Genomic DNA, 57,177 nt, shown 5'->3' on the forward strand with positions numbered 1-57,177 from the left:
GGACCGGAGGCAGGCCCGGGCCAGGGGTGGCCGAAGGCCAGGGCGAAGCCCCTTGCCCCTGGGGTGGGCCTGCCGCAGGGCCTGCAGGCCGCCCCCGTCAAGCGCCGAGGGGACCCACACACCACGGGACCCACCCCCGAAGCGAGAGGCGTCCGAAGCCCGCCGGACGAACGCGACGGGGCTCCAGGAGAATCGCCAACCGGAAAGCGCAAGCCGAAAGGCGATCGGCGATCAGCGATCAGCGACCAGCGACCAGCGACCAGCGACCAGCGACCAGCGACCAGCGACCAGCGACCAGCGACCAGCGACCAGCGACCAGCGACCAGCGACCAGCGACCAAGGCAACACGTAGCAACACGCAGCAACACGCAACGGCGTCAACCCGCCAGATGTCGCTCCACGGTGGCCACCTTCGAGGTGAGGCCGTCCGTCACACCCGGCCGGATGTCGACCTTCATGACGACGGAGACCCGCGGGGCGCGCGCCTCGACGGCCGCGACGGCGCGCTTGACGACGTCCATCACCTCGTCCCACGACTCACCCTCGACGGAGGTGAACATGGCGTCGGTGCGGTTCGGCAGGCCGGACTCGCGGACCACCCGCACCGCCTCGGCGACGTACTCGCCGACCTCTTCACCGACGCCGAGCGGGGTGACCGAGAAGGCGACGATCACGCGGCGGCCTCTTCCTTGCGGGCGCGGGCGGCGATCACGCTGTCGGACTCGTCGCGCTTGAGGAGCTTGTCGCCGTACAGGCCGCCGAAGGGGATGACGGCGAGCAGGAAGAAGAGGGCGACCTTCTTCAGCGGCCACTTGGCCTTGTTCCAGACGTCCAGCAGGAAGAGCGCGTACAGCGTGAACAGCACGCCGTGCAGCATGCCCAGCGGCATGACGAGGTTGACGTCGGAGATCCGGCTCAAGAGCGAGCCGAAGATCAGCAGAGCCGGGAAGGAGAGCGCTTCGGGGATGGAGACGAGGCGCAGCCGGTGCAGGGCGGAGGCGGTCTTGATGTCCACGGTGAACCTTCGGGGCGGGGTGGTCGGGGGTCGGCGGGGACGGCCGTTGCGGACACCTGCGAGCGGGGGCGAAATGTCCGGGCCCATTCTCCCAAGCCGGTTTACCGGATCTTGACCGGGGGGTGCCTCCCGGCGGGCCGGACGCGCCGGGCCGGCGCTCCGGAGCGTCCGCGCATGTCCCGGCCGTGTACCGGTGTCGTCCCATCCGCGTCCCGTCCGGGCCGATATGGGCCCTGAGGCTCTGTTCGGTGTCGGCCGCTGCCCTTAACCTCTCCCCCGTGGCTCAGTTCCGACTCCAAGGCAGCAAGGTGCTCGCCGTCGACCTGTCCGGCGACACCGTCAAAGCGAAGAACGGGTCAATGGTCGCGTACGACGGCCAGATGGCCTTCAAGAAGATGTCCGGCGGGGGTGAGGGTCTCCGAGGCATGGTGACCCGCCGCCTGACCGGCGAACAGATGACCGTGATGGAAGTGCAGGGCCAGGGCACCTGCTACTTCGCCGACCGCGCGAGCGAGATCAACCTGGTCAACCTGCACGGCGAGAAGCTCTACGTCGAGTCCAGCAACCTGCTGTGCACCGACGGCGGGCTGCGCACCGGCACGACCTTCACCGGGCTGCGCGGCGCCTCGACGGGCAACGGCCTGTTCACCACCACCGTCGAGGGCAGCGGCCAGGCGGCCATCCTCTCCGACGGGCCGGCGGTGGTGCTGCGCGTCAGCGCCCAGTTCCCGCTCTCCGTCGACCCGGGTGCGTACATCGCGCACACCGGAAACCTCCAGCAGCACTTCCAGTCCGGTGTGACGTTCCGCACGTTGATGGGCGAGGGCGGCGGCGAGGCGTTCCAGATCCGTTTCGAGGGCGAGGGCCTGGTGTACGTGCAGCCCAGCGAGCGCAACACGATCGGGGGCGACGTCTGATGCCGTTCACCCAGATCAACTCGAAGATGGTCGAGGCCCAGGTGGTCCCCGGCCAGCGGCTGTTCAGCCAGCGCGGCGCGATGATCGCCTACCGGGGCGAGGTCGCCTTCACGCCCGACATCGCCGGCGGCCAGGGCGGCGTCATGGGCATGATCGGCCGGCGGGTGGCCAACGAGCAGGTCCCGCTGATGACGGTCGAGGGCCAGGGCTCGGTGATGTTCGGTCACGGCGGCCACCACGTCCACGTGGTCCAGATGACCGGCGACACCCTGTACGTCGAGGCGGACCGGCTGCTCGCCTTCGACGGCACCCTCCAGCAGGGCACCATGTTCATGGGCCAGCAGGGCGGCGTCATGGGCATGGTGCGCGGCCAGGTGACGGGCCAGGGCCTGTTCACCACCACGCTCGCCGGGCACGGCTCCGTGGCCGTGATGGCCCACGGCGGCGTCATCGAGCTGCCGATCACCCCGCAGCGGCCCATCCATGTGGACCCGCAGGCGTACGTCGCCCACCGCGGTGACGTGCGCAACAAGCTCTCCACCGCGCTCGGCTGGCGGGACATGGTGGGGCGTGGCTCGGGCGAGGCGTTCCAGCTGGAGCTGTCCGGTCACGGTGTCGTGTACGTGCAGGCCTCGGAGGAGAAGCTCTAATGACCGGACCCGTGGTCCTCGACCCGTACTCCCTGCCGTCCGACGACAACGTCAACGCCTACACCTTCTGCGTGGAGCTCAAGGGGAGCCAGTGGTTCCTGCAGAAGGGCAAGATGATCGCCTACTACGGGCAGGTCGAGTTCAACGGCATCGGCAACGGCCGCTTCGACCGGCTGCTGCGCACCAGCTTCCACTCGCCGCTGCACGCCTCCGACTGGGTGGTGGCGGAGGGCTCGGGCAAGATGCTGCTCGCCGACCGGGCCTTCGACGTCAACTCGTACGACCTCGACAACGGCAACCTGACCATCCGTTCGGGGAACCTGCTGGCCTACCAGCCCTCGCTGGCGCTGAAGCAGTCGATCGTGCCGGGCTTCCTGACGCTGATCGGCACGGGCAAGTTCGTGGCGGCCTCGAACGGGCCGGTGGTCTTCATGGAGCCGCCGCTGAAGGTGGACCCGCAGGCGCTGGTGGGCTGGGCGGACTGCCCCTCCCCGTGCCACCACTACGACCACGGCTACATGCAGGGCGTGATGGGCGGGCTGCGGCAGCTGGCCGGCATCGGGGGCGCCTCGGGCGAGGAGCACCAGTTCGAGTTCGTCGGCGCGGGCACGGTGCTGCTCCAGTCGACGGAGCTGCTGATGCCCGACCGGGCCATGGGGGCCGTGGGTCACGAGCCGGGGGTGCCGGCGCATGCTCCGGGCCCGATGGGGCAGATGGGCGGACAGCAGCTGGGGATCCCGCGGATGCCGGGGCAGCTGGGTGACCTCCAGCGCCGGTTCGGGCTGTGACCGATAGTCTTCGGACCATCACGGTCTGCACCTGGCATATGCCCGTGGCCCACCGGCAATTTTGTACGTAATTCAACTTCTTAGGTAGAGTCCTTGTATGGAGACGACTGAGACCGCCACCCGCTGGCTGACCGATGCCGAGCAGTGCACGTGGCGCACCTATCTGGACGTCAACCGACTCCTGACGCACCGCCTGGAAAAGGATCTCCAGCCCTTCGGCCTGACGAACAACGACTACGAGATCCTGGTCAACCTCTCGGAGTCCGAGGACCACCGCATGCGGATGAGCGACCTCGCCACCGCGACCCTGCAGTCCAAGAGCCGGCTGTCCCATCAGATCACCCGGATGGAGGCGGCCGGCCTGGTCGTCCGCGCCAACTGCGAGTCCGACCGGCGCGGCCTGTACGCGGTCCTCACCGACCAGGGCATGGAGACCATGCGGAAGGTGGCCCCGCACCACGTGGCCTCCGTCCGCCAGCACTTCATCGACCTGCTGTCGGACGACGCCCTGGCCGAGCTGCGCACGTCGCTGAAGCCGGTCGCCGAGCACCTGCGCAGCGTCCGCGGCAAGGCCTAACACCGGACCGCGGCTGCGGCACGCCGACGCCGCAGGTTGACGCGGGTAGACCCGGGCACGCCGAGGGCCCGCCCCCTTTCGAGGGGGCGGGCCCTCGGCGCGTACGGGACCCGGCCCGCCGGACTCCCGGCGGGCGGGGCCTCAGGTCCGTCCCGGACCTCCGAGGCTTTCGGCTCAGGCCTCCGTGAGGCTCGCCAGCAGCTCGTCGGACGCCGCGTACGGGTCCACCGCCCCGGCCACCACGCGCTCGGCCAGGGCGTCCAGGTGCCGGTCCCCGTGCAGGTCGCCGATGCGCGAGCGCAGGGCGGTGACCGCGATGGTCTCCACCTCGCGCGCGGCCCGGGCGATCCGGCGCTTGGCGAGCACGCCGTGCTCCTCCATCCACGCCCGGTGCTTCTCCAGCGCCTCGACCACCTCGTCCACGCCCTGGGCGCGGGCGGCGACCGTCTTGACGATGGGCGGGCGCCAGTCGCCGGGGCCGCGGGACTCGCCGAGGCTGAGCATGTGGTTGAGCTCGCGGGCGGTGGCGTCCGCGCCGTCCCGGTCCGCCTTGTTCACCACGTACAGGTCGCCGATCTCCAGGATGCCCGCCTTGGCGGCCTGGATGCCGTCGCCCATGCCCGGGGCGAGCAGCACCACCGAGGTGTCGGCCTGGGAGGCGATCTCCACCTCCGACTGGCCCACGCCCACGGTCTCGACCAGGACCACGTCGCAGCCGGCCGCGTCGAGCACGCGGATGGCCTGCGGCGCGGCCCACGCCAGCCCGCCCAGGTGGCCGCGGGTGGCCATCGAGCGGATGTAGACCCCGGGGTCGGAGGCGTGGTCCGACATCCGCACCCGGTCACCGAGCAGCGCGCCGCCGGAGAAGGGCGAGGACGGGTCGACGGCCAGGACGCCGACCCGCTTGCCCGCCTTGCGGTACGCCGTCACCAGCGCGGAGGTCGAGGTGGACTTGCCCACCCCGGGCGAGCCCGTCAGGCCCACCACGTACGCGTTGCCCGTGAGCGGCGCGAGCGCCGCCATGACCTCGCGCAGCTGCGGGGACGCCCCCTCGACCAGTGAGATCAGCCGGGCCACCGCCCGCGGCCTGCCCTCTCGGGCCTGGGCCACCAGCTGGGGGACGTCCACCGTCATGCGTGCTGCGCTCCTTTGCGTCGCTCGGCGTGGGATCTGCGGAGGGTCGGTACTCAGGCCTGGGGAACCCGGACGATCAGGGCGTCGCCCTGGCCGCCGCCGCCGCACAGGGCGGCCGCGCCCACGCCGCCGCCGCGGCGCTTGAGCTCCAGGGCCAGGTGCAGCACCACGCGGGCGCCGGACATGCCGATCGGGTGGCCCAGGGCGATCGCGCCGCCGTTGACGTTCACCTTTTCCGGGGTCACGCCCAGGTCCTTCATTGACTGGACGGCGACCGCGGCGAAGGCCTCGTTGATCTCGATCAGGTCGAGGTCCGCGACCTCCAGGCCCTCCTTGCCGAGGGCGTGCTTGATCGCGTTGGACGGCTGCGACTGCAGCGAGTTGTCCGGGCCGGCCACGTTGCCGTGGGCGCCGATCTCGGCCAGCCACTCCAGGCCCAGCTCCTCGGCCTTGGCCTTGCTCATGACGACCACCGCGGCGGCGCCGTCGGAGATCTGGGAGGAGGTGCCGGCGGTGATCGTGCCGTCCTTGGCGAACGCCGGGCGCAGCTTGCCGAGGGACTCCGTGGTGGTGTCGGGGCGGATGCCCTCGTCGACCGAGAAGAGCACCGGGTCGCCCTTGCGCTGCGGGATCTCGACCGGGGTGATCTCGGCCTCGAAGATCCCGTTCTTCTGGGCGGCGGCGGCGCGCTGGTGGGAGCCGGCGGCGAACTCGTCCTGCGGGGCGCGCTCGATGCCCAGGCGGGTGTTGTGCTTCTCGGTGGACTCGCCCATGGCGATGCCCTCGAAGGCGTCGGTCAGGCCGTCGTACGCCATCGCGTCGAGCATCTCGATCGCGCCGTACTTGTAGCCCTCGCGGGACTTCGGGAGCAGGTGCGGGGCGTTGGTCATCGACTCCTGGCCGCCGGCGACCACGATGTCGAACTCACCCGCGCGGATCAGCTGGTCGGCCAGCGCGATGGCGTCGAGGCCGGACAGGCAGACCTTGTTGATCGTCAGCGCCGGCACGTTCATCGGGATGCCGGCCTTGACGGCCGCCTGGCGGGCCGGGATCTGGCCCGCGCCGGCCTGGAGCACCTGGCCCATGATCACGTACTGGACCTGGTCGCCGGAGATGCCGGCCCGCTCCAGCGCGGCCTTGATCGCGACGCCGCCGAGGTCGGCGCCGGAGAACGTCTTGAGAGAGCCCAGGAGACGTCCCATGGGCGTGCGGGCCCCAGCGACGATCACCGACGTAGTGCTGTTCGTTCCGGACATGAGGCACGGCCCCTTGGATGAGGAGTGAACGAGGGTTTACCTGAATGTACTGAGCGGCACTCGGTGCCGTCATCGGGCATCCGGTGTGATCGCGCGCACGTTGCGTAACCACCCTGCCGACCGCTCCACTGGAGGCATGCTGACGAGAATCGACCACATCGGGATCGCCTGCTTCGACCTCGACAAGACTGTCGAGTTCTACCGTGCCACGTACGGCTTCGAGGTGTTCCACACCGAAGTCAACGAGGAGCAGGGTGTGCGCGAGGCCATGCTCAAGATCAACGAGACGTCCGACGGCGGCGCCTCCTACCTCCAGCTGCTGGAGCCCACCCGCGAGGACTCCGCGGTGGGCAAGTGGCTGGCCAAGAACGGCGAGGGCGTGCACCACATCGCCTTCGGCACCGCGGACGTCGACGGGGACGCCGAAGCCATCCGCGGCAAGGGCGTCCGCGTGCTCTACGACGAGCCCCGGATCGGCTCGATGGGCTCGCGGATCACGTTCCTGCACCCGAAGGACTGCCACGGTGTCCTGACCGAACTGGTCACCTCCAACCCCTCTCCCCACGCGGAGCACTGACCGCCGGATTCCCTGGCCGGTAGAGTGGCGGTGGCTCGGCCGGGGTCTGGTGTTTTTGCCGAGGGGTCGGGGCCTTCCGATTTGCGGCAAGATGTCTGACACCATTCCCCGGGGGCACCGTTCAGCGGGCGGACGGTGCTTTGGGAGAGAGCTTGCGACCAGGGGACGGATGGGACCGCGCCGTGCGGGGCTACGAACGCCAGGAGAGTCTTCAGCCTGAGGCCGACCATCTCTCGCGCTTCGAGGCCGAGATGGAGCGGCTGACGAAGGAGCGCGGGAAGGCCGTCCAGCACGCCGAGGACCTGGGCTACCAGGTCGAGGTGCTGCGCGCCAAGCTCCACGAGGCGCGGCGCGCGTTGGCGTCCCGCCCCGCGTACGAATCCGCCGACATCGGCTACCAGGCCGAGCAGCTGCTGCGCAACGCGCAGATCCAGGCGGACCAGATGCGCAGCGACGCCGAGCGCGAGCTGCGCGAGGCCCGCGCCCAGACCCAGCGGATCCTCCAGGAGCACGCCGAGCACCAGGCCCGGCTCCAGGCCGAGCTGCACCAGGAGGCAGTCAACCGCCGCCAGCGCCTGGACCAGGAGCTCAACGAGCGGCGCCAGACCGTCGAGGCGCACGTCAACGAGAACGTCGCCTGGGCCGAGCAGCTGCGCGCCCGTACGGAGTCCCAGGCCCGCCGCCTCATGGACGAGTCGCGCGCCGAGGCCGAGCAGTCCCTGAACGCCGCCCGCGCCGAGGCCGCACGGGTCGCCGAGGAGACCCGGCGCCGGATGACCTCCGAGGCGGAGGCCGCGCGCACCGAGGCCGAGGCCACCCTGCTGCGCGCCCGCAAGGAGGCCGAGCGGCTGCTGACCGCCGCCTCCGCGCAGGCCCAGGAGGCCACCGAGCACGCCGAGCAGCTGCGCACCTCCGCCACCGCGGAGTCCGAGCAGGCCCGCCAGCAGACCATGGACCTGGGCCGGGTCGCCGAGCAGCGCGTCCAGGAGGCGGACTCCGCCCTGCGGGCCGCCCGTACCGAGGCCGACAAGCTCCTGGCCGAGGCGAAGGAGACCGCGGACAAGCGGCTGGCGTCGGCCGAGCAGGCCGGCGAACAGCGCACCCGTACGGCCAAGGAACAGGTCGCCCGGCTGGTCGGCGAGGCCACGAAGGAGGCCGAGGAGCTCAAGGCCGAGGCCGAGCAAAAGCTGGCCGACGCCCGCGCCGCGGCCGACCGGGTCCTGGCCGAGGCCGTGGAGCAGGGCCGCACCGCCGCCGCGGAGGACACCGCGGCCCAGCTGGCGAAGGCGGCCCGCACCGCCGAGGACGTCCTGAACAGGGCCTCCGAGGACGCGCAGGCGACCCGTAAGGCCGCGGCCGACGAGGCGGAGCGGATCCGCCGCGAGGCCGAGGCGGAGGCGGGCCGGCTGACCTCGCTGGCGGCGGCCACGGCCGAGCAGCTCAAGGGCGCGGCCAAGGACGACACCGAGGAGTACCGGGCCAAGACCGTCGAGCTCCAGGAGGAGGCCCGGCGGCTGCGCGGCGAGGCCGAGCAGCTGCGCGCCGAGGCCGTCGCCGAGGGCGAGCGGATCCGCGGCGAGGCCCGCCGCGAGGCCGTGCAGCAGATCGAGGAGGCGGCCAAGACCGCCGAGGAGCTGCTCACCAAGTCGAAGGCGGACGCCGACGAGCTGCGCCGCGGCGCGGCCGCCGAGAGCGAGCGGGTCCGCTCCGAGGCCATCGAGCGGGCCACCGGCCTGCGCAAGCAGGCCGAGGAGACGCTGGAGCGCACCCGTGCCGAGGCGGACCGGCTGCGCGCCGAGGCCGAGGAGCAGGCGGAGGCGGTCCGCGCCGAGGCCGACGCGGCCGCCCGCGCGCGCCGCGAGGAGACCGAGCGGACGCTGGCCGACCGGCGCAGCGAGGCCGACGCGGAGCTGACCCGCCTCCAGGAGGAGGCCGAGGGCCGGCTGACCACCGCCGAGCGCACCCTGGGCGACGCCCGCGGTGCCGCGGAGGCGATGCGCCGCGAGGCGGCGGAGGAGAGCGAGCGGGTCCGCACCGAGGCCGCCGAGCGCAGCCGCGCCCTGGGCGAGCAGGCGGAGGCCGAGGCCACCCGGCAGCGGACCGAGGCCGCCGAGGACGCGGGCCGGATGCGCGCCGAGGCCGAGACGGCCGCGACCCGGCTGGTCGGCGAGGCCGAGGTCGAGGCCGAGCGCGTGCGCACCGAGGCGCAGGAGACCGCGGACCGGCTGCGCGCGGAGGCCCGGGCGGCCGCCGAGCGGGTGGCCGAGGAGGCCGCCGAGGCCCTGGCCGCGGCGAAGGAGGAGGCCGAGCGGCGTCGCCGCGAGGCCGAGGAAACGCTGGGTTCCGCCCGCGAGGAGGCCGAGCGCGAGCGCTCCCAGGCCCGCGAGCAGAGCGAGGAGCTGCTGGCCGCGGCCCGCAAGCGCGTCGAGGACGCCGAGGCGGAGGCCGTGCGGCTGGTGGAGGAGGCGGACGCCCGCGCCACCGAGCTGGTGTCGGCCGCCGAGCAGACCGCCCGTGAGGTGCGCGAATCCGTGGCGGGCCTGCACGAGCAGGCCGAGGAGGAGATCTCCGGCCTGCGCAGTGCCGCCGAGGTGGCGGCCGAGCGCACCCGCACCGAGGCCGAGGAGGAGGCGGACCGGGTCCGCTCCGACGCGTACGCCGAGCGGGAGCGGGCCACCGAGGACGCCAACCGGATCCGCACCGAGGCCCGCGAGGAGACCGACGCCGCCAAGGCGCTGGCCGAGCGGACCGTCGGCGACGCGATCGCCGAGGCCGAGCGGCTGCGCACCGAGGCGCACGAGGAGACCGAGCAGCTGCGGTCCGAGACGACCGAGGAGACCGAGCGGCTGCGCGCCGACACGGCCGAGTACGCGCAGCGCCTGCGCACCGAGGCCACCGACGCGCTGGCCGCGGCCGAGCGCGACGCGGCCCGCACCAAGGCGGACGCCCGCGAGGACGCCAACCGGATCCGTTCGGAGTCGGCCGAGAAGGCCGGCCAGGTCCTGGCCGAGGCCGAGGAGCGGGCGGAGGCCGTCCGCGGCGAGGCCGCCGAGGTGCTCGACGAGGCCCGTGCCGAGCGCAACCGGCTGCGCACGGAGGCCGCCGAGCAGGCCGACCGCCTGGTCGCCGAGGCCGCGTCGGAGGCGGAGTCCCTGACGGCCAAGGCCGCCGAGACCCTGACCGACGCGGAGCGGGACGCGGCGAGGACGCTGGAGGACGCCCGTGCGGAGGGCGCCCGGCTGATCGGCGAGGCCACCGCCGAGACCGAGCGGATGACGGTCGAGACGCAGGCCGCCAACGACCGTACGGTCGGCGAGGCCGCGGAGGAGGCCGAGCGGCTGCGCACCGAGGCCGCGCAGCTGCTGGACGACGCGCGCGCCGAGGGCGGCCGGATCGTCGGCGAGGCGACCGCCGAGGCGGATCGGGTCACCGTGGCGGCCGGCGAGACGCTGGCGACCGCGGAGCGCGAGGCCGAGCAGGCCCTCGACGAGGCGCGGGCCGAGGCCGCGCGGCTGGTCGAGGAGGCCGTCACGGAGGCCGACCGGCTCACCGAGCGCACCCGTGAGGAGAACGAGCGTACGGTCGGCGAGGCCGCGGAGGAGGCCGAGCGGCTGCGCACCGAGGCGGCCGAGGACCTGGGCTCGGCACAGGAGCACGCCGCGCGCACCCGGTCGGAGGCCGAGCGGGTCAAGTCCGAGGCCGCCGAGGCGGCGGAGCGGCTGCGCACCGAGGCGCGCGAGGAGACCGAGCGGCTGCTGGACGAGGCCCGCGAGGCGGCGAACAAGCGCCGCACCGAGGCCGCCGAGCAGGTCGACCGCCTCGTCTCGGAGGCCGTCACCGAGGCGGACAAGCTGACGACGGACGCGGCCCAGCAGGCGCTGGCGGCGACGACCGCGGCCGAGGAGCAGGCCGACGCGATGGTGGACGCGGCCCGTACGGAGGCCGCGCGCATCACCGACGAGGCGATCGTCGAGGGCAACACCCTGGTCGAGAAGGCCCGCACGGACGCGGACGAGCTGCTCGTCGGCGCCCGCACGGACTCGTCCGCCATAAGGGAGCGGGCGGAGGAGCTGCGGGCCCGCGTCGAGGCCGAGGTGGAGGAGCTGCACGAGCGTGCCCGCCGTGAGACCGCCGAGCAGATGAAGTCCGCGGGTGAGCGGGTGGACAAGCTGGTCAAGGCGGCCACCGAGCAGAGCGCCCAGGCCGAGGCGAAGGCCAAGGACCTGGTGTCCGAGGCGAGCAGCGAGGCGAGCAAGGTGCGCATCGCCGCGGTGAAGAAGGCCGAGCAGCTGCTCAAGGAGGCCGAGCAGAAGAAGGCCGAGGCGGTCCGCGAGGCCGAGCGCATGCGCACCGAGGCCGAGGCCGAGGCCGAGCGGCTGATCGAGGAGGGCCGCCGGGAGCTCGAGGTCCTGGTGCGCCGCCGGGAGGACATTCAGGCCGAGATCTCCCGTGTCCAGGACGTACTTGAGGCGTTGGAATCATTCGAGGCACCCGGAGGTGGCGGAAAGTCGTCGTCCAACGGCGCCGGCGGGGTGAAGGTCGGCGCCCCGGCGGGCCCCACTCGTTCGGGTGGCAAGTCGTCGGAGGGCTAGACACCCCGCCCGAATGTGTGCTCCTGATGGGGGTTCAGGCGAACGGGTGACAAGGGTTCTTGCGCCTTGCCACTCAAAAGGGGTGTCATTGTCCAGATCAAACGCGGATTGACTCGATGACACGCCGCTCGGACGCCTAGGATTCCCCTAACACCTCACCGGTCTCATTCGACAGGAACCCCATGAGCGACACTTCCTCCCCCTTCGGCTTCGAGCTCGTGCGGCGTGGTTACGACCGCGGTCAGGTGGACGACCGCATTTCCAAGCTCGTCGCCGATCGTGACAGCGCCCTATCCCGCATCAACTCCCTGGAGAAGCGCATCGAGGAGCTCCACCTCGAGACGCAGAACGCCCAGGCCCAGGTCAGCGACGCCGAGCCGTCGTACGCCGGCCTCGGTGCTCGGGTCGAGAAGATCCTGCGGCTCGCCGAGGAGGAGGCCAAGGACCTGCGCGAGGAGGCCCGCCGGGCCGCGGAGCAGCACCGCGAGCTCGCCGAGTCCGCCGCCCAGCAGGTCCGCAACGACGCCGAGTCGTTCGCCACGGACCGCAAGGCCAAGGCCGAGGACGAGGGTGTCCGGATCGTCGAGAAGGCCAAGGGCGACGCCGCGACCCTGCGCGCCGAGGCCCAGAAGGACGCGCAGTCCAAGCGCGAGGAGGCCGACGCGCTGTTCGAGGAGACCCGCGCCAAGGCCGCCCAGGCCGCCGCGGACTTCGAGACGAACCTGGCCAAGCGCCGCGAGCAGTCCGAGCGCGACCTCGCCTCCCGCCAGGCCAAGGCCGAGAAGCGCCTCGCCGAGATCGAGCACCGGGCGGAGCAGCTGCGCCTGGAGGCCGAGAAGCTGCGTACCGACGCCGAGCGCCGGGCCCGCCAGACGGTGGAGACCGCGCAGCGCCAGGCCGAGGACATCGTGGCCGACGCCAACGCCAAGGCGGACCGCATCCGCAGCGAATCGGAGCGCGAGCTGGCGGCGCTCACCAACCGCCGCGACTCCATCAACGCCCAGCTGACCAACGTCCGCGAGATGCTCGCGACGCTGACCGGCGCGGCGGTCGCGGCGGCCAACCCGATCGTCGACGACGAGCCGGTCTCCCGCGGGGTCCCGGCCCAGCAGAGCCGCTGACCACGGCACGCAGCACCCCGGTGCCGCACGCCGGCGCCGCACCACCCCCGAGACCCAGGGCCCTTCGTCACTCCGGTGGCGGGGGGCCCTGGGCCGTTCTAGCGTGAGCGGCATGATCGAGCTCGAAGGCCTCACGAAGCGCTTCGGACCCAAACTCGCCGTCGACGACCTCAGCTTCCGCGTGCGGCCCGGAGTGGTGACCGGCTTCCTCGGGCCCAACGGGGCCGGCAAGTCGACCACCATGCGGATGATGCTCGATCTCGACAACCCGACCAGCGGCACGGTCCGGATCGACGGCCGGCACTACCGGGAGCTCGACGAACCGCTGAAGTACATCGGGGCCCTGCTGGACGCCAAGGCCATGCACGGCGGCCGCAGCGCGTACAACAACCTGCTCTGCCTGGCGCAGTCCAACCGCATCCCCGCGAGCCGGGTGGCGGAGGTGCTGGACACGGTCGGTCTGACGGCGGTGGCGCGCAAGAAGACGAAGAGTTTTTCCCTGGGCATGGGCCAGCGGCTGGGAATCGCCTCCGCACTGCTCGGCGATCCGAAGATCCTCATGTTCGACGAACCCGTCAATGGTCTGGACCCCGAGGGAATTCACTGGATCCGACATCTGATGAAAGGTCTGGCGTCCGAAGGGCGAACGATCTTCGTTTCCAGCCATCTCATGAGCGAAATGGCACTGACTGCGGATCATTTGATCGTGATCGGCCAGGGCCGACTCCTCGCGGACACCTCCATGGCCGATTTCATCCAGCAGAACTCACGCAGTTATGTGCGCATCCGCTCGCCCCAGCAGGAACACCTCAAGGACCTACTCGCGAGTAACGGAATCCCCGCCGTGAGCGCGGGCTCCGGGGCACTCGAAATCGACGCGGTCACCTCCGAGGAACTCGGCGAGCTCGCCGCCCGGCACCAGATCGTGCTGCACGAGCTCAGCCCCCAGCGGGCCTCCCTGGAGGAGGCCTTCATGCGCATGACCGCCGAGACCGTCGAGTACCACGCGCACTCCCCCGGCGAGGACGCCGCGGGCCTGCCCCTGCCGACGGGCCCCCTGGCGGAGGAGCCGCGCCAGGCTCCCGGCGCACCCGGCTGGGGCAGCTCGTGGACCGAGGCACGGGCGAAGACCGCCGAGACCAAGGCGACCAGGACGACCAAGACGAGGAAGGAGGACTGAGCGTGGCTGCGGTACCCGCCGTCCTCACGTCCGAGTGGACCAAGATCCGTACGGTCGCCTCGACGTCCTGGACCCTCATCTCCGCCCTCGTCGTCACCGTGGGCCTCAGCGCCGGGCTGGCCGCGCTGACCAAGTCCCAGTTCACCCACCTCTCCGAACTGGAGCGGGCCACCTTCGACCCGACCCTGGTCAGCTTCTCCGGCATGGTGCTGGGCCAGCTCGCCATGGTGGTCTTCGGCGTCATGGTGGTGGGCACCGAGTACAGCTCCGGCATGATCCGCACCTCACTGGCCGCGGTCCCGCAGCGGGCCACGTTCTTCTTCAGCAAGGTCGCGGTGGCCGGCGTCCTGGCGTTGCTGGTCGGCCTGGCCACCAGCTTCCTCTCCTTCTTCCTCGGCCAGGCCCTGCTCGGCTCCCACCGCACGTCCATCGGCGAGCCGAACGTCCTGCGGGCGGTCGTGGGGGCCGGCCTCTACATGGCCCTGATCGCGGTCTTCTCCATGGGCGTCACCGCGATGCTGCGCAGCTCGATGCTGTCGCTGGGCATCCTCGTGCCGTTCTTCTTCCTGATCTCGCAGATCCTGTCGAATGTGCCGAAGGCCAAGGAGGTGGCCCGCTACTTCCCGGACCAGGCCGGCTCCAAGATCATGCAGGTGGTCCCCCGCGCCATGGGTTCCGACCAGGCCCCGTACGGCCCCTGGGGCGGCCTGGGCATCATGCTCCTCTGGGTGGCCGCCGCCCTGGTGGGCGGCTACGCCGTCCTACGCCGCCGGGACGCCTAGCGCAGCCACCCATCCCCCGTGGGTCCCCCACCCCCGGGCCACCCCATCCTCGCGGGACCCACCCCCGAAGCGAGCCGCCCCCGACCCCGCCCACCCCCACCCCCCTCTCAGGGACGACCCTGACCCAACCCTGATTCGACCCTGATCCACACCGGACGGGACTTCCGCCCCGGGCGGGAACCGTCAACCGGCCGATACTCTCTTACTTCCTGCCGGGACGAACGGCACCCCGGCTCACGAGGGCGAGAGAGGCATGATCGAGGCAGTCGGCCTGACCAAGCGCTACGGCACGAAGACCGCCGTCGACCAGCTGTCCTTCCAGGTCCGGCCGGGCGCGGTGACGGGCTTCCTGGGCCCCAACGGCTCGGGCAAGTCCACGACCATGCGCATGATCCTCGGCCTCGACCGCCCCACCGCGGGCCGGGTCACCATCGGCGGCCACCCGTACCGGGAGCTGCCCAACGCCCAGCGGCACGTCGGCGCCCTCCTGGACGCCAAGGCGCTGCACGGCGGCCGCCGCGCCCGCAACCACCTGCTCGCCCTCGCGCAGCTCTCCGGCATCCCGGAACGCCGGGTCGACGAGGTGCTCGGCGTGGTCGGCCTCCAGGACGTGGCGCAGCAGCGCACCAAGGGCTTCTCCCTCGGCATGGGCCAGCGGCTCGGCATCGCCGCCGCCCTGCTCGGCGACCCGCAGGTGCTGCTCTTCGACGAACCGGTCAACGGCCTCGACCCCGAGGGCATCCTGTGGGTGCGCAACCTCATGCGCAAGCTCGCCTCCGAGGGCCGCACCGTGTTCGTCTCCTCCCACCTCATGAGCGAGATGGCACTGACCGCCGACCACCTCATCGTGATCGGCCGCGGCCGGCTGCTGGCCGACATGAACGTGCAGGACTTCATCTCCCACAACTCGGCCGGCTTCGGCCGGGTGCGGACCGCGGACGACGAGCCCGGCGCCGCCGACCGGCTGGCCACCCTGCTCACCGGGGCCGGCGCCGCCGTGCTGCACGAACCGGACGGTGCGCTGCGCGTCACCGGTCTGCCGCTGCCGCGGATCAGCGACGTCGCGCACGGGGCCGGCATCCGGCTGTGGGAGCTCTCCCCGCACACGGCCTCGCTGGAGGAGGCGTACATGCGCCTGACCCAGAGCTCGCTGGAGTTCACCTCCACCGAGGACCCGCGGGCCGAGCTGCGCGAGCCGGAGCCGCCGGCGGACGCCTGGGCCGAGGAGGAGCCGGAGCGGATCGGGCCCGAGGGCTGGTACGCGCCGCCGCCGCCCGGAGCGGGCGGCAAGCCCTTCTTGATGCCCGCGCAGGCCGCGGACCTGGCGAGTACGAGCGAGCGGAAGGAGGACGACCGATGAGCGGGACCACCGCCACCCAGGGGTACGTCTCCGACATCCCGATCGCCAGACCCACCCTCGGGCACGCCGTGCTGTCCGAATGGACCAAGGTCCGGACGGTCCGCTCGACGGTCTGGTCGCTGATCGCCACGGTGGTGGTCACGGTCGGCATCGGCATGCTGCTCGCCTCGAACACGGACGACGGCGACTACAGCTTCCAGCCCTTCACCCTGCCCGGCCTCATGGGCATCATGCTCGGCCAGGTCGGCGTGATCACGCTGGGCGTGCTGATGGTCGCCTCCGAGCACGGCACCGGGCTGATCCGCACCACCTTCACCGCCGCCCCCGACCGGTACCGGGTCCTGACGGCGAAGTACCTGGTGTTCGCCGTCCTCGCGTTCACCGTCGTCCTCGGCTCCGTCACCCTGGTCACGCTCATGACCATGGTGCTGCACGCGGGCCCCGGCGCCGGTCCGCACGCCTTCGGCCGGGCCGTGTCCGGACTGGTCGGCGGCAGTGCGTACGTGACCCTGCTGGGTCTGCTCGGCCTCGCGGTCGGCGCACTGCTGCGGCACTCGGTGGGCGCGGTCACGACGATGCTGGGTGCGCTGGCGCTCCCGGCGATCATGCCGACGTTCCTGTTCATCTGGGAGCGCACGCTGCACGTGGGGCAGCTGCTGCTGTCCTACAGCGCGCCGGTCGGGCTCGCCTCGGTCTTCGGGATGCCGGCGACCGAGCTGGACGGCCCGCAGAGCGGTCTGCCCCAGCTGCTCGTGCTGGCCGGGATCACGGCTGCGGCGGTGTTCGCCTCGTACCGGTCGGTGGCGGCCCGGGACGTGTGACCCGGCCCCGCCACCCGGTGACGTGGGGCCCGACCCCTAGTGGCGGGGGGCGTTGCGGGACCGCTGCACCCGCGAGGTGCGGCGGTCCTTCGCGTTCCAGCAGGCCTTGTGCCAGTGGCGCCGGTCGTCCACGCCGCCGTACTCCGGCCAGGCCACGACGTGCGGCACGCCGGACGGGATCTCCTGGTCGCAGCCCGGGCAGCGGTACCGCTTGCCCGCCGCGCCGGCCCCCGCGACCTGGCGGACCCGCCAGTCCTCGCCCTGGTACTCCTCGACGCGCTCCAGCCCGTAGCGGTCGTATCCGGTGCTAGGGGGCTCGTCCGGGCTCTCGCCCCGGCGGGGGCGATTGTGGCGCGGTGACACGTATACCTCACGGGGCGGCGGCGGACAGGGATTTCCCCCAGACTACGCGCCGCGCCGGGGCATGACCGCATGGTTGCGGTAGGGAGGAGCGTCGGGGACCGCGGCGGACGACGGCCGTCCCGGCCACCTCGGGACTGATTCCCCGACAATCTCAATAACTTCCGCCCCTGCCCGTGCCTTTGGCACGTGTCAGACGTTGTTGCCATGGGGGAGCCGCGTCAGCCGCGAGGAGGCAGAAGGCGATGCGTGTGGGAACGTTCGACGTAGGGGCATTTGTACTGGCGGCCCAGTTCCCGGGCCAGGGACAGGGGGAGGCGCTGCACCGCGCGGTGCGGACCGCCGAGGTGGTCGAGGACGCCGGGCTCGGCTCGGTGTGGCTGGCCGAGCACCATTTCGTTCCGTACGGCGTGTGCCCGTCGGCGGTGACGCTGGCGGCCCTGCTGCTCGGGAGGACCCGACGGATCCGGGTGGGCACGGCGGTCAGCGTGCTGCCGAGCGCCCATCCGGTGGCGCTCGGCGAGCAGGCCGCGCTGCTGCACCTGACCTCCGGCGGGCGGTTCACGCTCGGAGTCGGCCGCGGCGGCCCGTGGGTGGACCTGGAGGTCTTCGGCTCCGGCCTGCCGGCGTACGAGCGGGACTTCCCCGAGTCGCTGGACCTGCTGCTGCGCTGGCTCACCGAGCCCCGGGTGGGGGCCGCCGGCGAGCGGTACGCCTTCCGCGAGGTGCCGGTCGTACCGCGGCCGGCGGAGGCGCTGGACGGGGACGGCGGGCCGCCCGAGGTGGTCGTGGCGTGCACCTCGCCCGCGTCGGTGCGGCTGGCCGCCGAGCGGGGGCTGCCGATGTTGCTGGGCATGCACTGCGGAGACGAGGACAAGGCCGCGATGGTCGCCCTGTGGCGCGAGACCGCGCTGGCGGCCGGCCGCTCCCCCGAGTCCGTCGCGGCGGCCGGGCACGTCTCGGCCGGGGTGGCTCAGCTGGCGGACCGCACCAGCGAGGCGCGCGAGTTGCTGCTCAAGGCCATGCCGGGCTGGTTCAGGCAGGGGCTGGACGCCCACGTGACGGTGGACGGGCGGGTGCGGACGATGCGGGACCCCGTCGCGTACACCGAACTGCTCTGCGCGCTGCACCCGGTGGGCACCCCCCGGCTCGCCGCGGACCGGCTGGCGGCCACCGCGGAGCGCACGGGCATCAGACGTTTCGCCCTGCTCGTGGAGGGCTCCGGTGAACTGGCGGCGACGGAGGAGAACGTCCGGCGGCTCGGCGCCGAGGTCCTGCCCCACCTCGGATGACGGGCCGACGCCCGCGATGCCCGCGTCCCGCACGGGGGCTGCCGCTCCGGTATCAGTTGCACCTCCCGCGATACGGAGCGGCAGCGGGGTTCTAGCAGTCGCGCAGCTCGGGCGACTGGTTGAGCAACTGGGCCCGTACGGACGTGAAGCGGGCGAGCCGCTCGTCCACCGCCGGGTCCAGCGGGAAGACCGCCACGCGGTGACAGTTCTGGAACGCGAGACGCACGCCGAAGTGCCGCTGCAGCGCACCGCGTATCGCGTCGCTCGCAAGGGCGCGCAGCAGCTGGCCGCGGGCCTGCTCGTCCGGGGGCGGCGTCTGGTTGTCGGCGAGGTCCCCGCCGTCCACCTTCAGCTGGGCCACCAGAGAGCTGATCATCTCCCATGCGTACGGCAGGGAGGTCCGGACGCAGTCGACGAAAGCGGCTTCGTCGACCTCGCCTCGCTCGGCCTGTTCGAGTAGGGCCGGTGAGACGTCGAGCGACATGGGTTCTCCTCTCGCGACCCCGGGTGACCGGAGTCTTACGGGCAGGGAAGGAGGCCGCGACGCAGCGTGCACGCTTCGCAACCTCCCGCTAACACGGTAGGCGCCCGTTGGGTACGGCACCAGGAGAATGCGCATACAACGAGCCACTAACGAAGGGGGCTTTCGGGGGCGAATCGCGTCGGGGCCGGTCGGTCGAGTAGCGTTGCGGACCATGCGTCTCGTCATCGCCCGCTGCTCCGTCGACTACGCGGGCCGGCTCACCGCCCACCTGCCCTCCGCCCCCCGGCTGATCCTCGTGAAGGCCGACGGGAGCGTTTCGATCCACGCGGACGACCGGGCGTACAAACCGCTCAACTGGATGTCTCCCCCCTGCACCCTCAAAGAGGGGACGGGTGACGACGCCGGCGTCTGGACCGTCATCAACAAGGCGGGCGAGAAGCTCATCATCACGATGGAAGAAGTCCTCCACGACTCCTCCCACGAGCTGGGCGTCGACCCGGGGCTGATCAAGGACGGCGTGGAAGCGCACCTCCAGGAGCTGCTCGCCGACCGGATCGAGACGCTGGGCGAGGGCTACACGCTCATCCGGCGCGAGTACATGACGGCCATCGGGCCGGTGGACATCCTGTGCCGGGACGCGGACGGGGCGACGGTCGCGGTCGAGATCAAGCGGCGGGGCGAGATCGACGGCGTCGAGCAGCTGACGCGCTATCTGGAGCTGTTGAACCGGGATCCGCACCTCGCGCCGGTGAAGGGCGTGTTCGCCGCACAGGAGATCAAGCCGCAGGCGCGGGTCCTTGCCACGGACCGCGGCATGGACTGCGTCGTGCTCGACTACGACGCCCTCCGCGGCATCGAGGACGACAAGCTCCGCCTCTTCTGACCCGGGTCGCCTCCCGCTCCGGGCTCGCGCCCGGGGTCGGCCCCGCAGCCACCGCCCCCTCCTCCCCCGGCCCGTCCGCGTCCCCCACGCCGACGGGCCGCGGCCGTACGGTCCCCGGCGCGCCGCCGCCGCCTCCTGCGGTCCGTTGCCCTGCGGGGCCGTTCCCCTCCCCGCCCCTTCACCGTTTCTGCCCTCGAACGCCGGGCGGGCTGGAGCCCCGCATGCCCCGAGCCGGCGCTCCGCGCCGCTCCGCCTCAAACGCCGGCGGGGCTGTACATCAGCCTGGTGGGGACAATTCCAGCCCGCGCGGCGATTGAGCGCACCCGGCGCACAGCGCCCGAGTTCACGCGGGCGGAGCCCTGGGCACGCGGCGCCCACCACCGCCGAGCGGCGGCCAAATCCAGCCCGCGCGGCGATTGAGCGCACCCGGCGCGCAGCGCCCGGGTTCACGCGGGCGGAGCCCGGTGGGGGCGGCGTCCGTGGTCGCAAGCCACGGTTGCGGGAAGGGGTGGGGAGGGGAACTCGCCCCGCAGGGCCCACCGGCGCGGCACGGGCAACGGTCCGCCCCCACCCCGGTACGAGGGGCGGGACCGGCCCACCCGCCGAGCGGGGTCGGGGGCGGACCGGCGGGCGGCCGGCGGGGTCAGGAGGACGGGGACGTGCCCGTGGCGCCGTCGGAGGTGTTGCCGCCCGTCGGATCGGTCGGCTGGGTCGGCGACTTGGTCGGCGGCGTCGGATCGTCCGACGGCTTCGGCGGCGTGGCCGACTCCGACGGCTTCGGCGGCGTGGCCGAGTCCGACGGCTTCGGGGACGTGGACCGCGTGTGCGACGGCGACGGCCCGGTCGACGGCGAGCGCGTCCCGCCCGACGGGGACGCCGATGCCGTCGCGCTGCCCGTGACCCCCGGCGTCGGCTCGTCGGACGAGCCGGGCCCGTCCGTCATCGTGGGGGCGGCCGGTTCCTGCGAGTCGGTCGCGTCGTCCTCCGGAGCCGTGTCGTCCTCGGTGGCCGACGGGTCGCCGGAGCCGCCGGTCACCGACTGCTCCGTGCGCGTGCCCTGCCCGGGGGTCCTCTGCTCCCCACCGCTCAGACCGAGGGTGACGGCCGTACCGAGGACGGCCACCAGCACCGCGCCGGCCGCCGCGGCCACGACGTTGCGCCGGGCCCCGCTGAACAGCCCGGCGACCCTGCCGCCCGCACCGCCGCGGGAGCCACCCGGCCGGGCGGCACCGGCGCGCAGGCCGGCCGCGGCGAAGGACGTCGTCACGTCGGTCGGCGAGTACTGGTGCCCGGACGCGGGCGTGCCGCCCCGGACCCCGGCGACCCCGGTCGGCCCGGTCGCGCCCGCCGCCGGCCCGGCGGGGCCGGCACCGCCCGCGGCACCCGGGAAGCCCCTACCGTCCGCGCCCAGTGGCACCGGGCCCCGGCCCGAGACCGACGGCAGCGGCACCGGCGGCGTCGCCGTGACGTCGCCGCGCGGCGGCGCGAGCGTCGGGAAGGCGTCCTTGACGACCGGCTCCGCCTCCAGCTCCAGGTCGATCTCCGGCAGGCCGCCCCGCACCGGCGGCAGCACCTCGGTCCGCGCATCCGACGCCGGGCCCACCGGCGGCGCGGCCAGCATCAGCGGCGGCGACAGCGGCCCGCCCGTGCGGTCCGCGACCAGCGCCAGTGCGCGCCGGCCGGCCACCATGCCCCGCTTGTCGGCCAGCGCCCCGCGCAGTCCGATGGAGGCCTCCAGCTCGGCGCGGGCCCGGTCCAACCGGCCGCCGCAGAGCGCCAGGATGCCCAGTTCGTGGTGGAAGTACGCCTCCTCGGCGACCTCGCCGGCGATCCGGGCCGCTTCCTGCCCGGCCCGCAGCACCCGCTCCCACGCGCTCCAGTGCAGCCCGCCCGCGAACGCGGGGGCGGCGGTACGGGCGAGCAGCACGGCGGCGCTGGGCCGCCCGTCCTCGGGCGTGGCGGCCACGAGCGCGGCCAGGGCGGCCAGTACGGCGTCCGCCTCGGCCGCGGCCCGCTCGGGGGCGACGGAGGGGTGCCCGGTCCACCAGGCGTAGTGCTGAGCGGCCGTCAGGGCGTGCGCGGCGGCCTCGTCGCCGTAACCGGCCTCCTCCAGCTGCCGCTGCACCCCGGAGGCCAGCCGGTAGCGCGGTCCGGCGGCGGTGATCAGGCCGCAGGCGAGGAGTTCGCCGACGGCGGTGTCGGCGTGCGTGTCGCCGACCAGCGCGGGCAGGTGGGCCTGGTGCGGCAGCTCGCCGCCGAGGGCCACCGCGAACCGCAGTGCCTCGCGCGCGGATTCGCCGAGCCGGGAGGCCAGGAGCGCGGCGGGGGCCGCGCTCTCGGCGAGAGCGGGCAGCTTGACGGCCGGGGCCCGCTTCTCGAAGACCCCGGGTTCCTCGGCATCGATGTCAGAGCCCGGCACCGCGTCGGCGACCGCGTCGGCGGCGGGGTCCGGGACCACCCCCATCAGCTCGTCGCGCTGCCGCAGCAGCGCGCCGGCCTGCACGAAGCGCAGCGGGAGCCCCTCGGAGGCGAACCACAGGTCGCCCGCCCAGGCGGTCTCCTCGTCGGTCAGCTTGCGGCCGACCGCAGCGGCCAGCAGCACCGCGCAGGCGGTGCGGCCGAGACCGCCCAGGAAGATCTCCTCCAGGTGGGAGTCCTCGGAGGGGGCGGGAGTGTCGGGGGTGGCCGCGAGCAGGAAGGCGCACTCGGGCGTGGCGCGCAGCAGTTCGTCGAGCGCTTCCCCGCCGCACTCGAGGTCGTCGAGGACGACGACCGCGCCGATGCCGGCCACCCGCTCGAGCAGCTCGGCCCGGTCGGGCCGGTAGCCGGGGGCGTCGTACACCGCGTGGTGGAGGGCGTACAGCAGCTCGGTGGGGCTCTGCCGGTGTCCGGAGAGGCGTACGACGCCGTCGGGCGCGAGGTCGGCGCAGGCGTCGGCGACGGCGTCGAGGAGCGCGGAACGGCCGGATCCGGCGGGGCCGGTGAGGCGGACCGAGCGGCCGCGGCTGAGCAGGCGGACCAGGCGCTCGCGCTCCTCCTCGCGCTCCAGCAGCGGCAGGATCGGGGCCGGCGGACCGGAGGGGACGGGCGGCTGGGCCGCCCTGCGTATCGCGGCCCGGGACCGGGCGTCGCGACGGGCGTCGCCGGGGGTCTCGGTGTCGGGGCGGCGGGCTTCTATCTCGCTGCCGTCGACGGGGTTGACGGTCAGCAGGTAGTCACCGCTGAGGAGGCGGGTGATGCGGGCCGGGCCGGAGTTCGTGGCGCCCTTGACGAGCGAGTGGCGCACGGTGTCGATCGGGTCGGCGGCGGGCCCCCCGGCCGCGCCGGATCCCCCCGTCGTGCCCGCTCCGTCAGCGCCGCCCCCCGGCACTGACGAGCGCTCTTCCGGTGTGCCGAATGTCCGCTCCATGACCAAGCCCCCCGATCGCGTCGTGCGCCGTCGTCCTTCCCGGCCTTCGCACACTCCGCTGCAGCTTTGGTCCGGCGTCCGCCCCGAGGGTTGACAGGGGCCGACGGCCGAACCCTAGACGTTGGGCCAGTATCCAGGAACAGCCGGGGTCCCATCCCCACCGCTTCATCACGTTCCGGCCTCAACACGCCCCGACCCGTTACCTGCCCGTAGGGTCAGGCCCCGGACGCGAGGGGTCGCGCCGTCCGTCCGTGCGCCGGGCCCGCGACCCGTGTCGGCGACCCCCGTCAGCGGCGGGTGTCCGCGACCCGCATCCACCCCGGGCGCCGGCACGCTCCGGCCACCCGTGCGCTCACACCCGCGGCAGCGTCTCCGCCGCGAGTCCGCCCTCGATGGCGAGGATCCGGTGCAGCCGGGTGGCGACGAGCAGGCGCTGCATCTGGGGCGGCACGCCGCGCAGCACGAGCCGGCGGCCGGTGCGCCCGGCCCGCCGGTGGGCGCCCATGATGACGCCGAGTCCGGTCGCGTCCCACGAGTCGAGGCCCGTGAGGTCGAGGACGAGGTCCCCGTCCCCGTCGTCGAGCGCGCTGTGCAGGGCGGTGCGGGCGTCCGCCGCGCTGCGCACGTCGAGGCGGCCGCCGACTGCGAGTCCGGTGTGGTCGCCCCTGATGTTCATGTGTGTGCTCCCCGGCAGTACTGCGTGCGTGCGTATGGTCGGCAACTCTCACTGCAACTGACTGCGCCAGGTGGGGCGAAGTTGCCGACCGTGAGCGAACCGATACCGAATTCACCCTCAGGGGTGAGTCCCGGGACCGGTCCGGACGGACCGGCGCGCGCCCCCGCCCGCCGTGGCGGGCGGGACCGGGCGCCGGTCGTGCGCTCTGCGCGGTCAGTGCGTGTAGAAGCCCTGTCCGCTCTTGCGGCCGATGTCGCCCGCGTCGACCATGCGGCGCATGAGCTCCGGCGGGGCGAACTTCTCGTCCTGGCACTCGGTGTAGATGTTGCTGGTGGCGTGCAGCAGGATGTCGACGCCCGTCAGGTCGGCGGTCGCCAGCGGTCCCATCGCGTGCCCGAAGCCCAGCTTGCAGGCGATGTCGATGTCCTCGGCGGACGCCACGCCCGATTCGTACAGCTTTGCCGCCTCGACGACCAGCGCGGAGATGAGGCGGGTGGTCACGAAGCCGGCCACGTCGCGGTTGACGACGATGCAGGTCTTGCCGACCGACTCGGCGAACTCGCGGGCGGTGGCCAGGGTCTGGTCGCTCGTCTTGTACCCGCGGACCAGCTCGCACAGCTGCATCATCGGGACGGGCGAGAAGAAGTGCGCGCCGACCACGCGCTCGGGGCGCTTGGTGACGGCGGCGATCTTCGTGATCGGGATGGCGGAGGTGTTGGAGGCCAGGACGGTGTCCTCGCGGACGATCTCGTCGAGGCTGCGGAAGATCTCGTGCTTGACCTCGAGCTTCTCGAAGACGGCCTCGACGACGATGTCCGCGTCGGCGACCGCGCCGAGGTCGGTGCTCGTCGTGATGCGGCCGAGCGCGGCCTCCGCGTCCTCGGCGGACAGCTTGCCCTTCGAGACGAACTTGTCGTACGAGGCCTTGATGCCGTCCGTACCGCGGGTCAGCGCCGCGTCGGTGACGTCGCGCAGCACGACGTCCCAGCCCGCCTGAGCGGACACCTGCGCGATGCCCGAACCCATGAGTCCGGCACCGATGACGGCGAGCTTCCCAGCCACTGCACACCCCTTGTTCTCTTGACGCAGGCACGCGTTCCACACAACTGCTCTCGGCCGGAGATTAGCGCCCGTGAGGGGTCGTGTGACTGTGAAGTAATGCGCGTCACGTCTCACATGACGGACGTCACACCCGCACGACACCGAGACGGCCCGGCCCGCCCGGTCAGCCGGGGCGCCCGCCGGGGGGCGGGCCACGACCGTGATCGTGGGCACAGCACCCCCGCATCGGACCCGCGCGTAACTAGGCTGGACCCATGGTGAATCTGACGCGCATCTACACCCGCACCGGCGACAAGGGCACGACCGCCCTCGGCGACATGAGCCGTACCGCCAAGACCGACCTGCGGATCGCGGCGTACGCGGACACCAACGAGGCCAACGCGGTGCTCGGCACGGCCATCGCCCTCGGGCAGCTGCCCGAGGAGGTCGTCACCGTGCTCGTCCGCGTGCAGAACGACCTGTTCGACGTCGGGGCCGACCTGGCCACCCCGGTGGTGCCGGACCCGGAGTACCCGCCGCTGCGCGTCGAGCAGTTCTACGTCGACCGGCTGGAGGCGGACTGCGACCGCTTCAACGAGGAGTTGGAGAAGCTGCGCAGCTTCATCCTGCCCGGCGGCACCCCGGGCGCGGCGCTGCTGCACCAGGCCTGCACGGTCGTACGGCGCGCCGAGCGCTCCACGTGGGCGGCGCTGGAGGTGCACGGCGAGACGATGAACCCGCTGACGGCGACCTACCTCAACCGCCTGTCCGACCTGCTGTTCATCCTGGCCCGTACGGCCAACAAGGAGGTCGGCGACGTGCTGTGGGTGCCGGGCGGCGAACGCTGACCCCAGCGGTGACCGGCCGTCGCGGCGGCCGGTCACCGGCCCGTCGGCGAACGGCCGTCCCCGCGCCGGGTCCAAGGCCCCCGGCGGCCCCGCCGTCTCAGCGGCGGGGCGCGGGCTCGTCGGAGCCCGCCCCGCGGGACGGCTCGGACGCCTTGGGGGCCGCCTTCGGGAAGAAGGTGTACGACAGGGCGATCACGAGGTTGATGCCGATCACCCACAGCATCCTCTGCCGCCACGTCCGCAGCGGGTCGGCGGCGTCCCCGCCGACGTACCAGGCGGCACCCTGGAGCAGCGCGATCGCGACGGCCGCGGCGAGGATCCAGCGGCCGGCGGCCTGCCACTCGTACCGCGTGCGCTCCGGGCCCCCGGCCGGCGGCCGGGAGGGCTTCGGGCCGCCCGCGAAGCGGTGGGCGACGTGGGCGTCGACGCGGCGGACGGTGTGGCGGCCCAGGCCGACCGAGAAGCCGACGTAGACGGCGGCCAGGCCGTGCTTCCAGTCGGGCTGGGCGCCGTTCTTCAGGTCGACGGCGGTGGCCACGAGCAGCACCAGCTCCAGTACGGGCTCGCAGAGCAGGACGGCCGCTCCCGTGCGCGGCATCCTCGCCGGGTAGCGGAGGGCGAGGCCGCCGGCGAGCAGCAGCCAGAACGCGATCTCGCAGACGACGATGAGCGTGACGATCACGGGGGTCTCCTTTCGGCTCCCTCCCAATCTCGCAGCGCGATCATGGTCGCGCGTCGTCGTCCGTGGTGAATCCCGACTGCATCCTTCGATGTAGTCGGCGGGCGCGAAGGAGGACCGTGGCGGTGACGCGCCGGGATCCGCGCCCCTGTTGGATGGCGGGGTGAGACTCCCCCGCCCCCATCGCCACGACGTGCTGATCGCGGTCGTCGGCCTGCTGTCCGGACTGCTGCTGTACGTGCTGGGCCTGCACGAGAACGCCGGCCGGCACCTGGTGCCCGAGTGGGTGGCCCTGCTGCCGCTGGCGCTCTCGGCCGGTCTGGAGCTGCTGCGCCGCACCGTGCCGCGCGCCGCGCTGGTCGCCGGCACGGTCGCAGTGGTGGCCAACGAGCTCACGGTCGGCAGTCTGGCCACCGTCGTGATGTTCACCGACCTGATGTACGCGGCCGTGGTGTACGGCACCCCGCGGTCGGCCAGGCAGCTGCCGTTCACCACCGGTGGGGCCACCGTCGCGGTCACGGTGGCCGCGCTGGCCTGGTGGCGCGACGCGGAGGCCCTGATGCTGGGCGTCCTGACGGCCATCGTCTGCTTCCTTCCCGCGATCACGGGCGCGGCCGTGCGCAACCACCGGGAGGCCGCCGAGGCGGCCCGGCTGCGCGCCGAGCAGACCTCGCGGCTGGCCGAGCTGGACCGCAAGCAGGCGGTGTCGGCGGAGCGGGCGCGGATGGCCCGCGAACTGCACGACATGGTGGCCAACCACCTGTCGGCGATCGCGATCCACTCGACGGCGGCCCTGTCGATCGACTCGGCGGCCACCAGCCGGGAGGCGCTGGCGGTGATCCGTGAGAACAGCGTGCAGGGGCTGGCGGAGATGCGGCGGCTGATCGGGCTGCTGCGGGCCACGAGCGGCGAGGAGGGGCCGGTGGCGGTGCCCCGGCTGGAGGGGCTGGGCGACCTGCTGGCGCAGGCCCGGAAGACCGGTGCGGGCAGCGGGCTGGAGTTCGCGCTGGCCGACACCCGCCCGGCGGGTCGGGAGGCGCTGCCGGCGCCGGTCGAGCTGGCGGCGTACCGGATCGTGCAGGAGTCGCTGACCAACGCGGTCAAGCACGCGGTGCCGGGCACGGTCGAGGTGCGGCTGGAGCTGGCGGACGGACGGCTCACGGTCCGGGTCGACAGTCCGTACGGTGACCGGGTCACCGGCCCGCGCGCCCCCGGCTCGGGGGCGGGGCTGGTCGGCATGCGCGAGCGGGTGGCGCTGCTGGACGGGGAGTTCGAGGCGGGTCCGGCGGGCCCGGTGTGGCGGGTGCGGGCGGTCCTGCCCGCGGACGAGAAGGCGGGGAAGGCATGACGATCCGGGTCCTGGTGGCAGAGGACCAGTCGGCGGTACGGGCGGGGCTGGTGCTGATCCTGCGCAGCGCCGGGGACATCGAGGTGGCCGGTGAGGCCGCGGACGGCGAGGAGGCCGTGCGGCTGGCCCGCGAGCTGCGTCCGGACCTGGTGCTCATGGACGTGCAGATGCCCCGGCTCGACGGCGTGTCGGCCACCCGTCAGGTGGTGGCCGAGGGGTTGGCCGACGTGCTGGTACTGACCACCTTCGACCTCGACGAGTACGTGTTCGGGGCGCTGCGCGCCGGGGCCGCGGGCTTCCTGCTGAAGAACGCGGAGGCCGCCGAGCTGATCTCGGCCGTGCGGACGGTGGCGCGCGGGGAGGGCCTGATCGCCCCGGCCGTCACCCGTCGGCTGATCGCGGAGTTCGCCGCGCCGGCCGCGCCGTCACGGAACGCGCACGCCGCCGAGCCCGCGGAGCTGGCGTCCCTGACGCGGCGGGAGCGGGAGGTGCTCGGGTGCCTGGGGCAGGGGCTGTCCAACGCGGAGATCGCGGGCCGGCTGGACATGGCGGAGGCGACGGTGAAGACGCACGTCAGCCGGTTGCTGGGCAAGCTCGGGCTGCGCAGCCGGGTCCAAGCGGCCGTGTTGGCACAGGAGTTGGGCCTCTAGCGGGGGCCCGGAGAGCTCCTCCGAAACAGGTCTGGACCTCTTGACGCTTGGTCCAGACCTTTCTACGCTCGCGGCGACTGTGGTGAGCACGCCGTGACAACGCGTGCTCACGGGCGGCGCAGGTCCCACCCCCATGTCGATATCAGCCGATGCCGACGGACCTACGGAGGAGCACCCTTGAGCACAGCACCCCCACGCACCCGTCTCCTGTCCCGGATCGCGGCCGGCGTCGCCGCGTTCGCCCTCCCCCTCGCCGGCCTCGTCGGCCTGGCCGCCCCCGCCCAGGCCGCGACCTCGGCGTCCGCGACCTACACCAAGGTCTCCGACTGGGGCAGCGGCTTCGAGGGCAAGTGGACGGTCAAGAACACCGGCACCACCACCCTCACCAGCTGGACCGTCGAGTGGGACTACCCCACCGGCACCCGGGTCACCTCGGCCTGGGACGCCACCGTCACCAACTCCGGCAACCACTGGACCGGCAAGAACGTGGGCTGGAACGGCACCCTCGCCCCCGGCGCCAGCATCAGCTTCGGCTTCAACGGCGCCGGCAGCGGCGCCCCCAGCGGCTGCAAGGTCAACGGCGGCTCCTGCGACGGGACCACCCAGCCCGGCGACAACCCGCCCTCGGCCCCCGGCACCCCCACGGCCGCGAACGTCCAGGAGACCTCCCTCACCCTGAACTGGGCCGCCGCCACCGACGACAAGGGCGTCAAGAACTACGACGTCTACCGCAACGGCACCAAGGTCGGCACGGTCACCGGGACCAGCTACCCCGACACCGGCCTGACCAAGGGCACGACGTACACCTACGGCGTCACCGCCCGCGACACCGCCGACCAGACCGGCCCCTCCTCCGGCGAGCTCTCGGTCACCACGCCCGGCGGCGGCACCCAGCCCCCGACCGGCGGCAAGATCCGGCTCGGATACTTCACCGACTGGGGCATCTACCAGCGCAACTACCAGGTGAAGAACATCGTCACCTCGGGCTCCGCGGCCAAGCTGACCCACATCAACTACGCCTTCGGCAACGTCACCGGCGGCAGGTGCACGATCGGCGACTCGTACGCCGACTACGACAAGGCCTTCACCGCCGGCGAGAGCGTCGACGGCGTGGCCGACACCTGGGACCAGCCGCTGCGCGGCAACTTCAACCAGCTGCGCAAGCTGAAGAAGGCCTACCCGAACATCAAGATCCTGTGGTCCTTCGGCGGCTGGACGTGGTCCGGCGGCTTCGGCCAGGCGGCCGCCAACGCCGCCGCCTTCGCCGACTCCTGCTACGGCCTGGTCGAGGACCCGCGCTGGGCCGACGTCTTCGACGGCATCGACGTCGACTGGGAGTACCCGAACGCCTGCGGCCTGTCGTGCGACACCAGCGGCCAGGCCTCACTGAAGACCCTGCTCGCCGCCCTGCGCGCCAAGTTCGGCGCGAACAACCTGGTCACCGCCGCCGTCACCGCCGACGGCTCCAGCGGCGGCAAGATGGACGCCGCCGACTACGCGGGCGCCGCGCAGTACGTCGACTGGTACAACGTGATGACGTACGACTTCTTCGGCGCCTGGGACGCCAAGGGCCCCACCGCCCCGCACTCCCCCCTGTACTCCTACGCCGGCATCCCGATCCAGGGCTTCAACACGGACGCCGCCATCCAGAAGTACAAGGGCAAGGGCATCCCCAACAGCAAGATCAACCTGGGGATCGGCTTCTACGGCCGCGGCTGGACGGGCGTGTCCCAGGCCGCCCCGGGCGGCACCGCGACCGGCCCGGCGGCCGGCACGTACGAGCAGGGCATCGAGGACTACGACGTCCTGAAGGCGAAGTGCCCGGCCACCGGCACCGTCGCCGGCACCGCCTACGCCAAGTGCGGCAGCGACTGGTGGAGCTACGACACCCCCGCCACGATCGCCGGGAAGATGTCCTACGTGAAGGACCAGGGCCTGCGCGGCGCCTTCTTCTGGGAGTTCAGCGGCGACACCGCGAACGGCGAGCTGATCTCCGCGATCGACAGCGGCCTGAAGTAGCCGGTCCCCCGGAAAAGACCGAAGCCGGGAGAGGGGTCCGCCCCCCCCTCTCCCGGCTTCACCACGTCTACCGACGGTCAGGCGACGTTCACCCGCTGCCCGGGCGGGGCGGCCTCCAGCCAGGCCAGGAAGCCGGTCAGCGCGTCCTCGCTCATCGCCAGCTCCAGCCGGGTGCCCTTGTGCAGGCAGCCCAGGACGACGGCGTCGGACAGGAGCGCCAGCTCCTCCTCGCCCTCGGGGTGCCGGCGGGCCAGCACCTCCACCGAGGCGCGCTCCAGCATCCGGCGCGGCCGCGGCGAGTACGAGAAGACCCGGAACCAGTCGACCTTGTCGCCGCTGTACCGGGCCACCCCGTACACCCAGCCCTTGCCCGAGGCGTCGCCCCCTTCGGGGACGTCCCAGCGCAGGCTGCAGTCGAAGGTGCCGCCGGACCGCTGGATCAGCCTCCGGCGCAGTCCGAAGACGAACAGCCCGAGCACCACAAGTGCCACGATCACGCCGCTCACAAGCAGAGCGAGGAGCATTTCCACCGACCTCCTCGCTCGTCCACGTGATGCTCTGACAACCGTATGTGATTACGAACCGTGTTACGGAAAAAACTTCACCTGCATCGCCTCAGCCGCGACCCGGTCTGGAAAATTCCAGCTCGGGCCGCGGCTGAGGTTTCGAACGTCTCGGCGCGGGACTCAGTGCCCCGCGACCGCGCGCAGTCGGACTTCGGCGCGACGCTCGGCGGAGGCGTTCTCCTCCGACTTGGCGCGCTCCAGAGCCCGCTCCGCACGCTGGACGTCAATCTCGTCCGCGAGCTCGGCGATCTCGGCGAGCAGGGAGAGCTTGTTGTCCGCGAAGGAGATGAATCCGCCGTGCACCGCAGCGACGACGGTCCCACCCTCGCTGGTACGGATGGTCACCGGGCCCGACTCCAGCACACCGAGCAGCGGCTGGTGACCGGGCATGACGCCGATGTCGCCGGACGTGGTGCGCGCGACGACCAGGGTGGCCTCGCCGGACCAGACACTCCGGTCCGCCGCGACCAGCTCGACGTGCAGCTCAGCAGCCAAGATGGCTCCTCGGGTCTCCACCCGGCGGGTCTGCCGGGTGTTGGGTCAAATTCTAATGGGCGTGGGGAGAGGGACGGGACGCACCCGCCCCTCTCCGTCAGTCAGCTGTGCTCGCGAGGAGCGCGGCTTCAGGAGACGCCCAGCTCCTTGGCGTTGGCCTTCAGGTCCTCGAGGCCACCGCACATGAAGAACGCCTGCTCGGGGAAGTGGTCGTACTCGCCGTCGCAGATCTGGTTGAACGCGGCGATCGACTCGTCGAGCGGAACGTCCGAACCGTCCACGCCGGTGAACTGCTTGGCGACGTGGGTGTTCTGCGACAGGAAGCGCTCGACGCGACGGGCACGGTGGACAACGAGCTTGTCCTCCTCGCCCAGCTCGTCGATACCGAGGATCGCGATGATGTCCTGGAGGTCCTTGTACTTCTGCAGGATCCCCTTGACGCGCATGGCGGCGTCGTAGTGGTCCTTCGCGATGTAGCGCGGGTCCAGGATCCGGGACGTGGAGTCCAGCGGGTCCACGGCCGGGTAGATGCCCTTCTCGGAGATCGGACGGGAGAGAACCGTCGTCGCGTCGAGGTGGGCGAAGGTGGTGGCCGGCGCCGGGTCGGTCAGGTCGTCCGCGGGGACGTAGATCGCCTGCATCGAGGTGATCGAGTGACCACGGGTCGAGGTGATGCGCTCCTGCAGCAGACCCATCTCGTCAGCCAGGTTCGGCTGGTAACCCACGGCGGACGGCATGCGGCCCAGAAGGGTCGACACCTCCGAACCGGCCTGGGTGTAACGGAAGATGTTGTCGATGAAGAAGAGCACGTCCTGCTTCTGGACGTCGCGGAAGTACTCCGCCATCGTCAGACCGGCCAGGGCGACGCGCAGACGGGTGCCCGGGGGCTCGTCCATCTGACCGAAGACCAGCGCGGTCTTGTCGATGACGCCGGAGTCCGTCATCTCCTCGATGAGGTCGTTGCCCTCACGGGTGCGCTCACCGACGCCCGCGAACACCGACACACCGTCGTGGTTGTTGGCGACGCGGTAGATCATCTCCTGGATCAGAACGGTCTTGCCGACACCGGCACCACCGAACAGACCGATCTTTCCACCCTTGACGTACGGGGTGAGGAGGTCGATGACCTTGACGCCGGTCTCGAACATCTCGGTCTTCGACTCGAGCTCGTCGAAGTTCGGCGCCTTGCGGTGGATCGGCCAGCGCTCGGTCACCTCGGAGTTGGCCTCCGGGTAGTTGAGCACCTCACCCAGGGTGTTGAACACCTTGCCCTTGGTGAAGTCGCCGACCGGGACGGTGATGCCCGCGCCCGTGTCGGTCACCGTGGCCTGGCGGACCAGACCGTCGGTGGGCTGCATGGAGATGGTGCGGACCAGGCCGTCACCGAGGTGCTGCGCGACCTCGAGGGTCAGCGTCTTGAGCTTGCCGTCCTCGGCCGGGTCGGCAACCTGGACGGTCAGCGCGTTGTAGATCTCGGGCATCGCGTCGACGGGGAACTCCACGTCGACGACCGGGCCGATGACCCGGGCGACGCGGCCCGTGGCGGCGGCCGTCTCAACAGTGGTCGTCATTACTTGTCACTCCCCGCGGTCGCGTCGGCCAGGGCGCTGGCGCCACCGACGATCTCGCTGATTTCCTGGGTGATTTCGGCCTGGCGGGCCGCGTTGGCAAGCCGGGAGAGGCTCTTGATGAGCTCACCGGCGTTGTCGGTGGCCGACTTCATCGCGCGGCGGCGGGCGGCGTGCTCGGAAGCAGCGGCCTGCAGCAGCGCGTTGTAGATCCGGCTCTCGACGTAGCGCGGCAGCAGGGCGTCGAGGACGTCCTCCGCCGACGGCTCGAAGTCGAAGAGGGGAAGGATCTGGCCCTTCGTCCCCGTCTCCTCCGCGGCCTGGTCGAGGCTGAGCGGCAGCATCCGGTTGTCCACGGGGTTCTGCGTCATCATCGACACGAACTCCGTGTAGACGATGTGCAGCTCGTCGACGCCGCCCTCGGCCGTCTCGGTGGAGACGGCGTCGATCAGCGGCCCTGCGACCCGCTTCGCGTCCGCGTAGGTCGGGCTGTCGGTGAACCCGGTCCAGCTGTCCTCGATCTTGCGCTCGCGGAAGCCGTAGTACGAGACACCCTTGCGGCCGACGATGAAGGTGTCGACCTCCTTGCCCTCGCCACGCAGCCGCTCGGTGAGGCGCTCCGCGGCCTTGATGGCGTTGGAGGAGTAGCCGCCGGCCAGACCGCGGTCGCTCGTGATGAGCAGGACCGCGGCACGGCGCGGGGCGTCAGCCTCGGTGGTGAGCGGGTGCTTGGTGTTGGAACCGGTCGCCACCGCGGTCACCGCACGGGTGAGCTCGGTCGCGTACGGCGTGGAGGCCGCCACCTGGCGCTGCGCCTTGACGATGCGCGAGGCGGCGATCATCTCCATCGCCTTGGTGATCTTCTTGGTCGCGGTGACGGATCGGATGCGACGCTTGTAGACCCGGAGCTGGGCTCCCATGAGTCAGGTCCCTTCCGTCGTCACTTGGAGACGTTGACGGCCGGCGCGTCCTCGCCCAGGAGCTTGCCGTCCGAGGTCTCGAACTGCTGCTTGAACGTGGCGATCGAGTCGGCGACGGACTGCAGGGTGTCGTCCGACATCTTGCCGCCCTCACGGATCGAGGTGAGGAGGTCCTTGCGCTCGCGGCGCAGGAACTCCAGCAGCTCGGACTCGAAGCGACGGATGTCGACGACCGGGACGTCGTCCATCTTGCCGGTGGTGCCGGCCCAGACGGAGACGACCTGCTCCTCGGTGGGCATGGGCTGGTACTGGCCCTGCTTCAGGAGCTCGGTCATGCGCTTGCCGCGCTCGAGCGAGGCCTTCGACGCGGCGTCCAGGTCGGAACCGAAGGCGGCGAACGCCTCGAGCTCGCGGTACTGGGCCAGGTCGACGCGAAGACGGCCGGAGACCTGCTTCATCGCCTTGTGCTGGGCCGAGCCACCGACGCGGGAGACCGAGATACCGACGTTCAGGGCCGGGCGCTGGCCGGCGTTGAACAGGTCGGACTCCAGGAAGCACTGGCCGTCGGTGATGGAGATGACGTTGGTCGGGATGAACGCCGAGACGTCGTTGGCCTTGGTCTCGACGATCGGCAGACCGGTCATCGAACCGGCGCCCATGTCGTCGGAGAGCTTGGCGCAGCGCTCCAGCAGACGCGAGTGCAGGTAGAAGACGTCACCCGGGTAGGCCTCACGGCCCGGCGGGCGGCGCAGCAGCAGGGACACGGCGCGGTAGGCGTCGGCCTGCTTCGACAGGTCGTCGAAGATGATCAGGACGTGCTTGCCCTGGTACATCCAGTGCTGACCGATGGCGGAGCCGGTGTACGGCGCCAGGTACTTGAAGCCGGCCGGGTCGGACGCCGGAGCGGCGACGATGGTCGTGTACTCCAGGGCACCGGCCTCCTCCAGCGCGCCGCGCACGGACGCGATGGTGGAGCCCTTCTGGCCGATGGCGACGTAGATGCAGCGGACCTGCTTGTTCACGTCGCCCGAGCGCCAGTTGTCGCGCTGGTTGATGATCGTGTCGACGGCAAGAGCGGTCTTGCCGGTCTGACGGTCACCGATGATCAGCTGACGCTGGCCGCGGCCGATCGGCACCATGGCGTCGACGGCCTTGTAGCCGGTGGCCATGGGCTCGTGGACCGACTTGCGGACCATGACGCCGGGGGCCTGCAGCTCGAGGGCGCGGCGGCCCTCGGTCGCGATCTCGCCGAGGCCGTCGATCGGGTTGCCGAGCGGGTCGACAACGCGGCCGAGGTAGCCCTCGCCGACGGCGACGGAGAGAACCTCACCGGTGCGCTGCACCGGCTGGCCCTCCTCGATGCCGCTGAACTCGCCGAGGACGATGGCACCGATCTCGCGCTCCTCGAGGTTGAGGGCGAGACCGAGGGTGCCGTCCTCGAACTTCAGCAGCTCGTTGGCCATGACCGAGGGAAGACCCTCGACCTTAGCGATGCCGTCGCCGGCAAGGCTGACCGTACCGACCTCCTCGCGCGAGGCCGCGTCCGGCTTGTACGACTGGACAAAGTTCTCCAGCGCGTCCCGGATCTCCTCCGGCCGGATCGTGAGCTCCGCCATCTGGGTTCCCTGCTCTCCTTGTTGGGCCCGAAGTTTCTTAGGGGTCTGGGGGCGACCCCCAGGAATCTTCTGCAAGTTCTGCACGGCCCAACCGGGCCGCTGGAAATGCTTGTTCTGTTGGTGGCTTGGTCAGCCGGCCATGCGGCGGCTCGCCTCGGCGAGGCGCTCCGCGATGCTGCCGTCGATGACCTCGTCACCGATCCGCACCGAGATCCCGCCGAGGACCGCGGGGTCCACGTCGAGGTTCAGGTGCATCTGGCGGCCGTACAGCTTGGCCAGGACCGCACCGAGACGCTGCTTCTGCACGTCGCTGAGCGGAACCGCGGTGGTCACGACCGCGACCATGCGGTTGCGGCGCCCGGCGGCGAGCTTGGACAGGGACTCGAGTCCCGCTTCCAGGCTACGTCCCCGCGGGGCGGTGACCAGACGGACGACCAGGCGCTCGGCCGCGACGTCGGCCTTGCCGCGGAGCAGGCTGCCGAGCAGCTCGCCCTTGGCGGCGGAGGTGGCGGACCGGTCGGTCAGCGCGGCGCGCAGCTCGGGGGCCGAGTTGACGATCCGCGCGAAGCGGAACAGCTCGTCCTCGACGTCGTCGAGCACGTTGCGGCGCTGGGCGTCCGTGAGGTCGGCGAGGTCCGCCAGCTCCTCAAGGGCGTCCACCAGGTCACGCGACTGCGACCAGCGGGAGCGGACCATGCCGGCCACCAGGTCGGCGGTCGCGCCGCTGACCTGGCCACCGAGCAGGCGCCCGGCCAGCTCGGCCTTGGCCTCGCCGGCCTGCGCCGGGTCGGTCAGGACCCGACGCAGCGACACCTCGCGGTCGAGCAGCGCGGTAACGGCGGCCAGCTCACCGGCGAGCTCCGCCGCGTCGACGGACGTGTTGTCCGTCAGCGCGTCGAGACGCTCACGTGCGGCGGCCAGCGCCTCGCGGCTCGCTCCGTTCATCGCGCGGCCTCGGCCTTCTCCTCGAGCTCGTCGAGGAAGCGGTCGATGGTCCGGCTCTGCCGGGCGTGGTCCTCGAGGGACTCACCGACGAGCTTGCCGGCCAGCGCAGTGGCGAGCTGGCCCACGTCCTGGCGCAGCGCCTGGGCCGCGGCCCGGCGGTCCGCCTCGATCTGGGCGTGGCCGGCAGCGACGATCTCTTCCTTCTGCCGCTGGCCCTCTGCGCGCAGCTCTTCCTTGAGCGCAGTGCCCTGCTCCAGCGCCTCCTGGCGCAGGCGCGCGGCCTCGTGCCGGGCCTCGGCGAGCTGGGCCTTGTACTGCTCCAGCACGCTCTGGGCCTCGGTCTGGGCCGCCTCGGCCTTCTCGATGCCACCCTCGATCGCCTCGCGGCGCTCCTCAAGAACCTTGTTGATGTTCGGGAGCAGCTTCTTCCACAGGAAGCCGAAGACGATCACGAAGGCGATCAGACCGATGATGAGCTCGGGGATCGGCGGGATGAGAGGGTTCTCGGCCTCTTCCGCCGCGAGCTGAACCAGAGGGTTCACATCAGTGCCTTCCGTGTAATGGGGCTATTCGCTACCGGATCAAGAGGTCGGGTAGACGAACGGCATGACCAGACCGATCAGGGCGAGCGCCTCACAGAAGGCGAAGCCGAGGATCTGGTTGGCGCGGATCAGACCGGCGGCCTCGGGCTGACGGGCCAGGGCCTGGGTGCCGTTACCGAAGATGATGCCGACGCCGACGCCGGGGCCGATGGCGGCGAGGCCGTAGCCGATGGAGCCGAGGTTGCCCTTGATTTCGACAGCGGCGAGGGTCTGCGCGAGAGCGGACATGCCCGTTCTTCCTTCTCTTTCATGGACCGGTGGGGGTTGGCCACCGGACGAGTGATGGTTTGGGGGTGGGGGCCGATCAGTGGTGCTCGGCGACGGCGCCCTGGAGGAAGCTGCAGGCCAGGAGGACGAACACGTAGGCCTGGACAGCCTGGATGAAGAGCTCGAAGGCGGTCATCACGATGACCATCACGAACGAGACGCTCGCGTAGGCGATGCCGATGCCGTTCAGGAGGTACCAGCTGGCGATCGTGAAGAGCAGCAGCAGCGTGTGGCCGGCGAACATGTTCGCGAACAGACGCACGGCGTGCGTGAAGGGGCGGACCAGCACGTTCGAGAAGAACTCGATGAGCATGACCAGCGGCAGGATCCCGCCCAGCGACTTGTCGTAGCCGGTGAGGTTCTTCAGGCCGCCGACGAAGCCGTGGCGCTTGAAGGTGACCGACATCCACATGACGTAGACGATCAGGGCCAGGGCCGCGGGGTACGCGATGATCGAGGTCACCGGGAACTGCGCCACCGGGATGATCGACCAGAGGTTCATCATCCAGACGAAGAAGAACGTCGCGACCATGAAGGGGACGTACTTCTCGCCTTCCTTCTTGCCCATCGTCTCGTAGACGATGCCGCGGCGGACGAAGTCGTAGCCGGACTCGGCGACCATCTGGAGCTTCCCGGGCACTAGCTTCGGCTTGCGGAAAGCCGCCCAGAAGAAGCCGACGATGATGACGGACCCGAGCAGGGCGAGCAGCATCGTCTTGTTGAAGTAGAAGTTGCTGTCCGCGTCGCCGAAGATCGGCTCGAACAGGAACGAGTGCAAGCCAGGAGCCGGGAAGCCACAGCCGTCGAAGATGTGGCAATCGGTCTCGAAGGCGAGCACCTGCGTCGGGTCAGCACTCACCGCGGGCTCCTTCAGCGTGGCGCATAGGTACGGCAACCTCGTTGTGTCGGCGCGGCGCGCAGCCGCGGTTCGGCACGGGACTGGTCTTACGGATGATGGGGCGGCTGGCAGGCATTGAGCCTCGCGCTTGAGCAGGCGTCAGCTCAGATGCCCGCGCCCGCGATGCCGCAGTTGGCACCGGACGATAGCAGGAACCCGAACGCGCACTTATCCCGCCCCTACCCTTCACGTCGGGGACCCCGTGTTTTCGGGCTTTCGCCCGAATTGGCATCGGGGTCGACGTAGAGGATTTTGGCCTTCATGTGCGCACGCGCCTGGGCGGCGATCCACGCGATGGTGGAGACGACCAGGGAGATGGCGAAGGCCCGGGGGTTGAACAGCGTCGTGTTCTTGAACACGGCGACGAAGACGAACAGCAGAAGCAGCTGGACCGTGTAGAGCACGAGGCCCATCATCTGGAAGAGCTGCGGGAAGGCCCTGGCGATCCATTGCAGGACCGCCATTCCGGTTCCCATGAAGAGGATCACGATCACCGTCCCCACGGCAGCGCCGAGCGCGCCCTTGCCGCCGGCGACCACACCGCTGACGACCGTGGCGATGACGCCGACGGCAGCGGTGGGCACGACGACGTGCAGGAGTGATCTGGCGTCATTCCGCATGACGGGTTGCTCCGCAAGGTGGTGGGGGTGGTGCACGGGGTGTCGTGCAGTGCACGAGCGTAAGCCCGGTCCGAGATCGCTCCTCGGGCCAATGGACCGTCGCACTACGGTCCTTCGGCTCTGTCGCCGGGTCTAGTGAACGGTATCACAAACTATTTGATGAGGTCTTTACCTGGTGGGTGTGCTTGCTGTCACACATGAGAGTGACCCTGCGCGTCTGTGCACGCCAGCCCCTTGGTTTGTGTGCTAAAGGGCCGTCTTGCCCGAAACGTCAACCGGCCGTCAGCTCGCCGACCCGGCCTTCCGCCGGTCGGGGAAGCGCGAACGGGGGCCCACCGCGGTCGCTCCGTTGACGCCCGAGACCCCGGCCGCCACCGGCGTACGCACCGGCTCCTCGCCCGTGGCCGCCCGCGCCGCGGCCTCCGCCGCCCGCTCCGCGTGCCGGTAGCGCGGCGGCACCAGGCGCTCGGCCCAGCGCGGCGCACGCGGCGTGAAGCGCGGCAGCAGGAGGAGCAGCAGCCCGACGGCGCTCAGCGCGACGATCCCCAGCACGATCCACATCGAGGTGGAGTGCACGGAATAGGCCACCGTGCCGAAGGAGATCAGCGCCGACCAGAAGTACATGATCAGAACGGCTCGACTGTGCGAGTGGCCGATTTCCAGCAGCCGGTGGTGCAGGTGCCCGCGGTCGGCCGCGAACGGCGACTGGCCCTTCCACGTACGGCGCACGATCGCCAGGATCAGGTCGGTCATCGGGATCGCGATGATCGTCAGCGGCAGCAGCAGCGGGATGAAGACCGGCAGCATCGCGTGCGTCGCGTTGCGCTCACCGCCGGCGAACAGCGCCAGCGCGTCGGGGTCCACCTGCCCGGTGATGGAGATGGCGCTCGCGGCCAGCACGAGGCCGATCAGCATCGAGCCGGAGTCGCCCATGAAGATCCGCGCGGGATGCATGTTGTGCGGCAGGAAGCCCACGCACATGCCGAGCAGGATGGCGGCGAACAGCGTCGCGGGGGCCGCGGCCTCGATCCCGTACCCGTACCAGATGCGGTACGCGTACATGAAGAACGCGGCGGCGGCGATGCCCACCATGCCGGCGGCCAGGCCGTCGAGGCCGTCGACGAAGTTCACCGCGTTGATCGTGATGACGACCAGGGCCACGGTCAGCAGGTTGCCCTGCCACTGCGTCAGCGAGACCGTGCCGACCCCGGGGATCGGGATGAACAGGATGGTCAGGCCCTGCATGACCATCACACCGGCGGCGATCATCTGCGCACCGAGCTTGATCAGGGCGTCGATCTCGAACTTGTCGTCGAGGACGCCCACGATCCAGATCAGGGCGGCTCCGGAGAGCAGCGCCCGCGGCTCGTTCGACAGCTCGAAGACGCCGTTGAGGTTCTCCAGGTGGTCGGCCACCAGCAGGCCGGCGCACAACCCGCCGAACATCGCGATGCCGCCCAGCCGCGGGGTGGGTTCGCGGTGCACGTCGCGGGCGCGGATCTCGGGCATGGCGCCGGACGCGATGGCGAACTTCCGCACCGGTCCGGTCAGCAGGTAGGTCACCGCGACCGTGACGCACAGCGTCAGCAGGTATTCACGCACGGGCAGCCCCAGATGTATCGCCGGCCATCTCAGCCCCACACATTAGCTGCGATGCCCCCGCACGTGAGGACATGCCGGGGGCCGTACATGGTTGCAGAACGCCCGGCAGGACCCCGTCAGCGGCCCCCCTGGGACGGGTACGGCGGGAAGGCGAGGGCCAGGGCCGCCACGTCCTCGCGGGCCCTCTCCTCGCCCCTGAGGGCCGCGCCCATCAGCATCGCGATCCGCTCCATCTCGACCTCCCCCATGCCCTGGGTCGTCACCGCCGCCGTACCCAGGCGGACGCCGCGCTGGTCCCCGTACGGCAGCGCGCAGGTGTCCAGCACCATCCCGGCGGCGGCCAGCCGGCCGCGGGCGGCGGGGCCGTCCAGGCCCAGCGGCGCCGGGTCCGCGGTGATCAGGTGCGTGTCGGTGCCGCCGGTGGTGACGGCCAGGCCCTGCTCGAGCAGCGCGGCGGCCAGGACCCTCGCGTTGGTGACCACCTGATGGGCGTACGTGGTGAAGGCCGGGGTCGCCGCCTCGCCGAAGGCCACCGCCTTGGCCGCGATCGTGTGCATCTGGGCGCCGCCCTGCGTGAAGGGGAACACCGCCCGGTCGATCCGGGCCGCCAGCTCCGCGCCGCACAGCACCATCCCGCCGCGCGGTCCGCGCAGCACCTTGTGGGTGGTGGCGCACACGACGTCGGCGTACGGGACCGGGTTCGGCGCCGCTCCCCCGGCGACCAGGCCCATCGGGTGCGCCGCGTCCGCGATGAGGTACGCGCCCACCTCGTCGGCGATCTCGCGGAAGGCCAGGTAGTCGGGGTGGCGCGGGTACGAGATCGAGCCGACCACGACGGCCTTGGGGCGGTGCTTGTCGGCCAGCGCCCAGACCTGCTCGTAGTCGATCAGCCCGGTCTCGGCGTCGAGGCCGTAGGGCACGAAGTCGAACCAGCGGCCGGAGAAGTTCGCCGGCGAGCCGTGCGTGAGGTGGCCGCCGTACGGCAGGCCCAGCGCGAGCACCGTGTCCCCGGGGCGCAGCAGCGCGGCGTACGCGGCCAGCACCGCGGCCGAACCGGAGTGCGGCTGGACGTTGGCGTGGTCGGCGCCGAAGAGGGCGGTGGCGCGCTCGCAGGCGATGCGCTCGGCGACGTCGACGTACTCGCAGCCGCCGTGGTGGCGCTTGCCGGGGTAGCCCTCGGCGTACTTGTTGGCCAGCGGCGAGCCCAGCGCGGCCAGCACCGCGGGCGAGGTGAAGTTCTCGGCGGCGATCAGCTGCAGGCCGCCGGCCTGCCGGCGCGCCTCGCCGAGCAGCACGTCGGCCAGCTCGGGATCCTCGCGGCGCAGAGCGTCGAAGTCCGGCGCCCACGTCTGGTGGGCCTGTGCCTGAGCGTGTGTGACGGTCATGACGCGTCTCCGGCGCTGGGGGAAGGTAGGCCCACTCTAGGCCGCGACCATCCCAAAAGCAGTGGAAACGGACAGATCGTCTTTCCGGTGCCGCGTGTCCACCGCGTCGGGAGCCCCGCCGGCCGCCGCCTCAGTACCGCGCGCCGACACCCGTGAGCGCCGTGACCACCGGGTCCAGCGCCGCGTTGATCTCGCCGCCGATGGAGCGGAAGAGGGAGATCGGGGCGCCGTACGGGTCGTGCACCTCGTCCGCGTCCACGTCGGGCGCCAGCAGCCAGCCGCGCAGCGCCGCGGCGGCCCGTACGAGCGCCCGTGCGCGCTCGACCATGCCCTGGTCGAGCGGGGGCAGGGTCGCCGGGTCTATGGCCCGCACCAGGCGCGTGAACTCCTTCAGCGTGAAGGTGCGCAGCCCGGCCGAGTGCCCCATCGAGATGACCTGCGCCCGGTGGTCGCGGGTGGCGGTGAGCACCAGGTCGGCGCGGATGACGTGCTCGTCGAGCAGCTCGCGCCCGGCGAATCCGGAGGCGTCGGCGCCGAACTCGCCGAGGACGGTCGCGGCGTGCGCCTCCATGGGCGCGCCCTCGTGCCCCCAGGTGCCGGCGCTCTCCACCACCAGTCCGCCGGTCAGCGGGTCGCCGAGCCGGTCGGCCAGGGCATGGCGCGTCAGCCGCTCCGTGATCGGGGAGCGGCAGACGTTGCCCGTGCTGACGTGGAGGATGCGGAACGTGCTCCCGGCTGCGTCCGGGAGACCCGCTATGCCACGGCCCTCAGGGCTCACGGAGCCACCTCGAGGTCGGGTACGACCTCCCGCAGCTGGGCCGCGGTGAGGGCGCCCTCCCGCAGCAGCACGGGGACCTTGCCGGTGACGTCGACGATGGAGGACGGCTCCATGCCGGGGGTCGGGCCGCCGTCCAGGTACACGGAGACGGAGTCGCCGAGCATCTCGCGGGCGGCGTCGCAGTCCTCGGGCGCCGGGTGGCCGGAGAGGTTGGCCGAGGAGACGGCCATGGGGCCGACCTCGGTCAGCAGCTCGATGGCGACCGGGTGCAGGGGCATGCGCACGGCCACGGTGCCGCCGGTCTCGCCGAGGTCCCACTGCAGCGACGGCTGGTGGCGGGCGACCAGGGTCAGCGCGCCCGGCCAGAAGGCGTCGACCAGCTCCCAGGCGTGCTCGGAGAAGTCCGTGACGAGCCCGTGGAGGGTGTTCGGGGAGCCGATGAGCACCGGGGTCGGCATGCTGCGGCCGCGGCCCTTGGCGCGCAGCAGGTCGGCCACGGCCTCGGGGCTGAAGGCGTCCGCGCCGATGCCGTACAGGGTGTCCGTGGGCAGCACGACGAGTTCCCCGCGGCGTACGGCGGAGGCCGCCTCGCGCAGACCCGTCTTGCGGTCCGTCGCGTCGTTGCAGTCGTATCGCCGGGCCATCAGCGGGCCTCCTCGTGCGGGGCGGTCGGTACAGGTGCGGTGCGGGGGGTGCTCACGGCGTCGCCTTGCGGGCCGTGGCGAAGCGGGGACGGTTGTTGAGGTCGGGGTGGTCGGCCGCGTCGGACCAGCCCTTCTCCTCGGCGAAGATCCACGGGACCTGGCCGCCCTGGGTGTCGGCGTGCTCGACGACGACGAGACCGCCGGGCCGCAGCAGCCGGTGCGCGGTGCGCTCGAGGCCGCGGATGGTGTCGAGGCCGTCCTCGCCGGAGAACAGGGCCATCTCCGGGTCGTGGTCGCGCGCCTCGGGGGCGACGTACTCCCACTCGGTGAGCGGGATGTACGGCGGGTTCGAGATGACCAGGTCGACCTGTCCGTCCAGCTCGGGCAGGGCGGTCAGGGCGTCGCCCTCGTGCAGCACGACGCGGGACCCCTGGACGTTCTTGCGCGTCCAGACCAGCGCGTCCTCGGACAGCTCGACGGCGTGCACGGTCGAGCGCGGCACCTCCTGCGCCAGGGCCAGCGCGATCGCGCCGGAGCCGGTGCACAGGTCGACGATCAGCGGCTCGACCACGTCCATGGCGCGCACGGCGTCTATGGCCCAGCCGACGACGGACTCGGTCTCCGGGCGCGGGACGAAGACGCCCGGGCCCACCTGGAGCTCCAGGTAGCGGAAGAAGGCGCGCCCGGTGATGTGCTGCAACGGTTCGCGGGCCTCGCGGCGCGCCACGGCCTCCCAGTAGCGCGCGTCGAAGTCGGCGTCCTTGACGTTGTGCAGCTCTCCCCGTTTGACGCCGTGGACGAAGGCGGCGAGCTCCTCCGCGTCGAAGCGCGGTGAGGGCACGCCGGCCGCGGCCAGCCGCTGGGTGGCCTGGGCCACCTCCGCGAGCAGCAGGTTCACGCTTCCTCCAGCGAGTCCGTACGAGGTGCGGGTACTACGGCGGCGCAGTGCGTCAGCTCTGCGCGGCGAGCTTGGCGGCCGAGTCGGCGTCGACGCAGGCCTGGATGACCGCGTCGAGGTCGCCGTCGAGGACCTGGTCGAGGTTGTACGACTTGAAGCCGACCCGGTGGTCCGAGATCCGGTTCTCCGGGAAGTTGTACGTACGGATCTTCTCGGACCGGTCGACGGTGCGGACCTGGCTGCGGCGCGCGTCGGCCGCTTCCTGCTCGGCGGCCTCCTGGGCGGCGGCGAGCAGCCGGGACCGCAGGATGCGCATGGCCTGCTCCTTGTTCTGGAGCTGGCTCTTCTCGTTCTGGCAGGAGGCGACGACGCCGGTCGGGACGTGCGTGATGCGCACGGCCGAGTCGGTGGTGTTGACGGACTGGCCGCCGGGGCCCGAGGAGCGGTACACGTCGATGCGGAGGTCGTTCGGGTTGATCTCGACCTCGACCTCCTCCGCCTCGGGGGTCACCAGGACGCCGGCCGCGGAGGTGTGGATGCGGCCCTGGGACTCGGTGGCGGGCACGCGCTGGACGCGGTGCACCCCGCCCTCGTACTTCAGGCGGGCCCACACGCCCTGGCCGGGCTCGGTGGCGCCGTTGCCGCCCTTGGTCTTCACCGCGACCTGGACGTCCTTGTAGCCGCCGAGCTCGGACTCGGTGGAGTCGATGATCTCGGTCTTCCAGCCGATGCGCTCGGCGTAGCGCAGGTACATGCGCAGCAGGTCGCCCGCGAACAGGGCGGACTCGTCGCCGCCGGCGCCCGCCTTGATCTCCAGGAGGACGTCCTTGTCGTCGCTGGGGTCGCGCGGGACCAGCAGCATGCGGAGCTTCTCGGTGAGCTCCTCGCGGGCTGCCGTCAGCTCCTTGACCTCGGCGGCGAAGTCGGGGTCGTCCGCGGCCAGCTCCTTGGCCGTGTCGATGTCCTCGCCCGTCTGCTTCCAGGCGCGGTAGGTGCCCACGATGGGGGTCAGCTCCGCGTAGCGCTTGTTGAGCTTGCGCGCGTTGGCCTGGTCGGAGTGGACCGAAGGGTCGGCGAGCTTCTTCTCGAGGTCGGCGTGCTCGCCGACCAGTTCCTCGACCGCCTCGAACATCGGTGGGCTCCTGGAGTGAAAAAGTCAGATAAGGGCTGCGGACGACAAAGGCGCCGGTCGGGCCGCCCCCGTAGGACAGGGGGCGGGCCGGCGACCGGCGCCGTGGCTCGCTACTTCTTGGAGCCGGCAGCCTTGCCGAAGCGGGCCTCGAAGCGGGCCACGCGGCCACCGGTGTCGAGGATCTTCTGCTTGCCCGTGTAGAACGGGTGGCACTCGGAGCAGACCTCGGCACGGATGGTGCCGTTCGTCAGGGTGCTACGGGTGGTGAACGACGCGCCACAGGTGCAGCTGACCTGGGTCTCGACGTACTCGGGGTGGATCTCGCGCTTCAAGGTGTCTCCTAGTATCGGGAGGGCGCCGGGTCGCAGGGGGCGGAATTGCCCACGGCGTGAACCGGAGCCGACGTACCAGTCTGCCAGGACCGGGCCGCCTTACAAAATTCGGGACGTGCTGCTCAACAGGGACGGGGCCCGGTGTATTCCTGCCCCCGGTCCTCAGTTCACGATGCCCTCGGCCTGGCCCTTGTCGCCGGCCTTCAGGGCCTCCGCGGGGACGGGCCGGTCCTGCGACAGCGCGGTCCAGATCTGCCGCGTGGCGCTCTCCAGCGGAACGACGCGGTTCGGGTCGATCTCGTCGTAGCCGACGGGCAGCGTGACCATCTGCACGTCGGAGGCGTCGATGCCCTGCAGGCCCGCCGCGAAGCCCGCCAGGGCCTTCACGCTGCCGAGCTTGCTGTCGGTGGTGATCGCCTTGGTCGCGGTGTCCGCCACGTCCAGCGTCCGCGCCGGGTCGTCGAACACCCCGATGCCCTTGACCTGCTTCATCAGGGCCTTGATGAAGGCCTGCTGGAGCTGTATTCGGCCCAGGTCGCTGCCGTCGCCGACGCTCTTGCGGGTGCGTACGAGGCCCAGGGCCTGCTCGCCGTTCAGCTTGTGGGGCCCGGCCGCCAGGTCGAGGTGGCTGGCCCCGTCCTTGATCGGCTTGGTCGTGGTGATCTCCACGCCGCCGAGCTTGTCGATGATCTTCTTGAAGCCCGTGAAGTCGACCTCGAGGTAGTGGTCCATGCGGATGCCGGACATCGTCTCGACGGTCTTCACCGCACAGGCGGGGCCGCCGACGGTGAAGGACTCGTTGAACATCCTGCGCTCGCCGCCGGCGTCGGTGGTGCCCTCGGGCGTCTTGCACGAGGGCCGGGTGACCAGCGTGTCGCGCGGCACGGATATGACCGCGGCCTTCTTGTGGCCCTCGTAGAGGTGCACGATCATCGCGGTGTCGGAGCGGGCCGAGCCGCCGTCGTCGGCGCCGTACTCCCCGTTCGCTCCGGAGCGCGAGTCGGAGCCGAGGACCAGGATGTCCATGGAGCCGTTGTCCACGTCGGCGGGGCGGTCGTCGCCGAGGGCCGCGTCGATGTCGACGCTCTTGAGGTTCCCGTTGAACTTCACGTAGACGTAGCCGAGGCCCGCTCCCCCCAGGACCACCACGCCGGCCGCCGTCCACGCGGTGATCGCCAGCGCCCTGCGGCGGGTGGGCGGACGCTTGCGGTGGCCCCTGGTGCGGGCTCCCCGGCCCGCCGTGTCCTCGGTCATGCTCTCCTCGCTCCGTCGCGTTCTGGTCGCTCATACCCCCCGGATGGCCCGACCAGAGAGACGGGGCTCGGGCGAAAAGGGTTGCACGACAACGGAAAGCGGCCCGGTGCCGAGGGCACCGGACCGCGTCCGTGAAGCGAATGCCGTGATTAGCGCAGCTGCGCGGCGACGGTCTTCGCGTAGGTGCTGTACTTCGTGAAGACGGGGTGGGCGCCCTTGTAGACGCAGTCCTTCACGCCCCACGAGGTGACGCCGACGATGCGGCCGTTCACGAGGAACGGACCACCGGAGTCACCGTTGCAGGTGGCGACGGTGCCGCGGTCGGAGCCGGTCGCGGCCTTGCCGACGCAGAGCATCGCGCCCTTCTTGAAGCCGGTGCCCCAGAAGCGCTGGCAGACCGAGTTCGCCTGGACGGGCAGGTAGCCGCGACGCAGGTAGGTGGACAGGTTCTGGTTCTTGGACGTGGTCCGGCCCCAGCCCACGGAGGTGCCGATCTTGCCCGGGCGGTACGAGGCCGTGTCCGTGGAGGTCGTGACCTTGGCCGGCTTGGCCGAGGTGCGCGACTTCAGCGTCAGGACGGCGATGTCGTTCGCGAACGTCGAGGAGTTGTACCGCGGGTGGTACCACTGCTTCGAGATCGAGTACATCTTGCCGCCGTACAGGCTGTGCGAGTCGGCGATGCGGGTGGCACCGGTGATCACGAAGCCGTACTTGACGAAGTTCTTGCCCTTGACGCAGTGGGCAGCCGTCAGGATCTTGCGGGAGTTGACGACCGAGCCGGAGCAGAACCAGCCGTGGCCCTGGCCGTCGCCGACCCACAGCTGGGTCATGAACGGGTAGTTCTTGATGTTGACCGCCGTGCCGCCGATGATCTGGGCGTCACGCTCGGGGGCGTTGTTGCCCTTGTTGGCGGCGTTGATGACCGAGGCCATCTGCGCGGTGACCGACGCGGAGGAGTCGGGCTGCGCAGCGGGCTGGGCGGCGGCACCGGCCGGGGCGGCCATGGTGGCGACGAGACCGGCGGCGAGAGCGGCCGTGGCACCCGAGAGGGCAGCGCGGCTACGCAGGGACTTCAGAGAAAACACTCAATCTCCCCGTATGAGGTGTCTGTCTGGCACGCAGGGGGAGGCTGATTTCGCACGACGCGGACCCCGGGCACCGAAGTACCCAAGTCCCGCCCACTGTCCGGCCGTTGGCGGCCGGCGCTGTCGTGGTCCCCCCGACGTGCGGCATGACCGATCCTATGTCATGTCCGCGCCTTAATCCAACCCGTATCCAGCAATACCCGGAAATAGATTGACAGTTGAGCCTTTGTCAACATGTAAGGAGCGTGTAAGTCCCAACACGGGACGTCACGAGCGCCGGCCACACGCAAACCGCCCCGTCACCGGAGTGACGGGGCGGTGGCGAAGACGCCGGGGGCACCGGGAACGGTTCCCGGTTTCCGGACGTTGTCAGTCGTCGTTCTTCGACGCCGGGGTCGTCTTGGCGATCTGCATCAGGAACTCGGCGTTCGACTTCGTCTGCTTCATCTTGTCGAGCAGCAGCTCGATCGCCTGCTGCGAGTCGAGCGCGTGCAGCACCCGGCGCAGCTTCCAGACGATGCTGAGCTCCTCGCTGTTGAGGAGGATCTCCTCCTTGCGGGTGCCCGACGGGTCGACGTCGACGGCCGGGAAGATGCGCTTGTCGGCGAGCTTCCGGTCGAGCTTGAGCTCCATGTTGCCGGTGCCCTTGAACTCCTCGAAGATCACCTCGTCCATGCGCGAGCCGGTCTCGACGAGCGCGGTGGCCAGGATGGTCAGCGAGCCGCCGTCCTCGATGTTGCGCGCGGCACCGAAGAAGCGCTTCGGCGGGTAGAGCGCGGTCGAGTCGACACCACCGGACAGGATGCGGCCGGAGGCGGGCGCCGCGAGGTTGTACGCGCGGCCCAGGCGGGTGATGGAGTCCAGCAGGACGACCACGTCGTGACCCAGCTCGACGAGGCGCTTGGCACGCTCGATGGCCAGCTCGGCGACCGTGGTGTGGTCCTCGGCCGGGCGGTCGAAGGTCGAGGAGATGACCTCGCCCTTGACCGACCGCTGCATGTCGGTGACCTCTTCCGGACGCTCGTCGACCAGGACGACCATCAGGTGGCACTCGGGGTTGTTGCGCGTGATCGCGTTGGCGATCGCCTGCATGATCATGGTCTTACCGGTCTTCGGCGGGGCCACGATCAGACCGCGCTGGCCCTTACCGATCGGCGACACGAGGTCGATGATGCGGGTGGTCAGCACGCCCGGGTCGGTCTCCAGGCGGAGCCGGTCCTGCGGGTACAGCGGGGTGAGCTTGTTGAACTCGGGGCGGCCGCGGCCGGACTCCGGCGCCATGCCGTTGACCGAGTCGAGGCGCACCAGCGCGTTGAACTTCTCGCGGCGCTCGCCCTCCTTCGGCTGGCGCACGGCACCCGTGACGTGGTCGCCCTTGCGCAGGCCGCTCTTGCGGACCTGGGCGAGGGAGACGTACACGTCGTTCGGGCCGGGGAGGTAGCCGGAGGTCCGGATGAACGCGTAGTTGTCGAGGATGTCGAGGATGCCCGCGACCGGGATCAGCACGTCGTCGTCGGCGACCTGCGGCTCGTTCGCGCCGAACTCGTCGCGACCACGACGGCCACGGCGGTCGCGGTAGCGGCCGCGCCGGCCGCGACGGCCGCCCTCGTCGTCGAAGTCGTCCTGCGGCCCCTGCTGCTGCTGGCCGCGGCCGCCGCCCTGCTGCTGGCGCTGGCCGGCCTGGCCCTGGCCCTGGCCCTGGCCCTGGCCCTGCTGGCCGCCGGCCTGCTCCTCGCCCTTGCCGCGCTCACGGCGGTCACGGCCGCGCTCGCCGCGCTCGCCCCGCTCGCCCCGCTCGCCCCGCTCGCCGCGCTCACGGCGGTCGCGGCGGCTCCGGCCCTCGGTGCTCTCCGCCGGGGCGGAGACGGCGGTGGCGGCCTCGGCCTTGGCCTCGTCCGCACGGGCCTCGGTACGGGCCTCCGTCTTGGCCTCGGCCTGCGCGGGGGCGGCGGCCGGGGCCTCGGCGGCGGACGGGCTGCCGGCGGCCGCGGTGGCGCGCCGGCGGCGGCGCTCGCCGGCCGGGGCGTCGTCGGACGCGGGCTGGCCCGGGATGTCGATCTGCTGCTGGGCGGCCGGGGCCTCGGCGGCGGCGTCGGCCTTGACGGCCTTGGCCGTCGTACGGCGCTTCGGCTTGGCCTCGGCGGCGTCGGCGCTCTTGGCGGGGGCGGCAGCGCCGCCACCGGCCTGCGCCTCCTTGATGACCTCGATCAGCTGGCTCTTGCGCATGCGCGCGGTGCCGCGGATACCGAGGCCCGATGCGACCTGCTGCAGCTCGGCCAGAACCATGCCCTCGAGGCCGGTGCCAGCGCGGCGGCGCTTGGGGGTGGCAGCACCCGCGGGCGCGCTGGTCTCGACACTGGTGTCGGCAGCGCCCATCAGATCGGTGGTGTCGCTCACGAAGGGTCCTTCCCTGGAGCGGACGTCGGCCTGTCTGGCTCGGCGACCGGTTGTGCTGTCCGGCCGCGGTCCCTGATGTGTGGACCGTGCCGGGGCGGTGGTCCGCCGATAGAGGTACGGCGGAAGAAATCAGTACATGGGTTCCGGCGAGAAGACCCCAGCTGCAAAGCGTGGGAATGTCACGCCGATTCCGGAGCGTGCTCGGAACTGCCTGGCATTGGTCAGAGCAGTCGGGGAGGCTCCCGGAAGAAAGGTGGTCCCGGATGGGGACACTGAGCACCGAGCCACGACGGCTTCGGATGCGTACTTGAGATTAACACTACCGGATCCAACAGACATTCCCCCTCTCACTCACCGGCAATCGCGCCCTTCCGACAAGGCGGTACCAGCAGGACCTAGCCCGCGAGCGGCAGCACGCTCGCACCTGCGGCGTCGAGGGCCAGCCGGTTGGCGGCCCACCCCTCGCCCGCGAGCAGTGCGACCTTGTCGGCCGTGCCGTTCTCGGCCAGCGCGAGGACCGTGGGGCCCGCGCCGGAGATGACCGCGGGGACCCCGTCCGCCCGCAGCCGGTTGACCAGCGCCACGCTGTCGGGCATCGCGGGCTGGCGGTACTCCTGGTGCAGCCGGTCCTCGGTGGCCGGCAGCAGCAGCTCGGGGCGCCTGGTCAGGGCCTCGACGAGCAGCGCGGCGCGGCCGGCGTTGACGGCGGCGTCGACGTGCGGGACGGTGCGCGGCAGCAGGCCGCGGGCGGTCTCCGTCAGCACGGGCTTCGAGGGTACGAAGACCACCGGAACGACGGAATCGGCGGGGTCCATCCTGATGGCGCGGGCGGAGCCGCCCTCCATCCAGGCGAGGGTGAACCCGCCGAGGAGGCAGGCCGCGACGTTGTCGGGGTGGCCCTCGATCTCGGTGGCCAGCTCCAGCAGCGCGGCGTCGTCGAGCTTCGCGTCGCCGCCTATGGTCACGGCCCGCGCGGCGACGATGCCGGCGCAGATGGCGGCCGAGGAGGAGCCGAGGCCGCGGCCGTGCGGGATGCGGTTGGCGCACACGACCTCCAGGCCCCGGGGCTGCCCGCCCAGCAGGTCGAAGGCCGTGCGCATGGAGCGTACGAGCAGGTGGCTCTCGTCACGGGGCAGAGTGTCGGCGCCCTCGCCCGCGATGTCGATGTTCAGCCCGGAGTCGGCCACCCGGACGACCACGTCGTCGTAGAGCCCCAGGGCCAGGCCGAGGGCGTCGAAGCCCGGGCCGAGGTTGGCGCTGGAGGCGGGGACGCGCACCCGTACGGCGGCGGCGCGGAACGCTGGACCGGCCATCGCTCGATGACACTCCTTGTGACTGTGCGAGATGTTCGCGGTGAATGTACTTGAACACGTACGACATCCGAAGGCCTCGGGGGCAACACCGCAGGCATATGCGAGTGGGCGGATGTAAGTACAGCCTATCGAAGGAAGGTTCTGTCGCGACATAGGGCGCACGGGAGGCGCACGATGCGTGTCGCGGACCCCCCTCCGCCCCTTTGTCGGCCCGTGGGGCGTTGTGCGGCGTTCCGCTCCGGCCGCGGGGCGGTCGTGCGGGGGCGGTCGGCGACCGGCCCTGCGGCCGCCCTCGACCGGTTCCCGACCGCCGCGGGGCCCGCTGCGGGCCCCGTGGCGGTCGGGAGGGGCCTACGTCAGACCAGGCCGAGCCGGACCGCGGCGGCCTCGGCGTCCACCGGAACGGTGACGGGCTGCGGAGCGCCGGCGATCGCCCAGTCGGGGTCCTTCAGGCCGTTGCCGGTGACGGTGCACACGATCTTCTGGCCCGGGTCGACCTTGCCCTGCTCGGCGGCCTTGAGCAGGCCGGCCACGGACGCGGCGGAGGCGGGCTCCACGAACACGCCCTCCTGCGAGGCCAACAGCCGGTAGGCTGCCAGGATCTGACGGTCGGTCACCTCGTCGATGAAGCCGCCGGACTCGTCGCGGGCCGCGAGGGCGTACTCCCAGGAGGCCGGGTTGCCGATGCGGATCGCGGTGGCGATGGTGTGCGGCTCCTTGACCGGCTCGCCGCGCACGATGGGCGCCGAACCGGAGGCCTGGAAGCCCCAGATCCGGGGGGTGTGCGTGGCCAGGCCGTCGGCCGCGTACTCCTTGAAGCCCCGCCAGTACGCGGTGATGTTGCCCGCGTTGCCCACCGGCAGGACGTGGATGTCGGGGGCGTCACCGAGCGCGTCGACGATCTCGAACGCGGCGGTCTTCTGACCCTCGATGCGCACCGGGTTGACGGAATTGACCAGTGCGACCGGGTAGTTGTCGGACAGCCGGCGCGCGAGCGTGAGGCAGTCGTCGAAGTTGCCGTCCACCTGGAGGATCTTCGCGCCGTGCACCAGCGCCTGACCCATCTTGCCCAGGGCGATCTTGCCCTGCGGCACGAGCACGGCCGAGACCATGCCCGCGCGCACCGCGTAGGCGGCGGCCGAGGCGGAGGTGTTGCCGGTGGAGGCGCAGATGACCGCCTTGGCGCCCTCCTCCTTGGCCCGGGTGATGGCCATGGTCATGCCGCGGTCCTTGAAGGACCCGGTGGGATTCGCGCCCTCGACCTTGAGGTGCACCTCGCAGCCCGTGCGCTCGGAGAGGACCTGGGCCGGTACGAGCGGGGTGCCACCCTCGCGGAGCGTCACCACGGGAGTCGTGGCCGTGACCGGAAGCCGGTCCCGGTACTCCTCGATGATGCCCCGCCACTGGTGGGTGCGATTGCTGCTCATGGGTCCTTTACTCCCCTTCAACACGCATGATGCTGGCGACACCGCGCACGGTGTCGAGCTTGCGCAGTGCCTCGACGGTGCCGGAGAGGGCGGCGTCGGGCGCGCGGTGGGTGACGACGACGAGGGAGGCCTCGCCGTCCTTGCCCTGCTGGCGGACGGTGTCGATGGACACGCCGTGCTCGGCGAAGACCGTGGCCACCTGGGCGAGGACACCCGGCTTGTCCGCCACATCGAGGCTGATGTGGTAGCGGGTGACGACCTCGCCCATCGGGCTGACCGGCAGCTGGGTGTACGCCGACTCGCCCGGCCCCGTTGCCTCGGCGAGCTTGTTGCGGCAGACGGCGACCAGGTCGCCCAGGACGGCGGAGGCGGTCGGCGAACCGCCCGCGCCGGGTCCGTAGAACATCAGCCGGCCGGCCGCCTCGGCCTCGACGAACACCGCGTTGTAGGCCTCGCGGACGGAGGCCAGCGGGTGGCTGAGCGGGATCATCGCCGGGTGGACGCGGGCCGTGACGGACTCGCCGTCGGCGGCCCGCTCGCAGATGGCGAGCAGCTTGATGGTGCAGCCCATCCGCTTGGCCGAGGCGAAGTCGGAGGCGGTGACCTCGGTCATGCCCTCGCGGTAGACGTCGTCGAGGCGGACCCGGGTGTGGAAGGCGATGCCGGCCAGGATCGCGGCCTTGGCGGCCGCGTCGTAGCCCTCGACGTCGGCGGTCGGGTCGGCCTCGGCGTACCCGAGGGCGGTGGCCTCGTCGAGCGCCTCGGAGTAGCCGGCGCCGGTGGAGTCCATCTTGTCGAGGATGAAGTTCGTCGTGCCGTTGACGATGCCCATCACCCGGTTGATCTTGTCGCCGGCGAGGGACTCGCGCAGCGGGCGGATCAGCGGGATGGCGCCGGCCACGGCGGCCTCGTAGTAGAGGTCCCGCCCGTGCTGCTCGGCGGCGGCGTGCAGGGTCTCGCCGTCCTGGGCGAGCAGCGCCTTGTTGGCGGAGACCACCGAGGCGCCGTGCTCGAACGCGGTGGTGATCAGGGTGCGGGCCGGCTCGATGCCGCCGATGACCTCGACGATGACGTCGATGTCCCCGCGTTTGACCAGCGCGGTCGCGTCGGTGGTGATCAGCGACGGGTCGATGCCCTCGCGGACCTTCGAGGGGCGGCGGACCGCCACGCCGGCGAGCTCGACCGGGGCGCCGATGCGCGCGGCGAGGTCGTCGGCGTGCGTCGTCATGATGCGCGCCACCTCTGAGCCGACCACACCACAGCCCAGCAGCGCCACCTTCAGCGGACGCGTACGCATCATCACGACCTACGCCTTTCGTCAACAATCCGGCTTGCCGGTGCAAGCACGGTCCGAACCAGTCTCACGCACTGGACAGGACTTTCCATCCCTTGTCCAGAGTCCGAGACGTCCATCTCGGTCCCCCGGGGGCCTTCCCCGGAAAATCCAACCTCATCCGAGGTCGAGTCGCAGGAGATCCTCCTCCGTCTCGCGCCGGACGATCACACGCGCGGCCCCGTCGCGGACCGCGACCACGGGCGGTCGCAGCGCGTGGTTGTAGTTGCTCGCCATCGAGCGGCAGTACGCCCCGGTCGCCGGTACGGCCACCAGGTCGCCCGGCGCCAGGTCGGCCGGCAGGAACGCGTCGCGCACGACGATGTCACCGCTCTCGCAGTGCTTGCCGACCACGCGGGAGAGCATGGGCTCGGCGTCGGAGGTGCGGGAGACCAGGGCGACGCTGTACTCGGCGTCGTAGAGGGCGGTGCGGATGTTGTCCGACATGCCGCCGTCGACGCTCACGTACGTGCGCAGGCCCTCCAGCGGCTTGATCGTGCCGACCTCGTAGAGGGTGAAGGCCGTGGGGCCGACGATGGCGCGGCCCGGCTCGACGGAGATGCGCGGCACGGCCAGTCCGGCGGACTCACACTCACGGGTGACGATCTCGCGGAGCGACTTGGCGATCTCGTGCGGCTCGCGCGGGTCGTCCTCGGACGTGTACGCGATGCCGAGGCCGCCACCGAGGTCGATCTCGGGCAGCTCGACGCCGTGCTCGTCGCGGACCGCGGCGAGCAGCTGGACGACGCGGCGGGCGGAGACCTCGAAGCCGGCGGTGTCGAAGATCTGCGAGCCGATGTGCGAGTGGACGCCGATCAGCTCGAGGCTGTCGTGGCCCAGGGCACGGCGGACGGCCTCGGCGGCCTGCCCGTCGGCGACCGCGATGCCGAACTTCTGGTCCTCGTGCGCGGTGGCGATGAACTCGTGGGTGTGCGCCTCGACGCCCACGGTGACGCGGATCTGGACGCGCTGGCGGACGCCGAGCTCCCGGGCCACGTGCGCGACCCGGGCGATCTCCTGGAAGGAGTCGAGCACGATCCGGCCGACCCCCGCCTCGATGGCGCGGCGGATCTCGGGGACGGACTTGTTGTTGCCGTGGTACGCGATCCGGTCGGCCGGCATCTCGGCGGCCAGCGCGGTGCTCAGCTCGCCCGCCGAGCAGACGTCGAGGTTGAGCCCCTCCTCCTTCAGCCAGCGCACAACGGCCTTGGAGAGGAAGGCCTTTCCGGCGTAGAAGACGTCGGCGTCCGAGCCGAAGGCGTGCGCCCAGGCGCGGCAGCGCTCGCGGAAGTCGGTCTCGTCGAGGAAGTAGGCGGGGGTCCCGAACTCCTCGGCCAGCTTGGTCACTTCGAGTCCGGCGACGGTGACGACGCCGTCGTCGCCCCGGCGTACCGTGCGCGACCAGACCTTCTCGTCGAGGGCGTTGAGGTCGGCGGGCGGGGCGGTGTAGTGGCTCTCCGGCAGGACGTCTCCGTGGCGGGGCCCTGCGGGGTGCGCGGAACGGCTCATGATCTCGTACTTCCTCTACAGAAACTCTGGGGCATCGAGGCCGAGCAGGGACAGGCCGCCCGCGAGCACCGTCCCGGCGGCTTCGGCGAGGGCGAGCCGGGAGCGGTGGGCGACCGAGGGTTTCTCGTCTCCGCGGGGCAGTACGTCGTGCTGGGCGTCGAGCAGGGCATCGGCGAGGGTGACGAGATGCCTGGTCAGCCGGTCGGGGGCGCGGTGATGCGCGGCCGCCTCCAGCACGAGCGGGTACTCGGCGAGGGCGCGGGTGAGCGCGGGGTCCGGGAGGGTGGGGGCGGGGGTGCCGGCGTCATCGGCGGCGGTGCTGGTGACGGCGGTCTCACCGGCGACGGCAGCGACGGCGCGGCCGGCGTCGGAATCGGACTCGAATCCGTCGGTGGGCCGGAAGCCCAGGTCGGCGGCGTTCCGCAGCAGGGTGCGAGCCCGCGCGTGGGCGTACCGCACCCTGAAGAAGGGGTTGTCCTCGTGCTGGCGCAGCAGCACCGCGTGAAAGTCGGGGGTCTCGCCCGCGGGGGTGTCGAGAACGGCCCAGCGCACGGCCCCGCCCCCGAACCGGTCCGCCGCGTCGCGGTCGCCGCGTCGCAGCGGGGCCGGCGCCGGGCCCCCGGCCTCCGGCTCGCCGCCCTGCGCCCGTACGAGCGCCGCGACGGCCTCCCCGTACATCCGGGCCCGCGGCTCGGGCCCCTGCGGTACGGGCACCCGCCGCCCGGCGAGGGTGTCCCCGTACCCGTAGCGGGGGCCGGCGTCACGCACGGCGTCGACGAGCCCGGCGTCGGGGGCCAGGAAGAAGTTGAGGAACCCGCCCCCGGTGACGGCCACGCTGCTGATGCCGGGCTCCCGCCCCAGCCACCGGGCCAGCACCTCAGCGACGTCCCGGGGCCCGGGACCACCCCCGAGGGCCTTGGCGAGACCGAACGCGACCGGAGTGGCGTAGTCCCCCACTCCCCCGGGCCGGGTCGGCTGGACGACCACCCTCTCCAGCACCTTCCCGACGGCGGCCTCCCGGGGCAGCTCGCGCCGCTCGACGGCGTGGCGCACGGCGCGCACGACGGTGCGGGAGAGGTCGGCGGGGGTCACGGGACAAGCGTATGGGAGGAGGGGGGTCCTTCCGCGAACC

52 protein-coding genes are annotated in these 57,177 nt (G+C 71.7%); 17 read left to right on the forward strand and 35 right to left on the reverse strand.

The window, feature by feature from the left end:
• Positions 1–377: 377 nt before the first annotated feature.
• Both ACIQCH_RS27330 and ACIQCH_RS27335 read right to left on the reverse strand, forming a co-directional pair.
• Positions 378–674 (reverse strand): MTH1187 family thiamine-binding protein, encoded by a 297-nt coding sequence (locus ACIQCH_RS27330; protein WP_402585085.1) that lies wholly within the window; start codon positions 672–674, stop codon positions 378–380.
• A complete protein-coding gene (locus ACIQCH_RS27335; protein ID WP_402585087.1) occupies positions 671–1,015 on the reverse strand; it encodes a DUF3817 domain-containing protein in 345 nt (114 codons plus the stop codon). Before ACIQCH_RS27335 ends, ACIQCH_RS27330 begins: the two co-directional genes overlap by 4 nt.
• A gap of 278 nt (positions 1,016–1,293) precedes the next feature.
• Between ACIQCH_RS27335 and ACIQCH_RS27340 the strand changes: the two genes are divergently transcribed.
• From ACIQCH_RS27340 to ACIQCH_RS27355, 4 genes are all read left to right on the forward strand, one after another.
• Entirely contained in the window at positions 1,294–1,932 is a 639-nt protein-coding gene (locus tag ACIQCH_RS27340) for an AIM24 family protein (protein ID WP_030201857.1), read from the forward strand.
• Positions 1,932–2,582, forward strand: coding sequence for an AIM24 family protein (locus ACIQCH_RS27345; protein WP_030201860.1), 651 nt, complete (start codon positions 1,932–1,934; stop codon positions 2,580–2,582). The genes ACIQCH_RS27340 and ACIQCH_RS27345 overlap by 1 nt, the downstream gene beginning before the upstream one ends.
• Complete coding sequence (locus tag ACIQCH_RS27350) at positions 2,582–3,370, forward strand: AIM24 family protein (RefSeq protein WP_402585089.1); 789 nt, start codon at positions 2,582–2,584, stop codon at positions 3,368–3,370. Before ACIQCH_RS27345 ends, ACIQCH_RS27350 begins: the two co-directional genes overlap by 1 nt.
• Positions 3,371–3,467: 97 nt before the next feature.
• Positions 3,468–3,947 carry a MarR family winged helix-turn-helix transcriptional regulator gene (locus tag ACIQCH_RS27355; protein WP_402585090.1) on the forward strand — a complete coding sequence of 160 codons (480 nt, stop codon included), beginning with the start codon at positions 3,468–3,470 and terminating at the stop codon, positions 3,945–3,947.
• Between the two features lie 174 nt (positions 3,948–4,121).
• On the opposite strand, the gene meaB is transcribed toward ACIQCH_RS27355, so the two are convergent.
• Positions 4,122–5,081, reverse strand: coding sequence for a methylmalonyl Co-A mutase-associated GTPase MeaB (gene meaB, locus ACIQCH_RS27360; RefSeq protein ID WP_402585092.1), 960 nt, complete (start codon positions 5,079–5,081; stop codon positions 4,122–4,124).
• 53 nt (positions 5,082–5,134) lie between these two features.
• Positions 5,135–6,337 carry an acetyl-CoA C-acetyltransferase gene (locus ACIQCH_RS27365; RefSeq protein WP_402585094.1) on the reverse strand — a complete coding sequence of 401 codons (1,203 nt, stop codon included), beginning with the start codon at positions 6,335–6,337 and terminating at the stop codon, positions 5,135–5,137.
• A gap of 136 nt (positions 6,338–6,473) precedes the next feature.
• On the opposite strand from ACIQCH_RS27365, the gene mce reads away from it, so the two are divergent.
• The 7 genes from mce to ACIQCH_RS27400 all read left to right on the forward strand — a co-directional run bounded on the left by mce (position 6,474) and on the right by ACIQCH_RS27400 (position 16,770).
• Entirely contained in the window at positions 6,474–6,914 is a 441-nt protein-coding gene (gene mce / locus ACIQCH_RS27370) for a methylmalonyl-CoA epimerase (protein ID WP_402585096.1), read from the forward strand.
• Positions 6,915–7,096: 182 nt separating this feature from the next.
• Positions 7,097–11,506, forward strand: coding sequence for a polarized growth protein Scy (gene scy, locus ACIQCH_RS27375; protein ID WP_402585098.1), 4,410 nt, complete (start codon positions 7,097–7,099; stop codon positions 11,504–11,506).
• Between the two features lie 182 nt (positions 11,507–11,688).
• Positions 11,689–12,627: a cellulose-binding protein gene (locus ACIQCH_RS27380; protein ID WP_402585100.1), complete on the forward strand. Its 939-nt coding sequence runs from the start codon at positions 11,689–11,691 to the stop codon at positions 12,625–12,627.
• Between the two features lie 112 nt (positions 12,628–12,739).
• Positions 12,740–13,807: an ABC transporter ATP-binding protein gene (locus ACIQCH_RS27385; protein ID WP_402585102.1), complete on the forward strand. Its 1,068-nt coding sequence runs from the start codon at positions 12,740–12,742 to the stop codon at positions 13,805–13,807.
• A 2-nt stretch (positions 13,808–13,809) separates the two neighbouring features.
• On the forward strand, positions 13,810–14,589 hold the full coding sequence (locus ACIQCH_RS27390) for an ABC transporter permease (protein ID WP_402585104.1): 780 nt from the start codon (positions 13,810–13,812) through the stop codon (positions 14,587–14,589).
• Positions 14,590–14,842: 253 nt separating this feature from the next.
• Positions 14,843–15,949 carry an ABC transporter ATP-binding protein gene (locus tag ACIQCH_RS27395; protein ID WP_402585106.1) on the forward strand — a complete coding sequence of 369 codons (1,107 nt, stop codon included), beginning with the start codon at positions 14,843–14,845 and terminating at the stop codon, positions 15,947–15,949.
• Complete coding sequence (locus tag ACIQCH_RS27400) at positions 15,946–16,770, forward strand: ABC transporter permease (protein WP_402585107.1); 825 nt, start codon at positions 15,946–15,948, stop codon at positions 16,768–16,770. The genes ACIQCH_RS27395 and ACIQCH_RS27400 overlap by 4 nt, the downstream gene beginning before the upstream one ends.
• A gap of 36 nt (positions 16,771–16,806) precedes the next feature.
• Here the strand turns inward: ACIQCH_RS27400 and ACIQCH_RS27405 are convergent, their stop codons facing one another.
• On the reverse strand, positions 16,807–17,133 hold the full coding sequence (locus ACIQCH_RS27405; RefSeq protein ID WP_402585109.1) for an ATP/GTP-binding protein: 327 nt from the start codon (positions 17,131–17,133) through the stop codon (positions 16,807–16,809).
• 242 nt (positions 17,134–17,375) lie between these two features.
• Between ACIQCH_RS27405 and ACIQCH_RS27410 the strand changes: the two genes are divergently transcribed.
• A complete protein-coding gene (locus ACIQCH_RS27410) occupies positions 17,376–18,422 on the forward strand; it encodes an LLM class flavin-dependent oxidoreductase (RefSeq protein WP_402585111.1) in 1,047 nt (348 codons plus the stop codon).
• Between the two features lie 91 nt (positions 18,423–18,513).
• On the opposite strand, the gene ACIQCH_RS27415 is transcribed toward ACIQCH_RS27410, so the two are convergent.
• Entirely contained in the window at positions 18,514–18,906 is a 393-nt protein-coding gene (locus ACIQCH_RS27415) for an SCO5389 family protein (protein ID WP_402585113.1), read from the reverse strand.
• Positions 18,907–19,117: 211 nt separating this feature from the next.
• Between ACIQCH_RS27415 and nucS the strand changes: the two genes are divergently transcribed.
• Complete coding sequence (gene nucS / locus ACIQCH_RS27420; RefSeq protein ID WP_402585115.1) at positions 19,118–19,789, forward strand: endonuclease NucS; 672 nt, start codon at positions 19,118–19,120, stop codon at positions 19,787–19,789.
• A gap of 643 nt (positions 19,790–20,432) precedes the next feature.
• Here nucS and ACIQCH_RS27425 read toward each other — a convergent pair.
• From ACIQCH_RS27425 to ACIQCH_RS27435, 3 genes are all read right to left on the reverse strand, one after another.
• A complete protein-coding gene (locus ACIQCH_RS27425; protein ID WP_402585117.1) occupies positions 20,433–23,198 on the reverse strand; it encodes an ATP-binding protein in 2,766 nt (921 codons plus the stop codon).
• Positions 23,199–23,550: 352 nt separating this feature from the next.
• Positions 23,551–23,874: an STAS domain-containing protein gene (locus ACIQCH_RS27430; protein WP_030201894.1), complete on the reverse strand. Its 324-nt coding sequence runs from the start codon at positions 23,872–23,874 to the stop codon at positions 23,551–23,553.
• Positions 23,875–24,087: 213 nt separating this feature from the next.
• On the reverse strand, positions 24,088–24,936 hold the full coding sequence (locus tag ACIQCH_RS27435; RefSeq protein WP_030201896.1) for a 3-hydroxyacyl-CoA dehydrogenase family protein: 849 nt from the start codon (positions 24,934–24,936) through the stop codon (positions 24,088–24,090).
• 254 nt (positions 24,937–25,190) lie between these two features.
• Here ACIQCH_RS27435 and ACIQCH_RS27440 point away from each other — a divergent pair, with 254 nt between their 5' ends.
• Positions 25,191–25,763 (forward strand): cob(I)yrinic acid a,c-diamide adenosyltransferase, encoded by a 573-nt coding sequence (locus ACIQCH_RS27440; protein WP_030201897.1) that lies wholly within the window; start codon positions 25,191–25,193, stop codon positions 25,761–25,763.
• A gap of 97 nt (positions 25,764–25,860) precedes the next feature.
• On the opposite strand, the gene ACIQCH_RS27445 is transcribed toward ACIQCH_RS27440, so the two are convergent.
• Positions 25,861–26,445, reverse strand: a complete 585-nt coding sequence (locus ACIQCH_RS27445; RefSeq protein ID WP_402585120.1) for a hypothetical protein — start codon at positions 26,443–26,445, stop codon at positions 25,861–25,863.
• A gap of 160 nt (positions 26,446–26,605) precedes the next feature.
• Here ACIQCH_RS27445 and ACIQCH_RS27450 point away from each other — a divergent pair, with 160 nt between their 5' ends.
• The 3 genes from ACIQCH_RS27450 to ACIQCH_RS27460 all read left to right on the forward strand — a co-directional run bounded on the left by ACIQCH_RS27450 (position 26,606) and on the right by ACIQCH_RS27460 (position 30,459).
• A complete protein-coding gene (locus ACIQCH_RS27450; RefSeq protein WP_402585122.1) occupies positions 26,606–27,790 on the forward strand; it encodes a sensor histidine kinase in 1,185 nt (394 codons plus the stop codon).
• Positions 27,787–28,440: a response regulator gene (locus ACIQCH_RS27455; RefSeq protein ID WP_402585123.1), complete on the forward strand. Its 654-nt coding sequence runs from the start codon at positions 27,787–27,789 to the stop codon at positions 28,438–28,440. Before ACIQCH_RS27450 ends, ACIQCH_RS27455 begins: the two co-directional genes overlap by 4 nt.
• A 177-nt stretch (positions 28,441–28,617) precedes the next feature.
• The gene (locus tag ACIQCH_RS27460) at positions 28,618–30,459 is read left to right on the forward strand and encodes a glycosyl hydrolase family 18 protein (protein ID WP_402585125.1); all 1,842 of its coding nucleotides are present in this window, start codon (positions 28,618–28,620) and stop codon (positions 30,457–30,459) included.
• A 77-nt stretch (positions 30,460–30,536) separates the two neighbouring features.
• Here ACIQCH_RS27460 and ACIQCH_RS27465 read toward each other — a convergent pair whose 3' ends face one another.
• The 25 genes from ACIQCH_RS27465 to nrtL all read right to left on the reverse strand — a co-directional run bounded on the left by ACIQCH_RS27465 (position 30,537) and on the right by nrtL (position 57,137).
• A complete protein-coding gene (locus tag ACIQCH_RS27465; RefSeq protein ID WP_402585126.1) occupies positions 30,537–30,983 on the reverse strand; it encodes a DUF2550 domain-containing protein in 447 nt (148 codons plus the stop codon).
• Between the two features lie 162 nt (positions 30,984–31,145).
• Positions 31,146–31,520: a F0F1 ATP synthase subunit epsilon gene (locus ACIQCH_RS27470; RefSeq protein ID WP_402585128.1), complete on the reverse strand. Its 375-nt coding sequence runs from the start codon at positions 31,518–31,520 to the stop codon at positions 31,146–31,148.
• Positions 31,521–31,648: 128 nt separating this feature from the next.
• Complete coding sequence (atpD, locus tag ACIQCH_RS27475; RefSeq protein ID WP_402585130.1) at positions 31,649–33,091, reverse strand: F0F1 ATP synthase subunit beta; 1,443 nt, start codon at positions 33,089–33,091, stop codon at positions 31,649–31,651.
• Positions 33,091–34,008 (reverse strand): F0F1 ATP synthase subunit gamma, encoded by a 918-nt coding sequence (locus ACIQCH_RS27480; RefSeq protein WP_402585132.1) that lies wholly within the window; start codon positions 34,006–34,008, stop codon positions 33,091–33,093. Before ACIQCH_RS27480 ends, atpD begins: the two co-directional genes overlap by 1 nt.
• Before the next feature lie 20 nt (positions 34,009–34,028).
• Positions 34,029–35,624, reverse strand: coding sequence for a F0F1 ATP synthase subunit alpha (gene atpA, locus ACIQCH_RS27485; protein WP_402585133.1), 1,596 nt, complete (start codon positions 35,622–35,624; stop codon positions 34,029–34,031).
• A gap of 129 nt (positions 35,625–35,753) precedes the next feature.
• A complete protein-coding gene (locus tag ACIQCH_RS27490; RefSeq protein WP_402585135.1) occupies positions 35,754–36,569 on the reverse strand; it encodes a F0F1 ATP synthase subunit delta in 816 nt (271 codons plus the stop codon).
• The gene (locus ACIQCH_RS27495; RefSeq protein ID WP_402585137.1) at positions 36,566–37,111 is read right to left on the reverse strand and encodes a F0F1 ATP synthase subunit B; all 546 of its coding nucleotides are present in this window, start codon (positions 37,109–37,111) and stop codon (positions 36,566–36,568) included. Before ACIQCH_RS27495 ends, ACIQCH_RS27490 begins: the two co-directional genes overlap by 4 nt.
• A gap of 39 nt (positions 37,112–37,150) precedes the next feature.
• Entirely contained in the window at positions 37,151–37,399 is a 249-nt protein-coding gene (locus tag ACIQCH_RS27500; RefSeq protein WP_402585139.1) for a F0F1 ATP synthase subunit C, read from the reverse strand.
• Positions 37,400–37,475: 76 nt separating this feature from the next.
• Positions 37,476–38,312 carry a F0F1 ATP synthase subunit A gene (gene atpB / locus ACIQCH_RS27505; RefSeq protein WP_402585189.1) on the reverse strand — a complete coding sequence of 279 codons (837 nt, stop codon included), beginning with the start codon at positions 38,310–38,312 and terminating at the stop codon, positions 37,476–37,478.
• A 203-nt stretch (positions 38,313–38,515) separates the two neighbouring features.
• A complete protein-coding gene (locus ACIQCH_RS27510) occupies positions 38,516–38,956 on the reverse strand; it encodes a hypothetical protein (RefSeq protein ID WP_402585141.1) in 441 nt (146 codons plus the stop codon).
• Between the two features lie 282 nt (positions 38,957–39,238).
• Positions 39,239–40,558 (reverse strand): MraY family glycosyltransferase, encoded by a 1,320-nt coding sequence (locus ACIQCH_RS27515; protein ID WP_402585142.1) that lies wholly within the window; start codon positions 40,556–40,558, stop codon positions 39,239–39,241.
• Between the two features lie 116 nt (positions 40,559–40,674).
• Positions 40,675–41,943 (reverse strand): serine hydroxymethyltransferase, encoded by a 1,269-nt coding sequence (gene glyA / locus ACIQCH_RS27520; RefSeq protein ID WP_402585144.1) that lies wholly within the window; start codon positions 41,941–41,943, stop codon positions 40,675–40,677.
• A 130-nt stretch (positions 41,944–42,073) separates the two neighbouring features.
• Positions 42,074–42,721 (reverse strand): protein-tyrosine-phosphatase, encoded by a 648-nt coding sequence (locus tag ACIQCH_RS27525; RefSeq protein WP_402585146.1) that lies wholly within the window; start codon positions 42,719–42,721, stop codon positions 42,074–42,076.
• Positions 42,718–43,365 carry an L-threonylcarbamoyladenylate synthase gene (locus ACIQCH_RS27530; protein ID WP_030201928.1) on the reverse strand — a complete coding sequence of 216 codons (648 nt, stop codon included), beginning with the start codon at positions 43,363–43,365 and terminating at the stop codon, positions 42,718–42,720. The genes ACIQCH_RS27525 and ACIQCH_RS27530 overlap by 4 nt, the downstream gene beginning before the upstream one ends.
• A gap of 52 nt (positions 43,366–43,417) precedes the next feature.
• Complete coding sequence (gene prmC / locus ACIQCH_RS27535) at positions 43,418–44,263, reverse strand: peptide chain release factor N(5)-glutamine methyltransferase (RefSeq protein WP_402585148.1); 846 nt, start codon at positions 44,261–44,263, stop codon at positions 43,418–43,420.
• A gap of 52 nt (positions 44,264–44,315) precedes the next feature.
• On the reverse strand, positions 44,316–45,395 hold the full coding sequence (prfA, locus tag ACIQCH_RS27540; protein WP_402585150.1) for a peptide chain release factor 1: 1,080 nt from the start codon (positions 45,393–45,395) through the stop codon (positions 44,316–44,318).
• A gap of 110 nt (positions 45,396–45,505) precedes the next feature.
• The gene (gene rpmE, locus ACIQCH_RS27545) at positions 45,506–45,727 is read right to left on the reverse strand and encodes a 50S ribosomal protein L31 (protein ID WP_402585152.1); all 222 of its coding nucleotides are present in this window, start codon (positions 45,725–45,727) and stop codon (positions 45,506–45,508) included.
• Positions 45,728–45,889: 162 nt separating this feature from the next.
• The gene (locus ACIQCH_RS27550) at positions 45,890–46,981 is read right to left on the reverse strand and encodes an LCP family protein (RefSeq protein ID WP_402585154.1); all 1,092 of its coding nucleotides are present in this window, start codon (positions 46,979–46,981) and stop codon (positions 45,890–45,892) included.
• 149 nt (positions 46,982–47,130) lie between these two features.
• Complete coding sequence (locus ACIQCH_RS27555) at positions 47,131–48,066, reverse strand: S1 family peptidase (protein WP_402585155.1); 936 nt, start codon at positions 48,064–48,066, stop codon at positions 47,131–47,133.
• Positions 48,067–48,435: 369 nt separating this feature from the next.
• Positions 48,436–50,463: a transcription termination factor Rho gene (rho, locus tag ACIQCH_RS27560; RefSeq protein ID WP_402585156.1), complete on the reverse strand. Its 2,028-nt coding sequence runs from the start codon at positions 50,461–50,463 to the stop codon at positions 48,436–48,438.
• A gap of 395 nt (positions 50,464–50,858) precedes the next feature.
• Complete coding sequence (thrB, locus tag ACIQCH_RS27565) at positions 50,859–51,776, reverse strand: homoserine kinase (RefSeq protein ID WP_402585157.1); 918 nt, start codon at positions 51,774–51,776, stop codon at positions 50,859–50,861.
• A 356-nt stretch (positions 51,777–52,132) separates the two neighbouring features.
• Complete coding sequence (gene thrC, locus ACIQCH_RS27570) at positions 52,133–53,203, reverse strand: threonine synthase (protein ID WP_402585159.1); 1,071 nt, start codon at positions 53,201–53,203, stop codon at positions 52,133–52,135.
• 7 nt (positions 53,204–53,210) lie between these two features.
• On the reverse strand, positions 53,211–54,500 hold the full coding sequence (locus ACIQCH_RS27575) for a homoserine dehydrogenase (RefSeq protein WP_402585191.1): 1,290 nt from the start codon (positions 54,498–54,500) through the stop codon (positions 53,211–53,213).
• Between the two features lie 153 nt (positions 54,501–54,653).
• Positions 54,654–56,045 (reverse strand): diaminopimelate decarboxylase, encoded by a 1,392-nt coding sequence (gene lysA / locus ACIQCH_RS27580; RefSeq protein WP_402585161.1) that lies wholly within the window; start codon positions 56,043–56,045, stop codon positions 54,654–54,656.
• A gap of 15 nt (positions 56,046–56,060) precedes the next feature.
• Entirely contained in the window at positions 56,061–57,137 is a 1,077-nt protein-coding gene (gene nrtL, locus ACIQCH_RS27585) for an ArgS-related anticodon-binding protein NrtL (RefSeq protein WP_402585163.1), read from the reverse strand.
• Positions 57,138–57,177 lie beyond the last annotated feature (40 nt).

Source organism: Streptomyces sp. NPDC093225, from assembly GCF_044753805.1.
GTDB lineage: Bacteria > Actinomycetota > Actinomycetes > Streptomycetales > Streptomycetaceae > Streptomyces.

Excerpts from the sequence above, each read along its gene's own strand:
- thrB (WP_402585157.1), bottom strand. The coding sequence starts at position 51,776 with ATGGCCGGTCCAGCGTTCCGCGCCGCCGCCGTACGGGTGCGCGTCCCC.
- thrC (WP_402585159.1), bottom strand. The coding sequence starts at position 53,203 with ATGAGCAGCAATCGCACCCACCAGTGGCGGGGCATCATCGAGGAGTAC.
- atpA (WP_402585133.1), bottom strand. The coding sequence starts at position 35,624 with ATGGCGGAGCTCACGATCCGGCCGGAGGAGATCCGGGACGCGCTGGAG.
- ACIQCH_RS27410 (WP_402585111.1), top strand. The coding sequence starts at position 17,376 with ATGCGTGTGGGAACGTTCGACGTAGGGGCATTTGTACTGGCGGCCCAG.
- ACIQCH_RS27530 (WP_030201928.1), bottom strand. The coding sequence starts at position 43,365 with ATGGCCCGGCGATACGACTGCAACGACGCGACGGACCGCAAGACGGGT.
- ACIQCH_RS27380 (WP_402585100.1), top strand. The coding sequence starts at position 11,689 with ATGAGCGACACTTCCTCCCCCTTCGGCTTCGAGCTCGTGCGGCGTGGT.
- ACIQCH_RS27425 (WP_402585117.1), bottom strand. The coding sequence starts at position 23,198 with ATGGAGCGGACATTCGGCACACCGGAAGAGCGCTCGTCAGTGCCGGGG.
- ACIQCH_RS27480 (WP_402585132.1), bottom strand. The coding sequence starts at position 34,008 with ATGGGAGCCCAGCTCCGGGTCTACAAGCGTCGCATCCGATCCGTCACC.
- ACIQCH_RS27430 (WP_030201894.1), bottom strand. The coding sequence starts at position 23,874 with ATGAACATCAGGGGCGACCACACCGGACTCGCAGTCGGCGGCCGCCTC.
- glyA (WP_402585144.1), bottom strand. The coding sequence starts at position 41,943 with ATGACCGTCACACACGCTCAGGCACAGGCCCACCAGACGTGGGCGCCG.
- ACIQCH_RS27345 (WP_030201860.1), top strand. The coding sequence starts at position 1,932 with ATGCCGTTCACCCAGATCAACTCGAAGATGGTCGAGGCCCAGGTGGTC.
- ACIQCH_RS27455 (WP_402585123.1), top strand. The coding sequence starts at position 27,787 with ATGACGATCCGGGTCCTGGTGGCAGAGGACCAGTCGGCGGTACGGGCG.
- ACIQCH_RS27385 (WP_402585102.1), top strand. The coding sequence starts at position 12,740 with ATGATCGAGCTCGAAGGCCTCACGAAGCGCTTCGGACCCAAACTCGCC.
- ACIQCH_RS27510 (WP_402585141.1), bottom strand. The coding sequence starts at position 38,956 with ATGCGGAATGACGCCAGATCACTCCTGCACGTCGTCGTGCCCACCGCT.
- nucS (WP_402585115.1), top strand. The coding sequence starts at position 19,118 with ATGCGTCTCGTCATCGCCCGCTGCTCCGTCGACTACGCGGGCCGGCTC.
- ACIQCH_RS27490 (WP_402585135.1), bottom strand. The coding sequence starts at position 36,569 with ATGAACGGAGCGAGCCGCGAGGCGCTGGCCGCCGCACGTGAGCGTCTC.
- ACIQCH_RS27395 (WP_402585106.1), top strand. The coding sequence starts at position 14,843 with ATGATCGAGGCAGTCGGCCTGACCAAGCGCTACGGCACGAAGACCGCC.
- ACIQCH_RS27440 (WP_030201897.1), top strand. The coding sequence starts at position 25,191 with ATGGTGAATCTGACGCGCATCTACACCCGCACCGGCGACAAGGGCACG.
- ACIQCH_RS27415 (WP_402585113.1), bottom strand. The coding sequence starts at position 18,906 with ATGTCGCTCGACGTCTCACCGGCCCTACTCGAACAGGCCGAGCGAGGC.
- lysA (WP_402585161.1), bottom strand. The coding sequence starts at position 56,045 with ATGAGCCGTTCCGCGCACCCCGCAGGGCCCCGCCACGGAGACGTCCTG.
- atpD (WP_402585130.1), bottom strand. The coding sequence starts at position 33,091 with ATGACGACCACTGTTGAGACGGCCGCCGCCACGGGCCGCGTCGCCCGG.
- ACIQCH_RS27550 (WP_402585154.1), bottom strand. The coding sequence starts at position 46,981 with ATGACCGAGGACACGGCGGGCCGGGGAGCCCGCACCAGGGGCCACCGC.
- ACIQCH_RS27350 (WP_402585089.1), top strand. The coding sequence starts at position 2,582 with ATGACCGGACCCGTGGTCCTCGACCCGTACTCCCTGCCGTCCGACGAC.
- meaB (WP_402585092.1), bottom strand. The coding sequence starts at position 5,081 with ATGACGGTGGACGTCCCCCAGCTGGTGGCCCAGGCCCGAGAGGGCAGG.
- ACIQCH_RS27355 (WP_402585090.1), top strand. The coding sequence starts at position 3,468 with ATGGAGACGACTGAGACCGCCACCCGCTGGCTGACCGATGCCGAGCAG.
- ACIQCH_RS27400 (WP_402585107.1), top strand. The coding sequence starts at position 15,946 with ATGAGCGGGACCACCGCCACCCAGGGGTACGTCTCCGACATCCCGATC.
- ACIQCH_RS27575 (WP_402585191.1), bottom strand. The coding sequence starts at position 54,500 with ATGCGTACGCGTCCGCTGAAGGTGGCGCTGCTGGGCTGTGGTGTGGTC.
- prfA (WP_402585150.1), bottom strand. The coding sequence starts at position 45,395 with ATGTTCGAGGCGGTCGAGGAACTGGTCGGCGAGCACGCCGACCTCGAG.
- mce (WP_402585096.1), top strand. The coding sequence starts at position 6,474 with ATGCTGACGAGAATCGACCACATCGGGATCGCCTGCTTCGACCTCGAC.
- ACIQCH_RS27365 (WP_402585094.1), bottom strand. The coding sequence starts at position 6,337 with ATGTCCGGAACGAACAGCACTACGTCGGTGATCGTCGCTGGGGCCCGC.
- ACIQCH_RS27465 (WP_402585126.1), bottom strand. The coding sequence starts at position 30,983 with ATGCTCCTCGCTCTGCTTGTGAGCGGCGTGATCGTGGCACTTGTGGTG.
- ACIQCH_RS27500 (WP_402585139.1), bottom strand. The coding sequence starts at position 37,399 with ATGTCCGCTCTCGCGCAGACCCTCGCCGCTGTCGAAATCAAGGGCAAC.